Source organism: Aquimarina addita, assembly GCF_039539305.1.
Classification (GTDB): Bacteria; Bacteroidota; Bacteroidia; order Flavobacteriales; family Flavobacteriaceae; genus Aquimarina; species Aquimarina addita.
Genome location: NZ_BAABCW010000002.1, coordinates 288,358 through 346,028 on the forward strand (window position 1 = coordinate 288,358; position 57,671 = coordinate 346,028).

Below are 57,671 nucleotides of genomic sequence, written 5' to 3' on the forward strand. Positions count from 1 at the left end.
ACAACTGGGTTTCGGGATCATTATTTTGTATTACAGTATCAACTCCATTGATGGTTTCTACATATTCTGATCGTAAATAATCATCAGAACCATGACTCCCCATAGTAAGATGATCAAAATCTGTATAGCTTATACTCGTGAGAAAGGCCCATTTTTCAAATCCAACGTTAAGATCAATATGTCTGGTTTTTTCATTACTTGCACTAGCGTATCTTGCCACAGCGTTTCCGCTGAGTCTGTTTTTACCATTAATTGCAAATTTTGGTTGTGCTGTATAAAAATTTATAACACCTCCGATAGCATCGCTACCGTACACTACAGATCCGGGACCCAAAATAACTTCAGTTCTATCAACTGCAAACGGATCTACAGAAATTACATTTTGTACATTACCTCCTCTAAAAATGGCAGTATTCATTCTTACTCCATCTACAGTAAGTAATAATCTGTTTGTAGAAAAACCTCTAATCATAGGGCTTCCTCCTCCAAGTTGACTTTTTTGTATAAATACCTGACCACTACTTTGTAATAAATCTGCCGATGTTTGTGGAGTACTTAAAGCAATTTCACTTGCAGATAGGCTTACTATTTTCTGAGTAACGTCTTTTTTATCCTGTTTCCATTTTGAAACGGAAATGATCACCTCAGAAAGTTGATTTTTATCAATTTCTAAGTAAACTATACTTTCCGTTTTTGCAATCTGAGATTTTGTATAACTGGTGGTTATATGAGAAATATGTGCAAAAAAAAGTTTCTCAGTGTCTGAAAACATGGAAATATCTACCTGACCATCAAAATCGGTTTCTGTGATTTTAGTTTTCGATTTGTTATAAATCGTAACACTGGGAACGGGTTGATTATTAGACCTGCTGAGTACAGTTGCCTTTTGTGCACTACTATCAGTCATAAAAGATAGAGCAAGTATAATAACTATAATAAATATACGCATTACTTAGTCAAAAATTTCAGTTAAAACCGAAAGCGATTTCGGTTTCTTAAAACCGTGCAAATGTAATTCAAAATATACTAACAATATGGTCAAAATACTATTTCTTACATTCCTCGTAGTTCGGATATCCATACTTGCCTCAAATGTCGTGCCTAAAAACCCTTTTAACAAGGTAATGTTTTCTCCTTCAATGCAATACAAGTTAGAGTTATTAGATTGAAAACAGCCTTCCTGTAGATTAAAATATCTACAGGATATTTTTGAAAGATCAGGATAGAAACCCAAATACTGAGTCAGTTTAATCAAAAATGAAATGTGGAAATTACTAATATTCTCATTGGTATCTAACCATAGTAATGCGGTAGTTACATATTCAAATAAGCTTTCGTTGGCTTCTTCTTCTTTAATTGAATTTTTTAGTATTTCAGAAATGAAAAAAACCAAAGAACTTTTAACAACATCAGTTTGTAAGGTTGCATATGGAAGTAAGATTTTAGCTTCTCGTAGCCTTTCTAATGTATCATTATTTCTATGATTTGCTTCAATTTCTAACAAGGTTAAAGGTTGAAATAAAGAAGATCTGATTTTTCCTTTTTTAGATTTTAAAATTCCTTTTAATAAATAGGACTTAAGACCGCTTGATTTTGTAAATAAAGAAACAATAAGATCACTATCCCCATATCGAATAGAATGAATTACTATGGCAGCAGTATTAATGATCATCAGCGTACAATCAATAACTTAGAAACTGTAGTTTCTGCTTGATCCTCTGCTGTTACTAATATAAGATACACACCTGATGCTACACGATGTCTTCCAAAAGCTGTAGTATCCCACTGAATACTTCCTCCTTCACTTATTTCTTCATATACCAGATTACCTTCTATGTCAGTAATTTTTACATTCGCTCTACTGGTGAGGCCTCTAATTGTAACATCACCACTAAATCCTGGTCTGACAGGATTAGGAAAAGCCACAACATTATTGAGGTTGTTTTCTGGTCCCGTTGCTGTACCTTTATATTCTAGTAAACCTTTATCTGTTCCAAAATAGACAGAACCCGTGGAGTCATCTACAGAGATATCCCGGATATTATTAGTAGGTAGTGGAGAATTATCCTGAGTAAAATGAGCTAAAGTCTCCTGTCCGTCAGAAGAAAAATAAAAGACTCCGGAAGAAGCAGTTGCAACCCATTTATTATTAGATCCATCAGCCTCTATATCCGTAATTGTTTCGTTAAAAAGTAATTCTTGTGGTACACCCTCATCATCCAGAATAATAATTTGATTAGTTTGGGGAGTTCCGCCCTGAAATAAGGTGGTTGGATTGAAAACGACTCTTAACCCCTGAAAAGTACCTATCCAAAGTTGATTATTTAAATCTACTTCTAGGGCAAGAACATAATCGTCAGGTAGGTTTGACCTTTCTGCTTCTCCATACAATTGTATTAATTCTTCAGTTTGGGAATTATAGCCTATAACACCCGTAGAATACCCTCCAAAGAATACATTGCCGTTAGCATCAATTACCGTATCAGAAAACCCTAAATTAAGGCCTCTAATTAGCGAAGAAGTATCCACGCTAAGAACTTCACCGGATTCTGGTGAGAATCTTTTTAATCCATTATCTACTCTGGAATTATTGATCCACAAATTTCCATTATTATCAAAAGTAGAACCATTCAATCTTATAACGTCTTGCTCTGATACTAATGTTTCAAATCCGCTATTATTTGTGTTATATAAATTAGTGACTAGATTATCATTTATTTCTAATAAACCATCTTGATAGCTACTAATAAAAACCTGTTCTTCATTCGCTGGGTTAATCGTTATATGTGTTAATGAAGTAACTCCGAGTACATCATCTTTGGAAATATTCGTCCATCCATTAGCTGTAAGTTTACTAATACCCTGTTGTTGAAGAGGAAAAGGATTATAGTTGATATCGTACTCCCCAAAAACAACCCATAAATTATCATTGAACGCTTCTAATCCAAATATTGTATTAAGTAGAGGACCTTCTGGAGATATTGTAACAGGAGTTAGTGTGTTAGCTACCTCAAGAAGCCCGTTATTCTCAGTTCCCAGATAAATAGTTTCGCCTAATAATGTTGATGTATTGAGGTTAAAACTGTTTGCATCCGTACTTTGTACTGCGTTGGTTTCTTGTAGATTGGAATCATAATGTATAGCCCTATCTGCCGTAGTGATGAGTAAACTTTCTGATGTTGCCTGCATATCCTGAATTGCTGACGGTGCTGTAATCACGGTGGTTAATGTATTATTTTCCAGACTTTTTATGGTCGTGTTATCCTGCCAAACTAACACTTGATCACCAAAAGAGGTAATACCATTAAAATTTCCGATAACTTCTGTAGACCATTGATTAAAATCTACAAGATTAGTACTATTTTCACTAGCGCTTAATATACCATTACCAATTGTACTCGCATATATTAATTCATTTGATATTGTGATACCGGTTATATTGATTTGCGAACCACCAGGACCAACAAAAAATGTATCGCCAAATTCAATTCTAGATAAATTAAACTCTACAATGCCAAATTCTGTAGCAATAAAAAGAATGTCCTGATTTTCATAAAAATGATTAATTCTTTTTTGTATTGGAGGTATAGTTGCCTTTTCTACAATGTCAATAAATGTTCTCACCTGATCATCTATTAATAATTCTATCAATCCATTGTCATATCCAATAACTGTGATGTCGAATACTGTGCTGTGATATATTGCAGAAATTGTTTCTCCAGACAATCCTTGTATAGTAGAGAATTGTTCTGTTGTTTTAGTATCAGAATCGTATATAAAAACTGCATTTTCTGATGCAGCATACACCTTATTTTCTGAGGCATATAAATCGTTAATCTCATTATAAGAGAAATGCCCTGTCCATTGATTGGTAAAATCCTGAGCAGAAAGAATGATAGGAAAAATTATAAAAACTATTACTTTAAAATATTGCATACGGCTTGAATGACTTTAAGTCCGGCTTGATAACACGCTAAAATAAGTAATTATTGTTTTTAAATAATGAAAAAGCCGCTCTAATATAGTTAGAACGGCTCTGTACTGTAAATTCAAAATTAATTAAACCACACCTTGTGCGAGCATAGCATCAGCAACTTTTACAAAACCTGCAATATTTGCTCCTTTGACATAATCAGTAAATCCATTACCATCATCTCCATATTCTAAGCATTTTTCATGAATATCGTTCATAATGTCTTTCAGTTTATTATCTACCTCCTCAGATGACCAGCTCATTCTTAAGGAGTTTTGAGACATTTCGAGTCCAGAAGTAGCAACGCCTCCTGCATTAGAAGCTTTGCCAGGGGCAAAAAGTATTTTAGCTTTATGAAATTCTGCAATGGCCTCTGGCATGGATGGCATATTTGCTCCTTCACTTACACAGATACATCCATTCTCCAATAATTTCTGAGCATCTTCGCCATTTAACTCATTTTGGGTCGCACAAGGTAAAGCGATATCACAAGGTACTTCCCAAGGTGTTTCACCTTCAAAAAATTTAGCATTGCTATAGGTATCGATATACTCGCTAATACGTCCTCTTTTTTCATTTTTTAGCGTCATCACGAATTCTAACTTCTCCTCATCAATACCATCTTCATCCAGTATATAACCAGATGAATCTGATAATGTAACTACTTTTGCTCCCAGATGAAGTGCTTTTTCTGCTGCAAATTGAGCTACATTTCCTGACCCAGAAATAACAACTGTTTTACCATCAAAAGAGTCATTTTTGGTTTTCATCATATTTTCTGCAAAATATACAGTTCCATAACCAGTAGCTTCAGGACGAATTAAGGAACCTCCCCAAGTCAATCCTTTTCCAGTTAAGACGCCTGTAAATTCATTACGCAACTTACGGTACATTCCAAATAAAAATCCTATTTCACGTCCTCCAACTCCAATATCTCCTGCAGGAATGTCCGTATTGGGACCAATATGTCTAAATAATTCACTCATAAAACTATGACAAAATCTCATAATTTCATCATCAGATTTTCCTTTTGGATCAAAGTCTGCTCCTCCTTTTCCACCACCCATAGGAAGCGTAGTCAAACTATTCTTAAAAGTCTGCTCAAAAGCTAAAAATTTTAAAATACTCATATCTACTGTCGGATGAAAACGAAGCCCTCCTTTATAAGGACCAATAGCAGAATTCATCTGTATGCGATATCCGCGATTTACATGAATCTCTCCATCATCATCTACCCATGGTACTCTAAATGTGATTGCTCGCTCTGGCTCTACCATTCTTAATAGAATATTTTTCCCATTATAAATTTCCTGAGATGCAATGTAAGGTATTACAGTCTCTGCAACTTCCTGCACAGCTTGTAAAAACTCAGGTTCGTGACCATTACGAGATCTCACCTCGTCCATGAATGTATTAATTTTATCTTGCATATGTTAATTTAATTAATGGATTCGTATATAATATAGCTTAAATTGTATCAAATATATGATATTGTCAAAAATAGATGTGAAAAAATTTAAATTTAGTAAAATTTTAATCTATTGCCTGTTTTAAATCAAAAATTAAATCATCAATATCTTCTATGCCGACACTTAATCGGATCAATGAGTCTACTACTCCTGTTTTTTCACGTTCTTCTTTAGGTATAGAAGCGTGCGTCATGCTTGCAGGATGCCCTGCAAGACTTTCTACTCCTCCCAGGGATTCTGCTAATGTGAAAACTTTTAAATTTTCTACTATTTTAATCGCTTCTTCAAAATTATTTCCCTTAGTTACAAAGGAGATCATACCGCCATATCCGTCCATTTGTTCTTTAGCGACTTTGTGGTTAGGGTGATCTTCAAAACCAGGCCAATAGACTTTTTCGATTTTAGGATGCGTTTTTAAATACCTCGCAATAGCTTCACCATTTTCACAATGACGTTGCATACGAATATGTAAGGTTTTAATTCCTCTCAGTACTAAAAAGCTATCTTGAGGACCGCAAACTGCTCCACTAGCGTTCTGAATAAAATATAGGCGTTCTGCTAATTCTTCATCTTTCACAATCAAAGCGCCCATAACGACATCACTATGACCTCCTAAATATTTTGTGGCACTGTGCATAATAATATCCGCTCCTAAATCTAAGGGTCTTTGCAGATATGGCGTAGCAAAAGTGTTATCTACTGCTAAGAGTAGATTGTGTTTTTTTGACACAGAAGCAATTGCTTTGATATCAATTATATTCATCATAGGATTTGTGGGTGTCTCTACCCAGATCAGTTTGGTGTTTTTATTTACAAACTCCTCAACTTTGTCAGCATTTTCCATGCCTATAAAATGAAACTTGATGCCAAAACCTTCGAATATTTTAGTAAACAATCGGTATGTTCCTCCATATAGATCATTAGTAGAGATTACTTCATCACCAGGCTTTAATAATTTAATAACTGCATCAATGGCAGCCAATCCAGAACCAAATGCCAGACCAAATTTTCCGTTTTCTATACTGGCAAAAGAATCCTCTAATGCTTTTCTGGTTGGATTATGTGTTCTGCTGTATTCGAATCCTTTATGGCCTCCTGGTGTTGTTTGTGCATATGTTGAAGTTTGGTATATTGGAGGCATTACTGCCCCGTATGCAGGATCGTGTTTTTGTCCTCCGTGTATTGTTTTTGTATTAAATTTCACGTGTTTTGCTTTTATATTTGAATGATCTTTCAGGTTTACTTTAAAAAGAATAATTACCTTGCTCTTTTACCCAGTTAACCTAAACAAATGTATGATTTAATTCGTTCTAATCATATTTCGTTAAATACCTTTAGTAGATGATTAACACAAAAATGGCCGTAGTTTTGAAATTGCTTTTTCTAACAGGTGTTTTACTTTCTATGCATAGTTGTACAAAGACAGAACCGCTGATATTTATAGAAAAACCTATTGCTATTGATGATTTTTTTGATTGTGAAACCACAGATTGTGTGGTAACTGAAATTATACTACTACAATGCATACAGGATACTGAAATTGCTGTAAAGGCGAATTTTGAAATAGAAAGAGCCGCTAGCAGTTTGCTAAATATTGATGATGATACGTCTGTTCTAACTTTAGAAGAATCCCTCAGACAATTTAATGTGTCTTATCAAGAAATGAAAGAGGAGTTTCCAGAAGAGATAATTCCTTATGAAGTACGTATTCATACTAACCTAAGTTTTCAAAATAAAGACATACTTTCTATTGGGATCGATTCCTATATCTTTACAGGAGGTGCTCACGGTAGTGAAAGCAAAATTTTTAGTATAATTGATCCCAAAACCGGAAAATCTATGCCAATTTCTTCTTTGTTAAAAGCATATGATCCATTTGTAGAATTTGCAGAAAAAGAATTTAAGAAAACACAAGGGATTCCCGAAACTGAAACAATTAATAGTACCGGATTTTCTTTTGAAGAAGATAAATTTGCACTTCCGTCAACAATAGGAATTACTGATCAGAATATTATTTTATTCTACAATCAATATGAAATCAGTTCATTTGCTGAAGGGCCTGTGGAACTAAAAATTCCGAAGGAAAAAGGGGCACTATTCTTTGTAGTTGATATTTTATAAATTATTAGATGATCTTTTTTAATGCTAGTATATAGCCTAAATGAATTCCTTCATGGAAATTATTAAACATAATAGCGTCTTGAACGGATTTTAAAACAAATCCTGTACTAGTAGGATATGCTCTGTATTCTTTAAAAATAGCATTATCAATATCCACAGAAGTTCTATCTATGACTTTAAAAAGTAACGATTTAATTGTCTCTACTTCTTGCTGGGTAACATCCTCTTCTGCTTTTGTACCTTTCATATACCGCCGTGCCATTTCCTCATCTATTAATAGCGGTAATCCACTTAGTCGATAAACCAATAATTGTTGAGTAACAATTACATGGGCAATGTTCCAGATCAGATTATTGGAAAACCCTTTAGGAACTTTATTGAGTTGCGCTAATGAATGTCCGTCAAGAATTTTTTCTAATATTCTTCTATTCACTCTGGTGATTTCTAACTGATCTTTGATGTCCATAATTCTAATTATTCATAATTTTTAGCCAAAAATATAAGTTTTAATGGTAAATAAATTTCCTTTGTGTTGATTTTAGCATTTAAGTAAAATATCCATGAAAAAAATATACCATCTTTCTACTTGTGACACCTGTAAACGGATTCTTAAAGAATTAAATCCTCCTGCGGATTATACGCTTCAAGACATTAAAAAAAATCCAGTGACACAAGATGAGCTTCAGGAAATGTATGATCGTTCTCAAAGCTATGAAGCTCTTTTTAGCAAAAGAGCGCAATTATATAAAAAGCGAGGTTTAAAAACTCAAAAGCTTACGGAGGAGGATTATAAAAATCTACTTCTGGAGCACTATACATTTTTGAAACGACCTGTAATTCTAATAAATGATCAGATTTTTATAGGAAATGCTCAAAAAACGGTTGAAGCAGCAAAAAATGAACTCTAATAGATGAGTAAAAGATCTTTAGCGCTTACTGCAGCTAGCTTTGCTGCTTTATTTTATGGAGCAAACTATACAATTGCTAAGGATGTTATGCCTGCATATATAGAGCCTTTTGGCTTTATTGTAGTAAGAGTTTTTGGTGCTTCTTTATTATTTTGGTTTATTAGTTTTTGGGGACCCAAAGAAAGAATTGACAAAACAGACTATTTCAGAATTTTTGCAGCGGCTTTCTTTGGTGTAGGACTTAATATGCTTACATTTTTTGAAGGACTTAGTCTTACTTCACCGATTAATGCTTCGGTAATTATGATTAGCGTGCCAATCATTGTATTGGGGCTTTCCACCTTTTTTCTAAAAGAAAAACTAACTTTTCTTAAAATTGTAGGAATGTTAATTGGCTTGTCTGGAGCATTTCTCATTATTGTTTATGGTAAGGGAGACCAAGTAACAGCGGCTAATCCTGCATTAGGCAATTTATTAGTATTTATTAATGCAGTTTCTTATGCTGGTTACATTATAATTGTCAAAAAGATTACCGAGAAATATCATCCTTTTACTTTTATAAAATGGATGTATACCATTGGATTTTTGCTGGTACTTCCTTTCGGGTATAATCAACTAATAGATGTTCAGGTCACCGATATTCCCGTTAGTATTTTTTTAAAAATTGGGTATGTAATTCTTTTTGCAACATTTGGCACTTATATCTGTAACATTTTTGCCATTAGACAATTAAAACCAACTACAGTAGCTGTTTTTATTTATTTACAACCACTCTTAGCATCTGTTTTTGCTATTATGCTGGGAAGCGATCAAATTGATGTTATCAAGATACTGGCTGCCATTCTTATATGTATTGGAGTATATTTGGCAACAAAAAAACCAACTAAAGTTTAAGGTAAATCTTTAGGGATTTTAGCAAACTTTCTAGTATCTTCTTTAGTCAGAATTTTAAAGTCAGAAGGGCGCTCTATTTTTGCCAATAGCAGCTGCATCTCATCTGGTAAGGGACTTAATTTACGAGTATTTAGATCTATCCAAGCACCCATCATTTCGCAATGAGCAAAATTTCTACCTTTATAATCGTAATAATTATGCCTGAATTCGAAGAAAGTGCCATCTTCACTTAAACCTGCCAATTCTAAAGAAACACGAACTGGCTTACCTGAAAAAACTTCTTTAAAATAATAAATGTGTTCATAAAATACAACAGGCCCCATATTAAATTTGCCTAGAGAAGCATGATCGAATCCTGTTTCATTTAAAAACGACATACGTGTATGCGCTGCAAATTCAATATAAGCTTTATTAGCCAGATGCCGGTTAGCATCCATATCATTCCATCTGATTTCAAATTCTTTTAGATACATAATTGGAGTTTATTTATGTAAAAGTACAAAAGATGTATTATGCAAGCATAATAAAGTAATGTTAATATAATACGTTGTATTTTGCCTTTTAAAATAGATTAGCAGATCAGGTATTCTGTTTTTAGAAAAACTGATTAAATATTCAAAAATGATAATAATACATATCAAGCTTTGAATACTTTTAGCGTATTCTTATTTTAGACAAAAAACTATAGATGTATATCAAAAGAAATATTAGCTGGAACATCATTCTGAGATATGCTTGGAAAAATATATTATTTTTTACCATATACACTGCGTGTATTTTTTCGGTATATTACTTTTTGGATTTAAAATTTATTGATATTCCTTTTCAACCGCTTTCTGTAATAGGTATTGCTGTGGCATTTTATATAGGTTTTAAAAATAGTCAAAGTTATGATCGTTTTTGGGAAGGCAGAAAAATATGGGGCGGTATTGTTAATTATAGCAGAACTTGGACAAATCAGATTTTAAGTCTTGTGGATGACAATAAGGAAACAAAAAAAATACTTATTTACAGGCATATTGCATGGATAAATGCACTACGTATACAATTAAGACAACCCAATTCCTTTTCTATACAAGAAAATGCAGCAGTAGAGCGTCTTTTTAAAAAACACGGTGAAAAAAACCCTGCTTGTGATGCGACTAAATCGTTTGTTTCTGAAAATGAATATCAAGACTTACTTAATCGAAAAAATCCTGCAACACATTTAGTGAAAAATCAAGGATTACACGTTAAAGAATTATTAGATACTGGTAAAATTACTGAATTTGATAAGCAGCTTCTTCATGGAGTATTGGAGGAATTATATAATCTTCAAGGCAAATGCGAAAGAATTAAAAATACTCCATTTCCACGTCAATATGCATATTTTAGTACGGTTTTTACTTGGATCTTTGTATTGTTACTTCCTTTTGGTTTATTAAATGTTTTCGAAAATGAAATGCATGATATGTCGGAACACTTTAAATCATGGTTTATTTTTTTAATGATTCCTTTATCTGTTTTAATTTCCTGGATTTTTACAACTATGGAGAAAATAGGTAGTAATAGTGAAGACCCTTTTGAAGGCAGAATCAATGATGTCCCTATGACTGCATTATGTAAGACGATAGAAATTGATCTACGGGATATGTTGGATGAAAAAGAACTACCAGAAAAAGAAAAACCAAAAGATAATATACTTTATTAATGCCTGTAGTGCCCTCATTATATAAGCCGCCTTACTTATTCAGAAATAATCATTTTTCGACTATTTACCCTAATCTTATTAGAAAGGTGAAAGGAGTAGTTCACGATAGAGAGCGAGTAGAATTAATAGATGATGATTTTATAGACCTTGACTGGAGTTATGCGATTGATCAAAATTGCTCGGATCTTACGATCGTTATACACGGATTAGAAGGGAATGCGCAACGGCATTATATGTTGGGGTTAATTAAACAGCTCAATCAAAGTAATCGAAATGTAGCTGCTATTAATTTGCGCAATTGTAGTGGAGAAGTAAATAGACAGTATAAATCTTATCATGCAGGAGCTAGTGACGACCTGGATGCTATCATACAACACATTTTACAGAAGTATTCATATACATCCATTACTTTAGTGGGTTTTAGTTTGGGAGGAAATTTAATGCTCAAATATTTAGGTGAAAAGAGATTGATTCCGAGTCAGGTGATGGCTGCAGTAGCGATTTCCGTGCCTTGCGATCTATATAATTCTTTATCAGAAATTAATAAGCCTCATAACTATATCTATCAAAAACGGTTCCTCACGAATTTGAAAGCTAAATTATTAGAACGACAAAAAGTTTTTTCTGATAATATAAATAAGGAGGAGATCAATGCTTGTAGATCCCTTATAGACATTGATAATTTGTATACTAGTGTAGCTCATGGTTATCAAGATGCTATAGACTATTATACAAAATGTAGTAGTTTGCAGTTTTTACAAAACATCAATATTCCTACACTTATTCTCAATGCTAAAAATGATTCTTTTCTTGGTGAAAGCTGTTATCCGATAGAAAAGGCAGAGAAAAATCCTAATTTATTTCTTGAAATGCCTGATTATGGTGGCCATGTTGGCTTTTATCTTTCTGGCGAATCCTATTACAGCGAGTATCGTACCATTGATTTCTTAGAAACTTATAATTCAATCTAATTTTAGTTTTTAATTCTTACAATTAAATTTTTATTTATTGTTTTTGTAAGACTTCCTATTAATATAAAGAAGCAAAATTCTCTTTTTTATAATAACAGTTTCTAATAGATTTACAAATGTTACCTGTACTTTCCTTTTGCGATAAGCTCAAAATACAACTATCACTTAGTTAATTCGGTTATTTGTTGCCTTATAAATCTATCATTCACAAGGTTTTTTATTAATTTTTTTAAGAAAATAAACTTTTTGCAATTGTAGAGGTCTAATAATAAGTTGTATATGAAATAGTGGTTTACGTAATATTTTCATTTTGTATGTAACACAGAATTACTCACAAATCAACACATACTTATGAAAATTTTTAGAACATCCATTTTTGGTATTATAACAATGGTTATGGTAATAAGTTTAACAGCACAAACCAATAGTCAATTTGGTCCTGATGGTTTTGTCAAAATAGCGGAAGGTATAGGGGGATTTACTGGCATTATTGATGGCGGAGATCGATTTGGCAGAGATCACGACATAGTTGGTGATGTTAATAATGACGGAGTAGCAGACATGGTAATAGGAGCAAGGTCTGATGATGATGGAGCTACAGATGCAGGCGCTGTGTATATTTTGTTTCTAAATAATGATGGAACCGTGCAATCTCATCAAAAAATATCTATGATAGAAGGTGGATTTACCGAAACATTGACTGAAGGTAATTTTTTTGGTTATGGCGTTGCTGGGATAGGGGATTATGATAATGATGAAATTCCGGATATAGCTGTTTCTGCACCTTCTGCACCAAATACTGCTATGTATGTTATTCATCTCAATAATGATGGTACGGTAAAAAGTTACGTTAAAAATGTTGGCGTAATTGCGCAGGGATTATCCGCTATAGGAGATCTTAATGAAGATGGAAGGATTGATTTAGTAGCGTGCAACCCAGCATCGGATGAGGGTGGCACAAATAGAGGTAGTATTAGTATCTTATTTTTAGATATATCTTCACAAATTATTGACTCCAGTACGGTTACTATTGACTCCAATAACGGAGGTTTTGGAACTGGTCTGGAAGATGGTGATGAATTTGGAGGTAGAGAGGTTGCTATGCTTGGTGATCTAGATGAGGACGGTACTAAAGAGCTCGCAGTGGGTGCTTTCATGTCTGATGCAGGAAAAGGCGCCGTTTGGATACTTTCTTTAAATGCTACGGATTATAATGTAGTCTCCAAATTAAAAATTACGGAAGGGTTAAATGGATTCACAGATACATTAACAACAGAGATTAATCCCAATGGATCGTTTGGAGCACAATTTGGTCACGCGTTGTGTAGCCCTGGTGACCTTAATGGAGATGGAATCAATGACTTGATTACTGGAGCAAATCAACAATATGAAGGATGGTTATATATTTTATATTTAAATAATGATGGAACTGTAAAAACCTATACGCGTATAAACGATGCCGATGGCGGTTTTGATTTGACACTCGATGCAGAGGAAAGGTTTTCTCGTTCGATTTCATTTGCTGGTGACCTGAGAGATGATGGAAGCATTGCTGTAAATATTGGAGGAGGCGCAGGAATTGATGGAGCACTATATGTGCTATTTTTTAACCCTTGTGAATTTACAGAAGAACCGGGTTTTAATTTTTGGAGTGGAGGAGATACGTTATTTACCAATTGGAGCCACGAAGATCAGACAGTAACAGGACCCTTAACTTTTGAGCAATGTAATGTAAAAGCTTTTGAAACGGATGCTGCATATATTACTTACAAAGAAAGTGATGGAAGATGTATCTGTAAATCGGCTAATGCTATATTAACATCTAGTGAAGAATTAAGTTCTGCTTATACGAACTCCTGTTATAGTGACTTCGCACTTTCTATCGCTGATTTGGAAAATTATAATTCAATGAATTTATATCCTAATCCAACGAGTTCTATGTCTTATATAGATTTTTCTGCATTAAATATATCTGAGAATGATCAGGTGGATGTGTATTCAATAACTGGAGAACTAATATATCAAACCTCTATTAAACAAGAAATAATGTCTATAGATACATCTCTGCTTAGTGTGGGAGTTTATTTTGTCTACATTAATATAGACAATGACTTGACCTGTTATAGATTGGTCAAAATGTAAAGAAAAAAACCTGTTAAACTATTTATAGTTTAACAGGTTTTTCTATCGCTACTTGGGGGAGTTACGATACGTAATTTTAATAAAAATTACATAAACAAAAATACTTTTTTAGCTAAATGCATACAATTAGAAATTAGAACAATTGTAGGTTTAACTGATTTTTGTAAATTATTAATGCGCTTTTTCATAATAGAACGAATGTGTGGGGGTTATACTTAATATTAATTTTCTTTAATTTTTAAATCCATATAATAATATGGTTTGCTTACACTACAAAGATGCAAAACATTTTACAAAAACACGTTTAAATACATAAAAAATCGATGAAATACACTAAATTTTAACATTTAAAACTTATTTTACCTTTTTGTTATTAAAGTAAAGGTTTAAGTTCATTGATTTCTTGACATTTTGAGAGTTATTTCTTACAAACATGATGATTTAGAAATGCACTACAATATAACGAATCTTTTTTGAAATTATTATTCGTGCCTAAATATTTAAAAAGCGTTTCTTTCTGAAGAGAATTTGTGACTTTCAGCTCAAATCCATTTCCGGAATATTTCCTTTAATTATTAAAGATCCTTCTGTGGCATTTTGGATATCGATTATACTCACTCCAGGAGCTCTTTCTAATAATTTAAATCCCTCGTTAGTAATCTCTAGCACAGCCATATTTGTGACTACTTTTTTTACACATTTTACGCCAGTTAACGGCAGAGAACATTTTTTTAATAATTTTGAAGCACCTGCTCTATTGGTATGCATCATAGCTACAATAATATTTTCAGCACTAGCTACTAAATCCATAGCACCTCCCATTCCTTTAACCATTTTACCAGGGATTTTCCAATTAGCAATATCTCCATCTTCTGAGATTTCCATCGCTCCAAGTACCGTAAGATCTACATGTTGACCTCTTATCATGTTAAAGCTGGTGGCAGAATCAAAAAAAGAAGCTCCTGGTAATGTAGTAATCGTTTGTTTTCCTGCATTAATTATGTCAGCATCTTCTTCTCCTTCAAAAGGGAAAGGTCCCATTCCTAATACTCCATTTTCACTTTGGAACTCAACTTCTATTCCTTCTGGTATATAATTAGCGACTAATGTGGGGATCCCTATCCCTAAATTCACGAAATATCCATCCTGAAGTTCTTTTGCAATTCTTCTTGCAATTCCATTTTTATCAAGCATAGTTATAAAATTATCATTTTATGAAAACTGAAAAGATTGATAATATGTAGCAAAACAGAAAACAATACAGTTACCTGTTTTGCTACATATTATGTTGTATTTCTTTCTCAGATTTGTAATTGTTTTCTTATTTGAATACATCCCACTTAATTATGACCTCTATAATTCATATCTATTTGTATGTTTATGTTTTACTTAGGTTGTGGAGTCATTCGCAAATAGGGTTTGATTTCTTTATGACCCTTTGGAAATAAGTCAGGTATTTCCTCATTGCTAACAGATGGTGAAATTACACAATCGTCTCCCTGTTTCCAATTAGCAGGCGTCGCTACTTTATGATATGCCGTTAATTGTAGAGAATCAATCACTCGTATAAGCTCATCAAAGTTACGCCCGGTAGAAGCAGGGTATGTAATTGTTAGTTTTATCTTTTTGTCCGGTCCGATCACAAAAACAGAGCGCACTGTTAGCTGACTATCTGCTTTAGGGTGAACCATATCATATAATTCAGATACCTTTCTATCCTCATCCGCAATTATTGGAAAATTAACGGTAGTATGCTGAGTTTCATTAATGTCTTTGATCCAACCATGATGCGATTCTATTCCATCGACACTTAATGCCGCAACTTTTACATTACGTTCATTAAATTGATCGCTGTATTTTGCTACAGTTCCTAATTCTGTAGTACAAACGGGAGTGTAATCTGCCGGGTGCGAAAATAAAATGCCCCAACTGTCTCCTAACCATTCATGAAAATCAATTTGTCCTTCTGTTGTTTCTGCTGTGAAGTTAGGTGCTTCATCACCTAATCGTAATACTGCCATGATATATGTTTTAAGATTTATATAAGTCTCCAGATCTTCATTCTCTTCTGGAATCAGTTATTTTTTCTAACGGTGCGTTGTTCAATTCTTTTCTCATAGTGTTTGCCCTGAAATATACGTTGAACAAAAATTCCAGGAATATGAATATGATCAGGGTCCAGGCTTCCTGCAGGTACTAGTTCTTCTACTTCTGCAACGGTAATTTTTGCTGCACCACACATACATGGATTGAAATTGCGTGCAGTTCCCTTAAAAATTAAATTTCCAGCCTCATCACCCTTCCAAGCTTTTACAAACGCATAATCAGCCTGAAAAGCATGTTCCAGAATATACATTTTACCATTAAATTCTCTAGCTTCTTTTCCTTGATCGACTTCTGTACCGTATCCCGCGGGTGTATAAAAAGCAGGAAAACCTCCCTGAGCAGCTCTACATCGTTCTGCTAATGTTCCTTGCGGAATTAATTCTACATCCAATTCGCCACTGAGCATCTGGCGTTCGAATTCTTCATTCTCACCTACGTAAGAAGAGATCATTTTTTTGATTTGTTTTTGTTGTAGTAGTAATCCTAAACCAAAATCATCAACTCCTGCATTATTTGAAATACAGGTGAGCTGTTTTATATTCTTTCTTACTAATTCTGCAATGGCATTCTCAGGAATTCCGCAAAGTCCAAAACCTCCTAGCATAAAAGTCATGTTGTCTTTTACACCTTCTGTAGCTTCAGTTACGCCGGATACTGTTTTACGAATCATAGTGTTCAATTTTTTCATTTTAAAAGTACTAAAAATTGAACACTAAATCGTTTGAATACTGGTAGTTTTAGGAATTAATTAGTATTGTATAGGTAGGAGCCTGAACACAGGCCAAGAATCAATATTAGTATGAATAAATTTATTTAAAGATCTTGCTAGCATTTGTAGTAAAACGATTATTAAAATCCCGCACTAATGCTACAAAATAAATCTGTTGAAGTCATGGTAAATAGAGAATGTAATATGAATGTTTTAATCAACAGAATTTCTAGATGCTTTGCCTCAAGTTTAGTTCATAGAATCAGGAGAAAAGGAGTCATGCCTTCCGATTTTTGAAACAAAGAGGTCTTATTATTAATACATTTTATTAATACATTGTACCCTTGAGTTGGGATAGTTGATTACATCAAGTTTTTTTTTTTCTTAAAAGCCAAGTTCATCACTTCCGGTATCTTCAATGCTATTTTTCTTTTTATACTCATCGCAATCCGTCTCAATACTTAGGCTCTCAGGTCTGCTAAAGCCCTTTTTAGAAATTTTAAGTGTTTCGTCTTCATAGCACTTTTTCATATAAGTACCCCATATTGGCAGAGCCATGGTAGCTCCTTGTCCATAAGTGGTAGAAGCAAAATGAACGGCTCTATCATCTCCACCTACCCATACTCCTGTACATAGATTAGGAACAATCCCCATAAACCAACCATCACTTTGATTCTGTGTAGTTCCTGTTTTTCCAGCAATGGGATTTCTAAATTCATACGGGTGTCCCGTCATTACATTTTTATAAATATACTGATCAGATTTTCGACTTCTAAGACGAGCCCCAGATCCTGATTGCGTTACACCTTCCATCAAATTAAGAGTTACATAGGCAGCCTCTTTGCTTATCACATCTCTGGTTTCTGGTTCGAATTGATATAAGGTAGTTCCATTCTTATCTTCTATACTGGTAATCATCACCGGTTTATTATAGACCCCTTCATTAGCAAAAGTACTATAAGCACCTACCATTTCTGAAAGTTTAAGGTCTACCGATCCCAGTGCGATTGACGCTACCGGAGCGATTTCTGATGTTATTCCTGCTTTTTTTGCTAATCTAAGAATAGGCTCAGGTCCTATTCTATCCATTAAACGAGCAGAAATTGTATTTACTGAATTTGCCAAGGCTCTTTTAAGAGAATAATATCCAGTATATTTTCCATCACTGTTCTTAGGAGACCAATCTTCTGTGACTCCATGAGATCCTGCGGGAATTGTTATTTGAGACATAGGTAAAGTATCACAGGGAGATAATTTAAGCTGATCAATAGCAGTCGCATATACAAAAGGCTTAAAAGTAGACCCTACCTGGCGTGTACCCTGGTACACATGATCGTACTGAAAATGCTTAATATCAATTCCTCCTACCCAAGCTTTTACCTGTCCTGTCTGGGGTTCCATAGACATCATACCAGAACGCAAGAATTTTTTGTAATACAAAATAGAATCTCTGGGAGTCATAATAGTATCAATATCTCCTTTCCAGGAAAAAATTTTCATTTCTGTTTCAACATCAAACGATTTTAGAATATCCTCCTCGGATTTGTCTTCTGCGAGCATTTTTCTTCTTCTCTCAGAAGAACGAATTGCTCTATTTATAATCCCTTCTATTTCTTTTTTATTAAGATCTCTAAAAGGAGATGTTTTATTTTTTAATTCTCGTTTATCAAATTCTTTTTGCAGATTAGCCATATGACTATGCACTGCCTCTTCTGCATATTTCTGCATTCTGGAGTCGATAGTGACATTAATTTGCAGACCATCTCTATAAATATTATAGAATTCTTTTTTTCCTTCGTCATTTACTCCTTTTGGGTTTTTGCTTACCCAAGTAGCCATCCAGCTTCTTACATATTCTCTAAAATAGGTGGCAATTCCATCTGCATGTCCTTCTGGAGCATAATCTAATTTCATTGGTAGCTGTTGCAGGCTATCTTTTTCTTCTACAGTCAAATAGTCATACTTGGCCATTTGTGCTAACACTACATTTCGTCTGTTTTCAACCATTTCAGGTCTCCTCAACGGATTAAAAAGAGCAGAGTTTTTTAACATACCTACAAGCATTGCCGCTTCTTCTGTTTTTAATTCTTTTGGCCCTTTATTAAAATAAATACGTGATGCTGAACTAATACCAATTGCCTGATTCAAAAAGTCATACTTATTGAGATACATAGTCATGATCTCATCTTTGGTATATTGACGTTCTAATCTGGTAGCAATAACCCATTCTTTAATTTTTTGTGTATACCTCTGCCAACCTTTGGTTTTAGTGCCGTGAAAAAGTTGTTTTGCCAGTTGCTGCGTGAGTGTACTCGCTCCTCCTTTTGTGCCCATAAATACAAAAGCTCTTAAAGTACCTCTGCCATCAATACCAGAATGTTTATAATATCTAGCATCTTCTGTAGCAACTAAAGCCTCTACTAAATGTTGAGGCAAGCTTTCGAAACTTACAGGAGTTCTGTTTTCTTTAAAGAAAGTACCAATTTGCGCTCCATCAGAAGATATAATCTGAGTAGCCAGATCGTTTTGCGGATTTTCTAATTCATCAAATCCAGGCATTTCTCCAAAAGCACCCCAGCTTGCTAGTAAAAACAGAAAGATTACAGAAAGAAGCCCTGTTGCAAAAAGGATCCAAAACCATTTTATATAGGTTAGTACATTTACTGGAGATTTTGCTCCTTTTTTCTTTGTTGATTTGGGTGTTGCTTTTGCCATGTATTAAGGGTTTTTTGCAAATTCTATTCTAAAACCTATATCTGTAATTCCTTCAAGAGACTGTATTCCGGGTACTTCTCCGTTTTTTCTCATTGCATGTTGTAATACTATTTTATACTCACCTTCTTCAGTAAACCTAACATGCTCTTTATACCAAAGTTTACTTTCTTTAAGATCAGTAAAACCTGTGCCCAACCAATTTCCATCAGGAGCTGCCATCTGATATTCTAATGTATCTGTTATTATCTTTCCATTAGGAAATTTCATTTCGCTAATTAAAAATAAATTACTGTACTGATAAGCATCCGTATTACGTACATTAATAAATAAATTGTAGGTTTTTAAAGAGTCTAATTTTGGTAGAGTAAAATCAATTTTTTCTGACGCTTCCCAACTTTCAGCTACTGTTTTATATTGATCAAAAACCTGAGCATCATCACAAGAAATGATACCAATACATATAAAAGACAGTATAAAAAATCTAAGCTTTGTCATTATTTTTACCCTGCTGTGGTTTACGTCTTCTATTGGACTGACTACTTTTTTTATTTGGTGATTTGTTTTCAGTATTTCTTGATTTCCCTTTAGAAGCATGCTGCTTTTGTACATTGTTTTTTATTGCTTCACTTTTTGGTTTGTTTTTAGTATTACGATTTCGCTTTTTCTTTCTTCTATTACTCTTTTTAGGTTGATCAAACCTGGTCAAACTGTCTTGTCCTACAACGTTTTCAAAATCAACTTTAGTATCTGCTAATAGCTCTGAAGCAAATTCTTCAAGACTTGCTACTGTTTCCTTGTTATTGTTAGCTTCTATAATCTCATTTGCATGGGCTACAGAAATCATATGCCAATTCATCCATTCGCCTTCATAGGCATACCATAAATATCCTTTAAAAATATCAATTTTTTGAAAAACTGCAGTTCCCTTTTCGGTTCTTAGTTTTATATCTGTTTTAGGAAATTCTTTGAGTGCGTCAATATAGGAATCTAATTCATAATTAAGACAACACTTTAATTTTCCACACTGCCCGGCTAATTTCTGAGGGTTTAATGATAATTGCTGATATCGTGCAGCGCTTGTATTTACGGATCTAAAATCAGTAAGCCATGTAGAACAACATAATTCGCGTCCACAAGATCCTATGCCTCCCAGTCTTGCAGCTTCCTGACGAAAACCAATCTGACGCATTTCTATCCTTGTGTTAAATTCTTGTGCAAATTCTTTAATCAGCTGTCTGAAATCTACGCGATCTTCTGCAGTATAATAAAAAGTACATTTAGAACCATCTCCCTGAAATTCTATATCAGAAATTTTCATTTGCAACTCTAATCTAATAGCGATCTGACGTGCTCGTACCTTCATAGGTTCTTCGCGATCACGGGCTTTTTGCCAGATATCAATATCTTTTTGGGAAGCTTTTCTGTAGATTTTCCTAACCTCTTCACTCTCCACATCCACCTTTTTCTTTTTCATCTGGATACGGACTAGCTCACCAGTCAGTGTTACCATACCAATATCGTGTCCTGGAGATGATTCTGTTGCGACGATATCTCCAATACTCAAAGAAAGATTTTCCGTGTTTTTAAAAAACTCTTTTCTACCATTTTTAAACCGGATCTCAACACAATGAAATGGAGATACGCCACTAGGAAGCGACATATTCGATAACCAATCAAAAACGGTTAACTTATTACAGCCATCTGTACCACAAGTACCATTGTTTTTACATCCTTTTGGCTGTCCGTCTTTCCCGGAGGAACAACTACTACACCCCATATTATTTTATATATTGAAACCTGCTTGCAATGCATTGCAGCAAATATGATTCTTATTTAGATCAGACACTTTATATGTCCGATATCTTGATCGATAAAGATACTGTGATTTCTTTTAATTCCATAGTATCTATATCATTTTAGTATTATTGCTTGTATTTCAATACTTCTGAACGTCCCTTTTTAAAGATCTTATTACTATTTCCTTTACCTTTTCTTAATTCTTTTTGTTCCTCATAAGAAAGGCTGTTAATCTCTTTACAGGCTACTGAGCAACAGGTATTCATGGCTTCAGAACAAGCCTCACATTGAATAAATAACAAGTGACAAGCTTCATTAGCACAATTGACATGTACATCACACGATTGCCCACACTGATGGCAGTGAGCGATCACATCATCTGTAATTCGTTCTGCTCTGCGATGGTCAAAAACAAAATTTTTGCCCATAAATTTATTTTCTAGACCTTGTTCTTCTACCTGTCGGGCGTATTCTATAATTCCACCTTCCAGCTGAAATACATTTTTAAATCCTTTATGTTTATAATAAGCACTGGCTTTTTCACATCTAATTCCTCCTGTGCAGTACATAACCAGTTTCTTATCTTCTTTATGATCTTTTAAGTCTTCTTCTATTAGGTCAAGAGAGTCTCTAAAAGTATCTACATCAGGGGTCACTGCTCCTCTAAAATGACCAATCTCACTCTCGTAATGATTGCGCATATCTACCAATACGGTATCAGGATCTTCGATTAATTCATTAAAAGTAGAGGCGTTTACGTGTATTCCTTTATCCGTTACATCAAAAATTCCATCATCCAGTCCATCAGCAACAATTTTAGTACGAATTTTTACTTTAAGCTTTAGAAAAGATTTGATATCCTGCTCACGAGCGATATTAAGACGCACATTTTTTAAAAAAGAGATACTATCTAAGTGTTTTTTAAAAGCTTCAAAATCAGGAGCAGGTACCGATAATTGTGCATTAATACCTTCTTTGGCTACATAGATTCTGCCTAAAACATTTAATTCATTCCAGTGTATGAAGAGATGATTTCTGAATATTTCAGGATTTTTTATATGCGCATATGTGTAAAAAGAGAGCGTTAACCGTTCCGTTCCGGCTTCATCAATGAGAGCTGCCCTTTCCTTAGCGCTTAATTTGTTGTACAGTTGCATGCTATACCTACATTTTTAAGTTAAAAGAAATAATTATAATGGCAAAAATACAAACTCCTATGATTAAAATCAAATAAGATACCTATCTATCCGTTTGTCTGAGGCATTGCTGATTTTGCAATAAAGTTTGTTCAATAAAAAATGCCTTGAAAATTAATTTTCAAGGCATTTTTTTGGCTAATTCGTTATTTAATTTACTGTACTTCAATTGTAACGATTAAAATTAAATAACGAAGCTAACCACCTTCTACAATACAATTACTGATTGTTGTAGTTGTGCAACCTGTTAAATTATATTGTATGACTTTTTTAAGAAATTTCATCTTACATCTTCTTTCTTTCTAGTTTGTTCTATCTTGCTTTATGTAGTAGATACTGAAATAGAGAAAGGGTTGCGTTGTGTTACTAAAATTTTATTTTTATATCTCAAAATCACTTTTAATGGATCCATTTTCATTGTTAATAAATTAGTTGTATTAGTCTGATTTTTAAAATGGGTTTGCAAAAAACTTATAGTATTTTAGCGAAAATCAATTAAAAAAGAAAAGTAAGCGCATGGGTACTGATAAAGAAAAAGATGAAAAATTAAAAGCGTTAAAACTAACTTTAGATAAGCTTGATAAGGCTTACGGAAAAGGTACGGTGATGAAAATGGGTGATGCTGCTATACAAGAAGTAGAGGTAATTTCGACTGGGTCTTTAGGGTTGGACTTAGCTCTGGGTGTAGGAGGATATCCAAAAGGAAGAGTTATAGAAATTTTTGGTCCGGAATCATCAGGTAAAACTACGCTAACATTACATGCCATAGCGCAGGCTCAAAAAGCTGGAGGTATAGCTGCTTTTATAGATGCTGAGCATGCATTTGATCGTTTTTACGCACAAAAATTAGGGGTTAATATTGATGATCTTATAATTTCTCAACCTGATAATGGAGAGCAAGCCCTTGAGATTGCTGATAACCTGATTCGATCTGGTGCAATTGATATTATTGTAATTGATTCTGTTGCCGCATTAACACCAAAGAGTGAGATCGAAGGAGAAATGGGGGATTCTAAAATGGGACTTCATGCGCGATTAATGTCTCAGGCATTAAGAAAGCTAACTGGTTCTATCAGTAAAACCAATTGTACGGTTATGTTTATTAACCAGCTTCGTGAAAAGATTGGTGTGATGTTTGGTAACCCTGAAACTACCACGGGTGGAAATGCACTAAAATTTTATGCTTCTGTACGATTGGATATTCGTCGATCTACACAGATTAAAGACAGTAATAGCGAAGTGCAGGGAAATAAAACAAGGGTGAAGATTGTTAAGAATAAAGTAGCACCACCTTTCAGAACTGCAGAATTTGATATTATGTATGGTCAGGGGATTTCTAAAGTAGGAGAGATTATTGATATAGGTGTAGACTATGAGATCATTAAGAAAAGCGGTTCATGGTTTAGTTATCAAGATACAAAACTAGGTCAGGGTCGCGATGCAGTAAAAAAATTACTACTTGATAATCCAGAACTTATGGAAGAGCTAGAAGAAAAAATTAAAGAAGCGATAAAAATTATAAAAGAATAAACAGGTGTTTGTATCGATTGTTAAAAATCCCGATTTTTCGGGATTTTTTTTGTTTATAAAATATAATAATGCCACTTTTTGATTTACATTGCAAAACTTACTTCTTTTTGTGTTTAGGTATAATGGTAAAGACTCAATTTTGAGTTCGTTAAAAAAAAACTAAAAAAACAAACGCAACCTAATTTGTTTTCAGCCATCTTTAAATTACATGTGAAGTGCCATACCCAAAATTAAAAGTCATGAGAAAAATATTAATTTTTACCCTTCTTGTCTTTTCAGCTTGCCTTACCAGCTGTTTAGGTGATGATGATGGTACTAATTTTTTTTTTGAATTAGTGCCCATAGAAGAAGTAGATATTCCAGAGGAATTTGTAAGAAATGAAACTTACGAAGTGTCTGTTTTTTATTACAGACCTTCTGATTGCCATTCTTTTAGTGGTTTCGAATTAGAAACCCTTGATAATCAACTTACATTAGCTGCGGTGAATGTTGTTTTTAATGATCGTGAATGTATAGATATTGAACCTACAGAATTAATTGAAGAGAAGCTAAATTTTATCGTAGGATCTGAAGAATCATATATTTTTAATTTTTGGAAAGGTACGAACGATCAGGATGAAGGTGAATTTATAACGATAGAAGTTCCTGTTGTAGAGGAGGCTTCTACAACAGATTAGCGAATACCAATTAAAGAGTAAAATCAGACGTTTATTGGTTTGTTTTATAGTTGATTGGATATTTATTTTTTTAACTAAAACAAGGGCGATTGGTGAGTTTAGACCAACTCATAAAAAAGTGTAAAAAGCAAGATGCTAAGGCGCAAGAACAATTGTATAGATTATATGGTAGTAAATTATTTTCTATCTGTTTAAAATATTCTAACAATTATGCGAGTGCTGAGGATACATTGCAGGATGCATTTATTACAATTTTTGATAAAATAGCTCAATATAAGGGTAAAGGCTCTTTTGAAGGTTGGATAAAAAGAATCACGATCAATACTGCACTACAAAAGTTTAGAAAACAAAAGGTGTTTGAAATTATTAGTGAAGAACAAATAGAAGAAGTAGAAGTAGAGGTGCAGGAAGATGAGATTTCTCTCGATTTTCTTCTAGAAATTGTTCAACAATTACCAGATCGTTATCGCTTGGTATTCACCCTGTATGTGCTAGATGGGTACTCCCATAAAGAAATTGCTGGAATGTTGACAATTTCTATTGGAACCTCTAAGTCCAATTTGGCAAGAGCCAGAAATATATTGAAAGAAAAAATAGAAACAAATCAAGAACAACTGCGCGTTCAGTCATTAGAAGGATGATTATGAATGAAAAGAAGAATATAGATCGATTATTTCAGGAGAAATTCAAAAATTTTGAAGTGACTCCTGATGATTCTGTTTGGGAAAAAATTAACTCAAAAAGGGGAAGTAAAAAACGGGTATTGATATTACCTTTATGGTATCGTATTACTGGAGTAGCAGCATTAGTAGCAGCGATTTTGTTAATAGGTTCTTTTCTTATCCCAAATAATTCTCAACAAGAACAGGTGGTTGTCAACCCATCCATAGAAAAAGTGAATGAGACGCCTACAGATGATTTACTTAAAGCTCCTGATACTCCTAAAGAACTTGTTAATATTCCTGATAAGTCAAATAGAGAATACAAAAAAGATGTTTTGCAAAATGTTGATATAAAAAATGAAGTTTTAACTACGAATACAATAAAAACAGATAACTCAACAAAAGAAAGTATTACACCGATTGTGTCTGCAGAAGAAAAGACTTCTATCACGAGCTTGACTGGTCACAATGATGCGAACCAACAAAAAAATAGTGTTGTTGCGAGTCGTAGCACAAAGAGTCAGGATGTCGTTACGCAACAAGAAAGAATATTAGATCAAGCTCAAGAAAAAGCGGGTGTTTCTTTAAACTCTGATACACATCCTTCACATACTAAGAATCATAATATCGTGACAAATGATTTTTTGTTTAATACTGTTGAAAATGACAGTATAACGATCAGGAAAAAGAAAAATTTAATTGCTGGTAGTACTCTGGATCAGGATTTTAGAGTTGAAGATAATATTGTTGAAAGGAAAACCAAAACAGATTCGTTACAAGCAGACGAGCCAGTTTCTGCAAAAACGTCGATTTTTGATGCTATTATAGAAAAAGATGAGGTTGCTAAGTTAGCACAGACATCTAGTGATAAAAAGTGGGATATTGCGCCTACTGTTGCCCCGGTATATTACAATCCAACAGGAAATGCATCAACGGTAGATTCTGAGTTTTCTGACAATTCTAAAAACGGACAGATAAATATGAGTTATGGCGTACAGATAGCTTATAATCTAAATAAAAAAATAAGTATTAGATCTGGTGTCAATAAATTAGATGTTGGTTACAATACAGGAGGTATAGGTTTTTCTGCAACAACTGCACAGAAGCGTGAAGAAGGTATCGATTATAATACAAATTCTCAAAACATAGAAATCTTTGATTTTGTAAATCAACAAGGGTCTGAATCAAGCTTTGATGAATTAGGTAGTAGAAATCTTAGTACAGAACAAAATCTGGGATCACTTAACCACAGGCTTGGGTATATTGAAGTTCCGTTAGAAATGACGTATGCTTTTAGCGATAAGAAATTTGGGGTGCGTATGATAGGAGGTGTTAGTACGTTATTTCTGGAGGATGATGAAGTCTCTATAATAGCAGGTGATTTTAAAACCAATTTAGGGGAAGGAACTAATGTGAATAATGTTAGCTTTAGTGGTAATGTAGGATTAGGATTAAATTATAAAATATCAGAACAATTCCGGATTAATATGGAGCCTATTTTTAAATACCAGTTTAACGGGTTTAAAGAGACTGCAGAAGATTTTAAACCTTATTATTTTGGAGTATATACAGGAGTGAGTTTCGAATTTTAATAGCACATTTGTTTCTGAATTAGGAGATAAATAGTGACAAAGTATATAGCGTTAGAGTTGTTTAGTTACATCATAGCAATGATGGCAAAGCTGTTTCTGAAAAAGAACAGCTTTTGTTATTTTAGCACTTTTATATTATAACTTCTCTGATTGTAATTTGTTTAGAATAATAGTTCTGGTCGTGGTATTTAATTCTCTCTTATTCTCTTGTGTTAACCCAAAAGTCGGAATTTCTTTGTGAATATAAGCTCTCATTTCACCGGGGCTTCCACTTAGGAAAACATATGAAAATCGTTTTTTATTATCCATAAATGTCAAAGGAAGAATAGGAATCTGATGGTCTATAGCTAATCTAAAAGCTCCATCTTTAAACTCATCCAGTATAAGAGATTCATCATCAGAAATTCCTCCTTCTGGAAAGATGCAAATACTCGTGCCACTATTTAATCTTGCTTGAGCGCGGTCAAAAACTTCTTTTCTGCTTTTTTGACTATTTCTATCTACTAAAATACAAGTGCGTTTATAGAAAAATCCAAACACCGGAATTTTTGTTAATTCTTTTTTGCCAACAAAAACAAATGGATTTTTGACACAATACAGCATTAGCATAATATCTGCCATAGAAGTATGATTAGCGACAAACATATAGCTCTTATCAGAGTCTATTTTTGCTTCTTTCTTTATTTTAGGGATAAAACCAGTTCCATATAACACAATGGCTGCCCAAAGTCTTGCTACCACAAAGAAATGTGGATACCATTGTTCTCTGGATGTCAATAGTAACAAAACCGGAAATAAAACCAGTATAGGAATTGCCATCATGATATAAAACCAGATACGCCATAATGTAAGTAATAGATATCTAAGAATAATCATACGCGCAAAAATACACAATTGACTTGAGGTATGTAGACAAAAAAAGTACCTTTGCTAGAAACTCAAAATTACTATGTCCAGAATTCTAACCGGAGTCCAGAGTACGGGAACCCCACATTTAGGAAACTTATTAGGAGCTATCATTCCTGCAATAGCAATGGCAAATCAACCAGAGAATGAATCCTTTCTTTTTATTGCAGATATGCATTCTTTAACGCAGATTAAAGATGCTAAAACATTACGAGAAAACACCTATGCCACCGCGGCTACCTGGTTAGCTTTTGGTTTAGATATAGAAAAAACCGTTTTCTATCGTCAGAGCGATATTCCACAAGTGACCGAATTAACATGGTATCTAAGCTGTTTTTTCCCATACCAACGGTTAACCCTTGCGCATTCATTCAAAGATAAAGCAGATCGGTTAGAAGATGTGAATGCAGGATTGTTTAGTTATCCCATGCTTATGGCAGCAGATATTTTATTATATGATGCTGAGGTTGTGCCGGTAGGAAAAGATCAGTTACAGCATCTGGAGATGACCAGAGATGTGGCTTCCAGAATGCATCATCAAGTAGGAGATTTATTTGTGTTACCTGAAGCTCAGGTGCAAAAGGATACGATGTATGTGCCCGGAAGGGATGGTGCTAAAATGAGTAAGTCTAAAGGAAATACCATCAATTTGTTTTTGCCGGATAAAAAGTTGCGTAAACAGATTATGTCCATTGAAACTGATAGCACTCCATTAGAAGAGCCTAAGGATCCAGATACTTGTAATGCCTTTGCTTTGTATCAGCTTGTCGCATCTTCTGAACAGGTATCAGAAATGAGAGCAAATTATCTGGGAGGAAATTATGGTTATGGGCATGCGAAACAGGCTTTATATGAGGTGTTAATTGATAAATTTTCTAAGGAAAGAGAGCGTTATCATTATTTTATGGAACATCTAGATGAAATTGATGAAGCACTTGCAGTAGGTGCTAAAAAAGCTTCTGAAGTTGCTAATCAAGTGCTTGCCAGAGTAAGAGAAAAAATAGGGTATTAATTGAGAGTTAGCTTTTGGCGCTTACCAGTCATAATAAAAATATATTCTAAGCATAAAAGAGACCTGGATTTATTATAACTCCGGGTCTCTTTTTTATAAAAAATAAGCTCAATTGTTGTATTTGATTTATTTTTTGAAACCTTCTTCTACATTAGCAATGATATTAAAAGTTTCATTTTCTTCATTAAAAATAATAGGGTACTCGCCTGGGTTAACTACATTCCCTTGTAAGCCTATATTCTCTGATATTTCTACATCAAAAATAGTGGCTTCTTTAAGAATAAAGACGGCATTACCATCTTTGTTAAAAGACATTAAATCATTTTTGTTGTAAAATTGTAAACCGATCACTCCTTCATTTAAAGCAAAAGGTATAGCTCCGGATTTTGAGTCTAATTCTAGTCCTAATTTATCTTTTATAGAAAAGAATTCTTTAGGGTCTAGTTTTTCATAAAGTATCCAAGGATCTAAATCATCCAGCCAACATGGAATAAATTCACAAGGATCAATAATAATTTCAGGAAAACACACGGGTTCAATGGAGCAGATGGCAAATTGCTGGTTAAAACAATAAAAAGTGTTTGATGAAGGGAAATAGACTTTTTTACCAAACTCTATGTCAAAGAGGCAAATAGTCCTGTTAAATTTCTTTTGATTGTCAGCATCTGTTATTAAATCAGCATCTTTTTTTATAGATGATGTGTTTTCTGAGATGCTTTCTCTCTCACATGACCAAAAAGAGATAAGCGCTACTACGAATACTAATGATAATCTTTTCATAATAAAAGGTTTAAAGTGAATAAAAAATAAATAGTATTGTAAGGTTTTACTACTATTAGTGGTGTAAAATTTCAGAGGTAAGCATGTATGATTAAAAAATAAGAACCTGCAGTGAATTTTTATGAAATTATCTAGGTTTGTTATAGAATAAAACAATTCATAATCTTAGATTTGTGACTTCTATAAAATATGCATAATGAAACACTTACTATACAGTCTATCTTTGATCCTTTTTATTTCGTGTAATAATTCCAGTAATGAAACTACCACAACCCAAACTGATTTTACGGTAGAAAATGATCAGGAAATTAATGCATATTTAGAAGATAATAATTTGGTAGCTCAGAAAAGTGATACCGGATTATATTATATTATTAATGAGCCTGGTGATGGCGCGGAGCCTACCGCTACAAGTAATGTTACAGTAGCGTATAAGGGATTTTTTACTAATGGTAACGTATTTGACGAGAGTAGTGCTGATGGTATTTCTTTTGGGTTACAACAGGTTATTAAAGGTTGGACAGAAGGCATTACTTATTTTAAAGAAGGTGGTAGTGGTATGCTACTAATACCATCTCATCTTGGGTATGGGAGTTTCGATAGAGGACCAATTCCAGGAGGTTCAGTACTTGTTTTCGATATCGAGCTTCTTTCTGTTAACTAAGATAGGCTGATTGTAATTTTAGTCTTTTCATACATAATTGATCTGATGCTAATTTGTATTAGTGCTAAAGAATTAAAAATTATGCTATGCTCAATGTTCATTTTTTACTACTATTTTCTGCATTATTCTTTTCCATAACTGTTACCAGTCAAAATAATTTTGTGCAAAGTATTGAAAACGAGAAAAAAGTTCAACGTTTTTTTTATAATGATAGTGTTACTGCTATCCAACGCTGGTTTGGTAAAGGTAATAAGGTTGATAGCCTGTATACTTTTTATAAATCAGGAAACCTAAATGAGGTTTTTTACTATAATTCAAAAAGAAAATTTCATGGTACTGCTGTGCAGTATGATCCTCAGGGAGATAAGATAGTGTCTTGGCAATTTGATAATGGAAAATTAATTAGACGTATCAATCACAAGCTTGTCTATAATAAAAATAATGAGGATATCAGGAAAAAGATGTATAAGAGTTTGGATAGTTTAAACCAGCTTTTACAAAGTAATCCTGAGTCAGTAAAGAATAACTTCTATCGAGGAAGACTTAGAGTTTCGCTGCGTAATAATACACTTGGTTTACAGGACTTTCATAAACTTCTTAAGTTTATGAATCAAAGTAAAATGAATAAGGATTCTAAAACATACCGTAAACGAATGTCTAGTATTCATGATTATTTAGGGATGATTTACGGGGAATATGAGAATGAAGATAAAGCGATACACCATAAACTTTTAGCTATTTATTATGCTGAAAAAAAATCAAGATTAGAATATAATTTGGGTAGCTATTTGTATTCAATAAAGTTCTATCGGCTTGCAATAACTTATTTAGAAAAGGCAAAGAAGGATAAACCTAAGCATTCTTTTGCGAATATGTCACTTGGAGCATTATATTCTGATCTGGGAGAGTATGAGAAGGCTATGCGGTGTATTAATATTGCTTATGAAAAACAAGCTTCTATTAATAAATGGGGTGTAGGAGATGCTCAGAAAGATGTGCGAAGTATACGAGGGTTGATATTTCACAAATTAGGAGAATCAAAAAAGGGCATAGCAGATTTAGAGGAAGCATTGGATATCAATAAAAATAATGCGTTTGCCATGAGAAACCTGGGAGTAATTTATCATGATCTTGGTCAATATGAAGAGGCTTGTCAATTATTACAAAAATCTGATTCCTTAAATTATAAGAAACAATTCGATAGGGATGATTTGCAAAATTATCTTGAGGCATCATGCTCCGGCACATCATTAGAATTATCAGAAAATAAAATTACATTAGAACCGTATGTCTATCCTAATCCTACTGTGGATATCTCGTACATAAAAAATTTTGAATATCAGAATTTTGAATATGAGGTGTATGATTATCAATTCAAATTGGTAAAAAAGGGAAGTTCTATAGACGGAAGTATCTCCATTAAAAAATTAGAATCAGGGCTTTATACGATAAAAGTTCTTATTCCTGAATTCCCGCAAACTTTCCTAATAGTGAAGGATTGATCCCTAGTTATAGCTATTTATATTATATAATACATACAAAAAAGTCCAACATTGCTGTTGGACTTTTTGCTCCTCTTCTTGGGCTCGAACCAAGGACCCTCTGATTAACAGTCAGATGCTCTAACCAACTGAGCTAAAGAGGAATTTATGTTTACAAAGCGAGAGTGTTTTTCTCTTTTGCGAGTGCAAATATATACTAATTTTTGATTCTCAAAAAGTTTTTTTAAGTTTTTTATTACTATTCAAAAATCCATCTATAGATATCATTACCATTTGCAAACAATAATAATGAAATAAGTAATACAAAACCAACTAGTTGCGCGTATTCCATAAATTTATCGTTTGGTTTTCTGCCACTAATAATTTCATATAATAAAAACATAACGTGACCTCCATCTAATGCTGGTATTGGTAGAATATTCATAAATGCCAGAACAATAGATATAAATGCTGTATTTGCCCAGAATGAAGGCCAATGCCAAGTGTCAGAAAAAATACTACCAATAGCGCCAAAACCACCTACAGAAGTAGCACCTTTTTTTGTGAAAATAAAAGGTAATTGCGCAATGTAGTCACTCAATGTCCAGTATCCAAGTTCAAAACCTTTAGAGATGCTTTCTACAAAACTATACTCAACATCATGTGTGATTATTGGTTTCTTTTCTAGCGATGTCATCTGTACACCTACCTGCTTTTTCTCATTCAGAATAAGATCAAGTTCTTTAACCACTCCATCACGCTCATAAGTAATGACTGCAGTACTATCATTTTTTCTGTGATTATTCACCGCATAAACAAAATCGGTTTGATAAGTGACAGGCACACCACCAATTTTTAAAATCTTATCTGTTTTTAATAAACCTGCTTTATCTGCTGGCCCTTCTTCTACAATAGAATCCAATTTAAATGGATATCGGTACTGCATTGCCATCATCTGACCGGATTGAAAGATTTCATCTCCTATGTCTTCTGGTATCTGGATCGTCTGATTAGTCCCATCTGGGTGTTTTACAGTAACGGTCTCTACATCTCTTAATAATAAATATTTACCAATATCACGATCATCAAATAAAGGTTTGCCATTTACAGATACTAATTTATCCCCTTGCTGAAAGCCATAATTTTCTAAGGTTTTAGTTACCCCAAAACCATACGTAATATCATCTCCATTGGCATGCGAGCTGCCCCAGGTAAATACGATACACATATAAATTAAAAACCCAAGAATGATATTTACAGTTACACCACCAAGCATAATAATTAAACGTTGCCAAGCAGGTTTAGATCTGAACTCCCAGGGCTGTGGTGGACCAGCCATTTGTTCTTTATCCATACTTTCATCGATCATTCCGGCAATTTTCACATAACCGCCTAAGGGCAACCAACCAATTCCATATACTGTTTCGCCAATTTTTTTCTTAAAAAGCGAAAATTTAACATCAAAAAATAAATAGAATTTTTCTACTCTTGTTTTAAATAGTTTGGCTGGTATAAAATGTCCTAACTCGTGTAAAATAATTAGGAATGATAAACTTAATAATAGTTGTATTGCTTTTATAAAAAATGGACTCATAGTCTTTATTCAAAATTAAATCACGCAAAAGTAACCTTTTACGCCAGTTTATGAAAGAAATCAGGGGTGCAGATATTCGTTTTAGTAATTTTTTGGCGAAAACTATAATTTATTATGAGGTAATACACGTAATTTTGTTGATATAAATATAGAGTCATGCTTCAATTTTTTTCTAAGTATAAATCATTTGGAATCGTTTTATTCATTCTGTCTGCGATTATCATTTCTATTATTTACACTATTTTAAAACCAAACAGAACATTACAAATTTTTGAACCAGCTAATGTCAGTACAGAATTAGTAGATAGTACGGTACAACATATCCGTAAATTTCATAAAATAAAAGATTTCAGTCTGTTAAATCAAAATGGGCAGAAGGTTACACAAGAAGATTATAAGGATAAAATTTATGTAGCGGATTTTTTCTTTACTACATGCCAAACGATTTGTCCTATGATGACGGATCATATGAAAAAGATTCAAGATGAATTAGAAGATGATAAAGAGGTATTATTATTATCACATACCGTAATACCAGAAACAGATAAGGTGCCACAATTAAAAAAATATGCAGTAGAGAAAGGTGTGGATGACACAAAATGGAATTTAGTTACTGGCGATAAAAAGCAAATTTATGAGTTGGCAAGAAAATCATATTTGGTTGTTAAGACAGATGGTGATGGAGGTCCTTATGATATGATTCATACAGAGAACTTTGTGTTGGTAGATAAGGAAAAACGCATTAGGGGATTCTATGATGGCACCAAAATGGAAGAAATCGAACGTTTACTGGAAGATATAGAAGTATTAAAGCAATCCCGATAGCTCAGAATTGCTTTGATCAATAGGATTTCTCGAGGCAGAGCCTCGAGTATAGTGTATAGAATCAGGATAAAGTGGTCTTGTTATCGGATTCTTATAAGGAAGCGATCTTATTTTTAATACCTCGTACTCTTGGGTTGAGGTGGTTCATTGTTCTTTAGAAATACTTGTTTTGTATGTATAAACAGCGTTTGATCTTTTGTTTTTTAATCCAAAAAGATGACTTCTCCATCTAAAACCTCTATAAATAGTTTTAATGATTCCTCAAAAATGGTAGGATTACCATTCGCTAATGGATATTGAAAATGCCAATTAACTGGGTTATCTGGACAATTTTCTAATGGGCCATCGAATTGAATACCATCTAGCGTATAGTTAACACCTTGAAAATCATATAATTCGAAAACTTTGTTAAAGGTGTCATTTTCTATTATTGTTACCGTTCATCCATTGAAAACTACGCGCTCCGATTATTTTAATTCCACAAAAATTTTGAGGAATTTCATAACCTCCTTCATTATTTTCAAATGCTGTTAATGCTGAAGAAGGAATGCTGATCTGGGGTGTGGTCTGATCACTATCCAGAGAGGTAAAATCGATGACCATATAGGGATCATTGTTTGACACGCTAATATAATTCGGAACAGGACCCGTATTATTATTTTCATCATCATCATCATCATTGTTATTATCATTGTCATTGTCATCAATCACAACGTCTTCTCTGTCCATCATAAAATCGAATTGATCTTGACCCATTGCATTTTTGACCCGTAGTCTAAAAGAAGTATCTGTTTTAGTACTCCAATAATAGGTGTATACCTTGGTTGAATTAGCAAGAACTTCAAAACCTTCCGGATATTGACCTGATGGATTTTTCATAGATTTCCAGGTGTTACCAGCATAATATTCAAAATATAGTTCTGGTCCAACATAGGCGCTACAAGGTGGACTTTGACAAAAACTTCCTGTAGTGGTATTTGGTATATTGTGATCATTAGTACTGTTCTGAATAGCTTTACTACATATTTTGCCTCTCCAGGTATTTATCCCCTTCATAACTGCATGCAATCGGTATCTGGGGCCTTTATTACATGCAGAAGGAGTAAGGTTGGCGCAATCGTTTATAAAACCCTTATAAGTGTTAGGCGTTTTATCAAGTGCAACAAATTCTGGATTTCCTAAAAATCCACCTGCTATAGAACTAGTAAAGTTACTATTCTTACAAGCCAGTGTTCTGCTAGGAATTTCTTCCCCTAAAATGGGAAAATCTGATGTAACTTCTCTTGCCCACCCTTGTGCTAACGCTGTACTTTTAGCATTTGCGATATCGCTTTTAGTTTCTAAAAATGAAGGTACTATAGTTCCTGGCTCAGAAAGTGCCCAAAAAATTTCTTCTCCTGATAGTGGTGTTCCACTCGATTCGCTTATGGTATTCAAAGCAGAACACGTTCCACAATCGCTCTCTTCTAATAGAAAAAAACCTTGCAGGGCTCCATCATCGATTTCATGAAAACGTATACTATTTCCATTTTCTAAAATGATAGTAGCTTCGGCATCAGTGATTTTTGATATTTCCTTAATACTATCTGACGCTATGGATAGATTGTCTGTTTTTTCACAAGATATGGTGATACAGAGCATACTTAACCAGATACTTATTTTTAATTTTTTCATAATTGTAAGTTTTTAATTACATACTCTATTGAAGGCTTTTCAGTTTCCGCCTGATTCTAAATTTAGATGAGGTAAAACTACCTTGGAGTTTTAAGAGAGAAGTCCCATAGTTTTGAAATTCAATAATTTCGGACTAATAAAGGGTTTTTTAACTGTATATGATGAGGTGAATGCCCATGTGAGAAATCGTTTATCGATGATAAAACTTTACATCAGAAAAAATAATGGTATTAATTTTTGAAGTCCTGTAACAGCATAATAGGTATTCTAATGAATAAAAAGGGTTTCTGAGAAGATTTTGAAAGTTTTCGCTTTTACAGTAACATTTTTTCCATTATTTTTGCCTTGTTTAAAATTAATCTAAATAAAAACTAAAAGTGACTATCGCCAATCTCAAGCGGGGTCAGCGTGCATTGATTAAAGAATTTGCCTCTGACACAATCCCATTAAAATTATTAGAAATGGGATGTTTGCCTGGTAATGAAGTGCAATTGCTACAAATAGCACCGTTTAAGTGCCCATTGTACTTAATGATTAATGGCAGTCATCTGGCAATCAGAAAAGATATTGCTTCACAAATTGAAATCGAAATTATTTAATAGAAGCAATCTTTATGTCTAAACAAATTAAAGTTTCACTTATAGGAAACCCTAACACAGGTAAAACTTCAGTTTTTAATTTGCTTACCGGTTTAAATCAGCAAGTGGGTAATTATCCAGGTATTACTGTTGAGAAAAAAGAAGGGGTTTGTAAGCTGCCTCGTGGTGTTAAAGCACATATACTCGACTTGCCAGGAACTTATAGTCTTAACGCTTCCTCGCTGGACGAGAATGTCGTGATTGAAATCTTACTCAATAAAAAAGATAAAGATTTTCCAGATGTTGCTGTTGTGGTAAGCGATGTAGAAAATTTAAAGCGAAACTTATTGCTTTTTACTCAGATTAAAGATCTGGAAATCCCTACGATTTTGGTTATTAATATGGCTGATCGTATGATACGTAGAGGGATTTCTTTGAATATTCAGTTATTGGAGAAGGAGCTAAATACAAAAATAGCCTTAGTAAGTGCCAGAAAAAATGAAGGTATTGACGAGCTTAAAAAATTGATAGAATCATATGCTACGTTGCCAACAAAACCTTGTGTAGATGCGCTGACATTTGCACCAGAATACTTTGATAGGCTTAAAAAGGCATTTCCAAAACAATCAATATATAAGTTATGGCTGGTGATCACTCAGGATGTTAACTTCAGAAAGATTGATAAAAGTCAAGTAACGATAACTCCGGATTTTGAAATTAAATCTGAAAGTGAATTGAAACGATTTCAACAAAAAGAAACGATAAAGCGTTATCAATTTATAAATGACGTATTAAAAAAAGGGGTTTTTGTTGATGAAAAAGCAGCTACAGGATTACGAGAACGACTTGACAGAGTGCTTACGCACAAAATTTGGGGATATGTTATATTTTTTGCAATTTTATTGCTCATATTTCAAGTAATTTATGATTGGTCCTCATATCCTATGGATCTTATTGATGAAGGTTTTGCGTGGTTAAGTGAGACTACTAAATCTATTTTGCCTTCAGGGCCTTTTGTAGATCTGATTACTGAAGGTATTATTCCAGGGCTAGGAGGTATTGTCATTTTTATTCCTCAGATAGCTTTTTTATTTCTTTTTATATCTGTTTTAGAAGAGAGTGGATACATGAGTAGGGTAGTCTTTTTGATGGATCGAATTATGAGAAAATTCGGGTTAAGCGGTAAAAGTGTGGTGCCTTTAGTATCTGGAACTGCCTGTGCAATCCCGGCTGTGATGGCAACACGTAATATAGAGAATTGGAAAGAACGTCTTATTACCATTCTGGTAGTTCCATTTACTACCTGTGCAGCAAGATTACCAGTATATTTGATTATTATCTCATTAGTAATTCCCAATGAAAAGGTAGGTTGGATTTTTGGTTATCAAAGTTTGACACTGATGTTGTTGTATTTTCTTGGTTTTGGTACTGCTGTGGGATCCGCTTGGTTATTAAACAAATTACTTAAGATCAAAAGTAAAAGTTATTTTGTGGTGGAGATGCCAGGATATAAAGTTCCATTGTTTAAAAATGTAGCAATTAATGTAATTGAAAAAACCAAAGCTTTTATTTTTGGAGCAGGAAAAATTATCTTAGCGATCTCTATAATTTTATGGGTGTTAGCAAGTTTTGGTCCTAATGATAATTTTACCAACGCAGCACAAATTGTAAAAGAGCAGTATACAGATCTTTCACAAGAAGAATTGGATCAAAAGATAGCATCTCATCAATTAGAATATTCCTTTATTGGGTATGCAGGTAAAGCTATTGAACCAATTGTATTGCCATTAGGCTATGATTGGAAAATTGGTATAGGGATTATAAGTTCTTTTGCGGCTAGAGAAGTTTTTGTAGGGACTTTAGCAACAATCTACAGTGTGGGAAGTGATGAAGAAGAAACGATAAAAAATAGAATGGCAGCAGAGATTAATCCGATAACAGGTGGTCCTTTATTCAATCTTGCGAGTGGTATCTCACTGTTATTGTTTTATGCCTTTGCTATGCAATGTATGAGCACATTAGCCATTGTAAAAAGAGAAACCAATAGCTGGAAATGGCCTGTAATACAGCTCGTATCTATGAGTTTATTGGCGTATGGTGTGGCACTGGTAGCATATCAGATCTTAAAATAAATAAAGGGTATGTAAGTTTTTAGTACCTTTATGAGACAAATATAATAATGAACATTCTTATCCAAAACATATTAGTATTGTTAGTCTTTGGTGTTGCGATTGGATTTTTGATTAAAAAATTCTTTTGGAAGTCTGAAGAAGTAACTTCGTCTACTAAAAGCAACTCTAGCCCTTGCGGTAATGGAGGTTGTGGTTGTCATTAATTAAGAGAGAAATAGAAATCTAATTGCTCATTCTTTTTTATTTAGACTAGAATAAATGTATAATATACTTATTGACTAAAAATAACATGTACCTGTTCATCGTTTTAACCATTTTATAGGACGGCTACTAATTAAATAGACTCCTATAACGATAAGTACACAGCAACATAATTTTGCAATAGTGATATCACCTTTGTATTGACTATCCATAAGATAATATCCTATTACCGCTACTAATATCATTGCGATGGCTGGTTGTACATATACATAACTACTCGAAACCGTAGGCTTTACATGTTTAAGAGCAAACATGTTTAATAGATAGGCTAAGAAAGTAGGTCCTAAAATCACATAAGAAAGAGATATCCAATTATATGTTTCTAACTCTCCAAAATTAGTCATAAGAAGTGGACTTATGCAAAAAGGAAACATAAAAATAAAGCCAAAGAGAAATGTCCATACGATAACCGTAATAGGTTGATATTTTATCATAAGAGGTTTTACAATAACTAGATAGAAGGCGAATGCTAATGCATTCATGCCAATAAGTACGTTGCCGGTTAATGATCCCGAACCAATACTCGAATTACCAAGATAAATTAGTAATACAGCCCCAAGACCACCCACCGATACTCCTAATATTCGTTGCAATGTGAGCGGTTCTTTAAGTAAAAAGTAGCTAATAATAACAGTGAATATTGGCATCGCTGTAACGATTATGGAGGCATCTACGGGAGAAGTAAGACTTAACCCATTCATAGAACAGAGCTGGTTAATAGCTACCCCGGATATACCACATAAAAATAATCTGGGAATATCTTTTTTTTCTATTCGCTCCTTGCTGTTTAGTTTTAAAATAAAGAATAGCAATCCTGCTATTCCTACCCTAAGAAAAACTAGTGCAGAAGCACTTATTTTATTAGGCATTAATCCTTTAGCAATTAAATAATTTGCTCCGTAGATAATATTTACACTAAGCAACGCTATATGCGCTTTGGCAGCATTAGAAATCATTGGGCAAAGAAACTAATTAAATTGATAGATTATTAATAGTAAAAGTTAAACTAGTTAATGAGACGTATTATTTTCAGTTTATGACCTTCTAAGTGGTATGAAGATTGGTTTGCGGATTATTCAATTAGAATCTCTATAAAATAGTCAGATGGATTTTTCTTTTGTCCAGATACAGGATAAGGGCTTAAGGTATATCCATATATTGTTTTAGTATCAGAAACTAACAATTCTTGCATGGCCTCTTTTTTAGTATTCTTAGGTTCAAAAGTAATCTCTTTTTCTTTTACCAGCATATTATTTTCATAAATACCCACAAGTATTTTAGCCTTTCCTGCCCAAATACAATTGACACCTGTAGGGCACCTCGAATCCTCTACTACACCAATAAACTTTACTCCTTTATTATCTAGGTATGTCGTTTTACCAATCATAAGTTTAGCTATAATTTCAGGAGATTTTTTTGATACTCCTTTTTGCGCATGTGTAGGAATAATAGTGAAAATATATACTATAAAAAGAATAAAATATTTCATAAGTAACGATATGGTTTGCTAAAGATATGTAAAAAATTGTGTCAAATTATTCTAAACAACTACGGATTACTGAATTTTACTAATATATTTATACCAGAATATGCATACTAAAAAAGCTATAATCATAGGATCAGGAATTGCAGGACTTGCAACCGCTATTCGTATACGTAACCAAGGTTTTGAAGTAGCTGTATATGAGTCTAATATGTATCCCGGAGGAAAATTGACAGAGCTGGATCAGCAAGGATATCGATTTGATTGCGGTCCTTCGCTCTTTACCATGCCTCAGTTTATAGAAAATTTGTTTATAGAATCAGGGAGATCTATTAAGGATTACTTTCAATACAGTAAGAAGGAGGTTATTTGCAATTATTTTTATGAAGACGGTACTCGATTTACTGCTTTTGCGGATATCGATAAATTTGCCAAAGAAGCTACCTCTGTTTTTGATACAGACATGAAATCAATTCAAAAATATCTCAAAAAAAGTAAATCGAAATATGACTTAACTTCTTCCTTATTTTTAGAAAACTCTTTACATAAACTATCTACATATCTTACTACAGATACTATAAAGGCAATTGCAAATCTGGCAAGTCTGGATCTCAATAAGAGTTTGCACGAATTTAATTCAGGTGTTTTTGAAGATAGTAGGTTAGTGCAGTTTTTTGATCGGTTTGCTACTTATAACGGGTCATCGCCCTATCTGACTCCTGGTATTATGTCCATGATTCCTCATTTAGAGCAGGGATATGGTACCTTTTTTCCAAAAGGTGGTATGTATAGTATTACAAGAAGCTTGTATCAGTTAGCAATAGATCTGGGAGTTACTTTTCATTTTGAAACTAAGGTAGATCAAATTCTTGTACGACATAAAAGAGCTTTAGGTGTCCGAATAGGTGATCTGGTTAAAGAATCAGATCTTGTAGTTTCTAATATGGATATTGTTCCTACTTATAAGAAGTTATTACCGGATCAAAAAGCACCCAAAAAAGTATTGAGCCAGAATCGATCTAGTTCGGCATTAATTTTTTATTGGGGGATTAGAAAAGAGTTTCCAGAAATGGATCTACATAATATCTTTTTTTCCAAAAATTATAAAGAAGAATTTGAGTATATTTTTGACAAAAAACAAGTGTTTGATGACCCTACGGTATACATTAATATAAGTTCTAAAAATGAAAAGGCAGATGCGCCAGATGGATGCGAAAACTGGTTCGTTATGATCAATGTTCCTGGAAATGAAGGACAAGAGTGGGATGAGATTTTAAGAACAGCAAAGGAGAATATCCTTAAAAAAGTAAGTCGTCTTTTACACGTAGATATAGAACCTTTAATAGAAACCGAAGAAATTTTAGACCCAAGAAGCATAGAAAGTAAAACGCAATCCTTTCAGGGATCATTATATGGATCAAGTAGTAATAATAAATACGCAGCTTTTTTAAGACATCCCAATTTCTCTCGTAAGATTCAAAACCTTTATTTCTGTGGTGGAAGTGTTCATCCAGGTGGTGGAATTCCGTTATGTTTGCTGTCTGGTAAAATAGTTTCAGAATTAGTAAAGAAAGATTTTACATGAGTATAAAAATACAAGCAGATAGAAAATTACTGATTTCGATCGTTGTCATTTGGTTATTTAATATTTCCGGGATTATTGGAATTCTTATTGGATATGAAGCTTGGTTTATTCCTTTAACCCCATTAAACCTGCTAATATATTTAGGATTAATTCTTTGGAACGCTACAAGATTTAATACTCTAATACTTGCTTTAGTCATTCCTTTTGCAATAGGAATGTTTACTGAATATTTGGGAGTTAATTATGGGTTGATTTTTGGAACATATCAGTATGGAGAAAACTTAGGATATAAAATAGAAGGAGTACCTTTAATGATTGGCGTTAATTGGGCTACGCTCGTGTATTGTACCGCTGCAATTGCAAAGAGAATACATCATAATCTCGCAATCTCATCCCTGATTGGAGCCACATTAATGGTCTTGTCAGATCTGATTATAGAAGTATCTGCTCCAAGATTTGATTTTTGGGAATTTAGTAATGGTATTGTTCCCTTACAAAATTATATAGGATGGTTTGGCACCGCTTTTATTGCACATCTTTTATTTCAAAAGGTATGTAAAACATTAGATTTTACGTTATCCATTCATATTTATATGGCTATATGTGTTTTCTTTAGTACTTTCTTATTTTTCTAATATTGTTGAATTAATAGCTATGCAAAAATACGACTACATCATTACGGGAACCGGAGCTTCTGGTTTGATGCTTGCATATCGTATGATAATGGATTCGTTTTTTGATCAAAAGACAATTTTATTAGTTGACAAAGAAATAAAAAATAAACAAGATCGAAACTGGTGTTTCTGGGAAAAAGAAATTGGGGTGTTTGATCAGATCTTGCATAAAAAATGGGATCATATCTTTTTTGGTAGTGATAGATTTTCTAACCAAATACACATTGCTCCATATCAATATAAATTGATTAAAAGCATTGATTTTTATGAGTTTGTTTTACAAAAATTAATAGAAAACTCGAATATTAAGATTGTTAACGAACAAGTAGTTAATATTATTGATAATGATACACAGGCGCGTGTTGAAACAGATCAGAGTGTATATATAGGGAATACCGTCTTTAATAGTATTTTATTTTCTTCAGCATATAAAAATCAAAATACTTATCCTTTATTGAATCAACATTTTGTTGGTTGGTTTATAGAAACAGAAATACCTGTTTTTGATGACAAAACGGCAACGTTTATGGATTTTACAGTAGATCAAAAAGGAAACACGAGATTCATGTATGTGTTGCCAGTTTCTGAAACAGAGGCGTTATTTGAGTATACGTTATTTTCTGAGGATGTATTAACAATACCAGCATACGAATCTGAAATTATTAAGTACTTACAAGATAAAGGAATTAGAAAATATACGATTACAGAAAAAGAGAAAGGATGTATCCCGATGACTTGCTATGAATTTAGAAATCAGAACTCTAAAAATGTCTTGCATATAGGGACTGCTGGCGGATGGACAAAACCAAGTACAGGCTATACATTTCATAATGCATATAAAAAAGTAAACGCTTTACTTCCTTTTTTAAAGAAAAATAATGACATGTCGGGGTTTGAAAGAAGAACTAAATTTTGGTATTATGATCTATTGTTTCTGGATGTCTTATATAGCAAAAATGAAAATGGAGCAGCACTGTTTTCTAGATTATTCAGAAAAAATAAAACAACAAAAATCCTAAAATTTTTAGATGAGGAGACTACTTTTTTAGAAGATTTAAAAATTATGGCTACTATGCCAGCAGGTACATTTCTGTGGATGATTTTAAAGCGAATTTTTTCACGTAGTTCCTAGCGTATAAAGAAATCTTACAATGACCGATGTTAGTAGAAAACAAAGTTTCCTTACTATATGTAAAGTAAAACCAGAACGAATTTTTCTAATGGATGCTTTAGGTGCATTACTAACCTCCTTTTTTTTATGTTGTATCCTCGCTCAATTAGAATCATATTTTGGAGTTCCAATTCAAGTGATATATGTTTTATCCGGAATTGCAGGTTGCTTATTTGTATATTCAATAATTGGCTACCTGTTTAGTAAGACACGCTGGAAATCTTTTTTGATTATTCTTATAATATGTAATATAAGCCATTTAGTAGTTTCTTTGGCAATGATAGTCCTGCATTCTGAAAAGCTCACAGCGCCAGGATATACTTATTTTATTTTAGAATGTATCGTGATTATTATTGTTGTAGCAATAGAGTGTAAACTATTAGTGTCTCAAAAATAATCGATTACGCAAAGATGATTCATTAAAGTTACTGGTAATCAACCCAGTCCTCGTTCTTTTTGAATTTCTTCATATGCTTTTTGAACCTCTTTAAATTTAGCTTCTGCACCTTTGATGTGCACTTCATCCATATGTTGAACCTTATCAGGATGGTACTTTTTTGCCATTGTACGATATGCTTTTTTTAATTCGGCATCGGTAGCAGTTTTTTCTATTTCCAGAATTTTATATGCATGACCAGCGGTTTTAAAAAACATAGCTTTAATACTTTCAAAATCACTAAAATTAAGACGTAAAAAACCAGCAATCTTCTGTATTTCTCTTGCTTCAGATTCACTGACACTGCCATCTGCATTTGCAATTCCAAACAGGAAATGAAGAATTTGCAATCTTGCGGCATACCGAGTGCGTTGTGCCAGAAACATACAGATTCGTTGCGCTGAGATCTCTCTGTTTTTTATAACTTCATTAAAAGTACGAAAAGTGGCATTAGCACGTTCTTTTCCATATGCGCTAACAAAATACTGACGTACATAATCTAATTCTGTTTGATTTACCTGACCGTCCGCTTTGATAACGATAGAGGAAAGTGAAAGTAAATTTAGTTCAAAATCACCAGGTGTTACTCGTGCTTCCTGCTCAAAAATCTTTTTGAAACCACCTGTATTTTTGAAGGTTAAGTTATCTATAAAACTGCCTATGATGAATCCTACAATTGCTCCAGAAAATCTAAAAAAAACAAAACCAAATATAGCTGCAACCCATTTAATCATTCCATAATATTTTGTAAGCTGTAAAGATAACCGAATTATCCAAGGATATATCTTGGCAACCTAAGATGTAAATGATTATTAGTGTAAAAACAGGTTTTGTTACTAAAAAAGACTTTTGATCCATGTAATTCTTTCCACTTAATTAAAAAAGAAATGTAAAATCGTTCCATCATATGAGTTTTATACAAGTCTCTAAAAACTAATTTTTTATAGAAAGAATATCATCAATTTTATGAGGGAATGGTAAGCTAGTCGCAATTTTTACGACGACTTGACAGATAAAGCTATATGGTACATTATTTGTACCTTTGTTTAAAATTTAAAATAAAAAAGTAAAAAAATATGTATCCAGCAGATTTAGTGAAACCAATGCGTGAAGATCTTACTAATATAGGTTTTCAAGAATTACAATCAGCCGAAGCTGTAGAGACTGCTATAGCAAAAGAAGGGACTACTCTGGTAGTCGTAAACTCTGTATGTGGTTGTGCAGCGGCAAATGCGAGACCAGGAGCCAAAGCATCTTTAGAAAATAATAAAAAACCTGATAATTTAGTAACAGTTTTTGCAGGAGTAGATAAAGAAGCAACCGATAAAGCAAGAGGGTTTATGATCCCTTTTCCTCCATCTTCGCCATCAATGGCATTGTTTAAGAATGGAGAATTAGTACATATGTTAGAACGTCATCATATAGAAGGAAGACCAGCAGACATGATTGCAGAGAATCTTAAAGATGCCTATAATCAGCATTGCTAGTATTCTGCAATGATTATGAAATTATATAACAAAACCGTTTACTTTTGTAGACGGTTTTTGTAGTTTTTAAATCAATCCTTACTTTCATTTACAGGAAATTTTTAAGCCATATAATTTAGTTAACCAAACTATTGGCTAACTAAAAATAATGTTAGAACTTGCAGTACTATAACACAAGTCAAATTTAATAATAGGTATAATAGTTCATGGAGGCAATAAAAAGGATCATTTCGTATCCGCTTTCAGTAGTCTTCTATTTATTTTTTGGATCAACATTAGTAGTATTTCATCCGCTACAATGGTTAGGAGTAACAGTAGGAGGAGCAAAATGGCATCGTGGCGTCATAAATTTGATGAATTTATGTTTGTTAAGGTGTTTACATGTGTTAGGGACCAGGATTCGTTTTACAAACACGTATCAATTGCCCAAAGATCGCTGTTTAATATTGGTTGCTAATCATCAAAGCATGTTTGATGTACCTTTGATATCTTGGTATTTGCATAAACATAAACCTAAGTTTATTTCTAAAATAGAATTAGGAAAAGGGATTCCGAGTATTTCTTTTAATCTGAGACATGGAGAGCATGTTTTGATCGATAGAAAAAATCCAAAACAAGCGATACCGGCGTTATCAAAATTTGGGAAACATATAGCAGTAAATGGATATGCAGCTGTTATTTTTCCAGAAGGCACAAGAAGTAAAGACGGTAGACCTAAAGAGTTTGCCCATACTGGATTAAAATTATTGTTTAAAAATGCTCCAGAGGCACTATTAGTGCCTTTGACAATTAATAATAGTTGGAAATTAGTGCGATTTGGTAACTTTCCTATGGGTGTAGGTATACAACTTACCTTAGAAGTACAAAAACCAATGGAAATAAAAGACTATGATACTAACGAATTATTAGAAACGTTAGAAAACAGAGTGATTTCCGCAATAAAAATATAAATCTCAAAGCTATGGCAATAGATAATATACGATTAGAGGTAATGCAATTGTTAGAAAAGAAAATAGGGTCTTTTATAGATAAATTTTTGATTCCAATTGATGACGTATGGCAACCCACTGATTTCTTGCCGGATTCTCAAAACGAAGACACCTTTTTTGATGAGGTAAAAGAATTAAGAGAACTAGCAAAAGAACTCCCATATGATTTTTGGGTAGTATTAGTAGGAGATACTATTACAGAAGAGGCATTACCAACCTATGAATCCTGGTTGATGGATGTAGAAGGTGTAAACCAGCATGAAGATGGCAAAGGAAACGGATGGTCAAGATGGGTGCGATACTGGACAAGTGAAGAAAATCGTCATGGAGATACACTTAATAAGTACTTATACCTATCCGGTCGGGTGAATATGATTGAAGTAGAGCGAACAACACAGCATTTAATCAATGATGGTTTTGATATAGGAACCGATAGAGACCCATATAAGAACTTTGTCTATACTAGTTTTCAGGAACTAGCAACTAATGTATCTCATAGCCGTGTTGCAAAATTAGCAAGAGGATATTCTAATAAATCACTGGCTAAAATGTGTAAAATTATTGCCGGTGATGAGATGAGACATTACAATGCTTATAGTGAATTTGTGAAAAATATTTTTGAGGTGGATCCCAGTCAGATGATGGTCGCATTTAGTGATATGATGAAATATAAAATCATTATGCCAGCTTCTTATCTTAGAGAATCAGGTAATGGAATAGGGACTGCTTTTGAGGAGTTTTCTAACGCTGCACAACGTCTGGGAGTATATACATCACAGGATTATATAGATATTTTACAACGTCTGATAGATAAGTGGGAAATTGATAAAATTGTCAATCTTACTGATGAAGCAGAAAAAGCAAGAGATTACCTAATGAGATTACCTGCAAGAATGCAAAGAATAAGTGAAAGATTAGTTATCCCTGATGAAATTTTTCATTTTAAATGGGTACAACCGGCATTAATTAAGTAATGAGGTGACTGAGAATCAAATTATAGAAAACACTATTGTTTTTGTTAAAGATACGCTACAGGGAGCAGAAGGAGGACATGATTGGTTTCATACACATAGAGTATTAAACAATGCTCAACTCATTGCTCAAGGAGAAAATGTGAACCATTTGATTGTTTCTTTAGGCGCCCTACTTCATGATATTGCAGATTCTAAGTTTCACAATGGAGACGAAACTATAGGGCCAACGGTGGCAACAAAGTTTCTGGAAACGCTAAACGTTCAGGAAATAGTTATCGATCACGTAATTAAAATTATTGAGAATATTTCTTTTAAAGGAGGAAATCAAGCTCAGAAATTTAAATCATTAGAACTCGATGTAGTACAAGATGCGGATCGTCTTGATGCCATAGGAGCAATAGGAATAGCCAGATGTTTTAATTATGGAGGTTTTAAGAATAGAGCCTTGTATAATCCGGAAATCAAGCCTAATCTTACAATGACTAAAGAAGAATATAAGTCTTCAACAGCTCCGACGATTAATCATTTCTATGAAAAATTGTTACTTCTTAAGGATAGAATGAATACTTCGACTGGTAAAAAAATAGCCGAAGAACGCCACCAATATATGGAGCGTTTTCTGGAGCAGTTTTATCAGGAGTGGGAAGGGATATCCTAAACAATTCTAACTGTATTCTGATAACAGGTATATTGCATTTTATATATCTTAAGATTGAATAGAATTTGCATAACACCGTCTATGGAGGTTGATCATAACTAATATGTATATATGCCTGTTTTTTGAAGTGTGGTTACATATCAAAACTACTGTAAACCGGGTATATAAATTTCACTGAAATCCGTCTTTTAATAACTACAGTTTTTTCTGAAATTTATCTCTTAAAAGTCTAGGTTTAGTAAGTATTTACTACTTTTTAATGTATAACTAAAACCAGTTCTGTTTTTGTTTTAGGCTTGCATATTTTGAATAATTTTTGCTGGTTCAAGTTATAAATTGAAAACATAGCCTTAGCTATGGTTTAATTTTAAAATTTTAAAATGGTAGAAATAGCATTAAAAGTATTAAATTAATAGTAGTACGAGTATCATTAAGGTGATTACACTAAAGATTCAAGAAAGCAAGAAAGGATATTAAATTTAAAAACGGGAAATGAAAGCAGAACAAATAACACTATATTTTAAACAAGGAGGTAGTGATAAAGTATATAAGGCTCATTTAGAAGAGAAGGATGGCATGTATATCGTAAATTTTGCTTACGGTAGACGAGGCGCAACACTTAAAACCGGAACAAAAACACAATCGGGAGTAGTCTACGAAAAAGCGAAGAAAATCTATGATAAGCTGGTTAATGATAAATCGGCAAAAGGCTACGTGCCAGATGAGAATAGTACAAAATACGTATATGCCGAAGACCAAGTACATAGCGGTATTTATTGTCAACTTCTAAATCCTGTTGACAAATCTTATATACAAGGATGTATTACAGAAGATAGCTGGTGGGCACAGGAAAAAAAGGATGGAAGAAGGATGCTAATCAGAAAAACAAAAGAAATTACAGCGATTAACAGACGTGGTCTTACGATTGGAGCTCCAGAATCTATTTTGAATGCAGCCAAGTTAATAGAACAACAATTCATCGTGGATGGAGAAGCTGTAGGAGAGATACTTTACGTATTTGACCTCTTATTCTGGAATGGTGAGGATATTAGAGAGAGATCGTATAAAGAACGATTGAACCTTTTATTAGCTGTAGGTTTTCGTGATGCTATTAAAGTGATCAAAACGACAAAGAATTCTAAAGAAAAGGAGGAGTTATATCAACAATTAATGAAAACAGACTCAGAAGGAGTGGTTTTTAAAAAGCATAGAGCTGTTTATACAGCAGGTAGACCTAATAGTGGAGGAACTCAAATTAAATTTAAATTTTACGATACTGCATCAGTGATCGTTTCTAAGGTAAATGATAAAAGAAGTGTTGCTATGATCGTATATGATGGCAGTAAGGAGATAGCGATTGGAAACGTAACGATTTCTAGTAATAAAGAAATTCCGGAAACTGGCGCTATTATAGAGGTACGATATTTATACGCATATAAAGGAGGTAGCTTATATCAACCTACTTTTTTACATTTACGAACAGATATAGAAAAGAAAGAATGTACTATTGATCAATTAAAATATAAGAATATATCACAATAGCAGTTGGTTACAACTAAAAAAGTTTTAATTGCCCGCTTTTAAAATCCTCGTGTATATCGCAATTAAGATGAATTTTATATTTTTCAGGTAGGTATTTTTTACGGGCAATCGCAAATTGTTGGTGTATTTGATCTGCTATATTTCCAGTACCTTTCATTCTTCTACCATATACACTGTCGTTAAGTTTTCCGTCGTGACATTCCATAATTTGATGCAGGATTTTATCCTTGCGATCTGGTAAGGTGTTTTCTAACCATTTAGTAAAAATTTGACCAATAGCACCGTTTAAACGTACTACAGTATATCCAACACTTTTTGCGCCTATCTCGGAAATTGCTTTGACAAGAGGTAGGATTTCGTGACTGTTGATTGATGGAATTATGGGCGCCATCATTACATTTGTAGGAATTCCTGCCATATTTAGTTTTTCTAATGTTTCCAGCCGTTTTTTAATACTTGCTGTTCTGGGCTCCAGAATTCTTCTAGTTTCTTCATCCAGCGTGGTAATAGATAAAAAAACAGATACAAGATTTTCTTTTGCCAATTGGGATAAAATGTCAATATCCCTAAGTATTAAGGCATTTTTGGTGATCAAGCCAACTGGATGACGATATTTTAGGAAAATTTCTAGCAACTGTCTGGTGATGCGTAATTTTTTTTCGATAGGTTGATAGCAATCTGTATTTCCTGAAAGAGCTATTGGATATGCTTTCCAATGTTTACTTCTTAGTTTTTTCTCTAATAACTCCGGAGCATTCTTTTTTACTAAAATTTTACTTTCAAAATCTAATCCTGCACCATATCCCCAATACTCGTGAGAGTTCCGAGCATAACAATACACACATCCATGCTCACACCCCTGATACGGGTTTAAAGAAAAGGACATTCCTACATCTGGGCTGGTTACCTTATTAATAATTGTTTTAGGAAATGTTTCTATAAAATTGGTTGGGTGAGTAATGGTTTCTCTTTCTTTTTGTAAATAATTCAAAAAATCGTCTCTGATCTCGTGTTGGTTTTCAGAGAATCGATTATGTATTTTCCCCTGAGCGCCTCTACCTTTTATTGATTTAATAGGTTCCATAAGTTACATCTTTACGGTTTAAAAGTAAAACTTTTATTGGAATATTTCCAATAAAAAGTGGAATATTTCCAAATAAAGAAAGTAATTTTGTAATAGGTTAGTAAATCATAAAAAATAGTGAATGATGAAAGAAAAAAGGTATGAATATGATGTTGCGCTATCCTTTGCAGGAGAAAATAGAGCGTATGTAGAGAAGGTTGCGGATAGCTTACAAGATAAAGGGATCAATGTGTTTTATGATCTTTTTGAAGAGGCTAATTTGTGGGGAAAAAATTTATATGATTATTTGTCAGAGATTTATCAGAGTAAAGCAAGATATACTGTATTATTTATATCAAGTTTTTATAATAAAAAATTATGGACAAATCATGAGAGAGTTTCGATGCAGGCAAGGGCATTCCAGGAAAGTAGTGAGTATATTTTACCTGCTAGATTTGATGACACTGAAATTCCGGGAATTTTGAAAACTATCGGGTACATAAGTCTTAAAAACAGAACACCCGAAGAATTAGCCATATTGATCGAAAATAAACTAAAAAAAGATCAAACTCTTTTCAAGAACGGATGGTCGAAACTCTCTACTATGATGAATGCTAAACCGTTTATTTTTACTATAAAAATAGTGAACGAAAACAATGAATTGGTGAAACATGCAAAAGTGGTGCTCATAGCTAATAATTCGACATATCTGGAGGGTTTTTCTGATGAAGATGGTTTAGCTCATTTTGTGATTAGAACTAGAAAACTATATACTGTTTTAATTGCGCACGAGCGTTATCCAGCAGTTATTTTTAAAAAAATGAATCCTAAAGAGGATATCGAAGTAAATATTGAAAAAACAAATGATGCAGGTTCTGTCATAATTAATACATCAGGACAAATACCCGGTCTTTCTGGAAAAATAGAACCTGTTTTGAAACCTGGTAATCGCTTTTCACTACTGGCCGATAATATAGCTATAGAAGGAGGAGTAGATCAACCCTATGATTTTGAGTTAAATAAATCAATATCCTTAGAAGATAATGGAGGAAATATAATACATTTAACCATGCGGTTTTTTCAGGGAAGAATTGCATTAATAGATTTTCACAAACTCAAATGATACTGTATGAGACTTATACTTATTTTTTTATCCTGTTTATATTTGATCGGATGTAAAAAAGCATCAAAGGAAGTAACAGAAGCCCATTTATCAGAACCGATAGCAGAAGAGTCACTAGAATCTTCAGAAAAGTTTGGGATCGTTATACATGGAGGAGCTGGTACAATTCTTAAAGAAAATATGACACCAGAAAAAGAAGCTTCTTATAAGGCTAAACTGGAAGAAGCTATTAGAGTGGGCCATACCATTTTAGATAATGGAGGAACCAGTATGGATGCAGTGCAGAAAACGATTAATATATTAGAAGATTCTCCATTGTTTAATGCAGGAAAAGGAGCTGTTTTTACTAATGATGGTACTAATGAACTGGACGCTTCTATTATGGATGGAAGCAATCTGGATGCTGGAGCTATTGCTGGTGTAACGACAGTAAAAAATCCAATTAATCTGGCGAGAGAAGTAATGATCAATTCTCCGCACGTAATGCTTTCTGGGGCTGGTGCTGAGCAATTTGCCAAAGAAAGAAAGTTAGAGATGGTAGATCCTGGCTATTTCTTCACTGAAGCACGCATAAAATCATTAGAGCGTGTAAAGCAAAAAGAAAAAGACAATAAAGCTACTAAAAAAACTGGCTTTTATGATCCGGCAATTAAAGATTCTAAATTCGGAACTGTTGGCTGTGTAGCATTAGATAAGCAAGGAAATTTGGCTGCTGGAACTTCTACAGGAGGAATGACTAATAAAAAGTGGAATCGAATAGGAGATGCTCCAATCATTGGAGCAGGAACCTATGCAAATAATCTTACTTGTGCCGTATCGAGCACTGGTTGGGGAGAATATTTTATAAGAGCAATGGTTGCATATGATATTTCTGCACTGATGGAGTATAAAGGATTATCGCTTCAAGAGGCTGCTACATTAGTCATACAGAAAAAAGTCCCTGACTTGGGAGGTGATGGAGGTATTATCGCAATTGACAAAAATGGTAATATAGCGATGGAATTTAATACAGCTGGAATGTACAGAGCAACCATGAATGCAGAAGGAGAATTGACTGTTGGGATTTATGGTGAATAGTAAAAGTTAAGGTAGTACGCATAAGATAAAAATTCAAATCTTAGCTAGATAGTATATTTGAAATGTATAAATCAAGAGGTACGCTCCAGATCCGTAATTAATAATGGGTTATCTTCTTTTAGTTCGCTAATTAATTTAGCTACTTCCTCAGTTTTTGGGTTGGCAAGTAATCTTTGCAATTCTTTTTCAGTAATACCTACTAACTGCAGAAAAGTAACTTCTCCATGTGGGGTTTGAATTTTACCTAGTTCTGGGTCTATGGCAAATACAAAACCCACGAGTTGTGTATTTGTATCGAGACGAATCGGTCCATTAGCAGGTATAAAGTGATTTTCTTCAAACCATTTTCCTGAATTAAATACATATCTGGCTAAATTGTTCAGCACATTAATTACCCAAAGAGGATTTTCAGTGTCTTCTAAGAATGGTTTTAAACGAAAAGTAAATTCAAATCCCCATTTACTAAAATCACCCCCTGCTTTTTCTTCATGATAATATAATTCTGACATACCATAACTAACAAGATGTCTGTGAAATTCTTGATGATGACTATCGTAAATGCTTGTGCCATCTATAGGGTCTTCACCTCCTATCATATATTTTAATATGCTGGCGTGATGTCTGGGTTCTGCGTCCCCATATACTTTTTTCAGTTGCTCATCAATTGCTAACCAACCTACAGCATCATCTTCATTATACATTTTTTTATAAGATTCTAAATTCATAGCATTAGTTATTTTTCCTCTAATGTATTAAGAAGGTTTTTAATATAAAAGTCTTTTAATTAAGGATACTTACAGAGTTGCCATTAGCATTGAGTGTTTCGATGTCTAAGAGTGCTTGCGAAGATGCAGTTCCCTTTAATGCAATGTTTTTACCAGTAATAGCAGGAGTAATATTGACTATTGTAGATAGTAATGAATCTATTAATTCTGTAGCAAGTGAGCCATTATTCAGATCCATTCTTTCAAAATTTTGAATAGCCGGTAGATGAAGCGTTTGTAGCTCTATTTCTGAATACATAAAAAGTTGAGCCACATCTGATAATTTTTCTACATTGACTGATTCTAATATGGCTCCCACAATAATGAGAGTATCCACAGATTCTAAACTAGGCAAATTTATGGTAGTTATGAGGTCGCAATGGTTAACCTGAATATCCTCTGCTATATTTAGTTGAGAAAGGGATACATTTTCTAGTAATGGGTTGTTTGTAATTAGAAGATCTTTAGATACAGATTGAAGTTTAGGTAGCTCAAGCGTTTTCAATGATTCTAAATAGCTGATTTCAACTCCTAATCCTTCATTTAATACAAGTTCAGGGAAACTTAATTGTGAAACCTTAGGATTATATAGAATATGTAATGTATTAACCGATGATACCCTAGGCATCAATATGGTTTCTAATTCTTCATTGTATTCAATGTTCAAGGAGCTCAACTCAATAATGCTCGATAAAACAATATTTTTTAAATTATCATTATCATTAATCACTACAGTAGTTGCAGTACTTAGATTTGGCAAGCTGATATCGGTGAGTGATGGTAACGTTTCAATTTGGAAAGTACTTACTGTATTTAACTCATTTAGAGTAATGCTTTTTAGGTTCCCATGACCTTCAATAGTTAAATTATTGCAATGTTTTAATAATGGAGATTCAAAGCTATTTAATAAGGGATTATATTCTAGCTGAAGATTTTCAGCATAGGCAAGTTTAGGTATTTGTATTGAAGATAATAATGGATTATTTTTAATATTTATAGTATTCACAGCTTCCTCCAGGTCTGGTAGAGTAATTGATTCAAGTGCTTTATTATTTTGGATTTCTAAGCTATATATTGCTGCTACATTAGGTATTTCTACTGCGGTAAGATTTGATGTGTTTTTTACCAAAATAGCAAATGTACCATCGCCAACTGCTTTTTCAATGGTAGCTGTGGCATCCTCATTAGAAATATCACCAGTAAGAATGATATACTCTAATTGAGTTTCAATTATCGTGAATGAGTCATCGTCATTTTTGCTACAAGAGGAATTAAAAAGTAAAAAACTAATTAAAATAATGAAATAGAATAAGGGTTTCATAAATTGGAATCTATTATAATGGTTTAATTTTTTTGACATTGATTTTCGATCATAGTTTTTTATAATCCTTAAAAACAATATTTAATCTCTTATAGAAACAGTATTATCTCCATTTTCAAGTATGTCTATATATTCTTTGGTTTTTACTGATACCTCGCCAGACATTTGGATTGTAGTGTTTGTAATAGGAGGTGTAATTGCTACTAATTTTGCCATTAAGGCCTCCATATTTGCAGGAGCAAATATTAATAACCTGGAAAAATCTTCAATATTTGATAAATTAACTTCTATCAATGTTTCCTCGGCTATTAACAATATCTTTTCACTAGTTTTTAAGTTTTCGAGATTTATAGCGGTTAAGGATTGCTCATTGATTACTATTGAAGTTGTCTGCTCTAAGTTTTGTAAATCCAAAAGTGTAATGTTATTATCATAAATAGAAATATCGCCTTCTGATTTGCTGTAGCTAAAGTCAATACCGGTAGAAATCAGTGAAGATAGCTCTATGTTTTCTAAAACGTCGTTTGCATAAATGCGAAGATTTCCCTGACAATATTTTAGGTTTGAAAAACTAACACTATTTAAAACAGGCATTTCAGTAATCGAAATTCCATTGGATACACTCTGTAACTGGCTCATCGCAATAGTTTCTATAGATAAATTACGGCTAAGACTAATATCCTCTGCTTCTATAAGTTTGGGCAGAGCAATCGCAGCGATGAATGGATTACTTTCTATCGTTATAACCCCTGTGTATTGTAATTCATCTAATTCAATTGTTTCTAATTGCGCATTATTATAGACAGTAATTTCGCTCGCTACCGTTGTTAACTGTGGAAATTTAACATTCGTTAACTTGGCATTATCTTCTATTTCTAAGAAAACTAATGTGGTAATATCAGAAAAATCGAGCTTGGTGAGATTGGTCGTATTTTTTATGAGTAGTGTATGGGTGTTATCTCCTAAATTTGTATTTATTAAATTTATTGCTTCTTCATCAGACAGGTCTCCAGATATTTGTATAATTCCTAATCCGTTGTTAATAATCGTACCAGGATTCTGATCATCATCTGATCTGCATGATAAGAGTAAAATTAAGATTCCTAAAAAAGAAAGTGATATTATTTTTCTCATAGTATATTTTTTGTTGGGCCTAACAAGTAGGTATGTTTTATTTAAATGTTATAGTATTGCCATTACTCATTAATAAGTCTATTTTTTCTTGTCCTGTAATAGAAACTTCACCAGAGAGTTGAATTGTTTTATTTGTTATTGATGGAGTAATGGATACAAGTTGATTTAAAACTGAATCCATAACATCAGTACTAAAGGTAGAATCATCAAAATCTAAGGACTCAAATTCCTGAAGAGAATTAAGCTCAACAGATGAAAGTATTTTATCTGAATACGTAACAAATCTTAGACAAGAGTTTAATTTGGGTATTATAAGAGTTTCCAGATTATCATTGCCAATTGTTAAGTTTTTTGCGGTTTCTAAGTTGGGTAGGGTTATATTAGAAGGTGATACACCACCTGTAATTGTAAAATAACCATTGTAAGAGACTTCTGGCTTATCTATATTAGATACACTTGTTAAAACAGGAAAAGATACTGTCCCTAGATTTTCATTTAAACTTATACCGATACCAACATTGCAAGATACCAGTTTAGGGAAACTAATAGCTTTGAGTGTATTATTATAATTAATTTGTAGCGTTTCATCAACAACAGAAAGTGTATTCATTTCTAAAGTGGACAACTGTTCATTTATCCCTATTCTTATAAGACCTGCAGAACTCAAATTATTTGCGCTAATACTTTGTAAGCTTGCATTTACATATATGTTCAACTCATTATAAATTGATTGTAATGAAGTAAATAATATATTTTGTAAAAGAGGATTATACGATATAGTTGCTGCACCGACCTCTTCCAGTTTTGAAAAATCTATAGATTGAAGCACTTCATTATATTCAATAACACTAGTATTAGAAATTGAGGTAATATTATAAAGGTAGAGTTGTTTTAGCTTTTGGTTATTACTAACTTCAAGATTGATCAAAGAAGTAATCTCTGGGATTTCTATAGTTGTTAGATTGGTCGTATTTCTAATAATTAATGTCTGTGTATCCGAATTTAAACTTTCAGTAATTTTGATTTTTGCTTCATCATCGGTTATATCGCCTGATAAAATTAACTGTCCAACAGAAAATTTGGTTTCTGCTTTTTGATTATCATCATCATTAGAACACGATGAAACAATGA

At 33.3% G+C, this 57,671-nt stretch carries 54 protein-coding genes and 1 tRNA gene (2 of these 55 only partly in view); 28 read left to right on the forward strand and 27 right to left on the reverse strand.

Going from position 1 to position 57,671, the window contains the following annotated elements; all coding sequences use genetic code 11:
• From ABD816_RS03955 to ABD816_RS03975, 5 genes are all read right to left on the reverse strand, one after another.
• Positions 1-949, reverse strand: the 5' end (the start) of a protein-coding gene (locus ABD816_RS03955) for a TonB-dependent receptor plug domain-containing protein (RefSeq protein ID WP_344924958.1). Its footprint begins 1,466 nt before the window's first position; the window shows 949 of its 2,415 coding nt (coding positions 1-949); its start codon is at positions 947-949; its stop codon lies off the left edge, out of view.
• A 3-nt stretch (positions 950-952) separates the two neighbouring features.
• Positions 953-1,672 (reverse strand): DNA repair protein RecO, encoded by a 720-nt coding sequence (gene recO, locus ABD816_RS03960; protein ID WP_344924960.1) that lies wholly within the window; start codon positions 1,670-1,672, stop codon positions 953-955.
• On the reverse strand, positions 1,672-3,936 hold the full coding sequence (gene porZ, locus ABD816_RS03965) for a type IX secretion system anionic LPS delivery protein PorZ (RefSeq protein WP_344924961.1): 2,265 nt from the start codon (positions 3,934-3,936) through the stop codon (positions 1,672-1,674). The genes recO and porZ overlap by 1 nt, the downstream gene beginning before the upstream one ends.
• Before the next feature lie 123 nt (positions 3,937-4,059).
• Positions 4,060-5,403, reverse strand: a complete 1,344-nt coding sequence (gdhA, locus tag ABD816_RS03970; protein ID WP_344924962.1) for an NADP-specific glutamate dehydrogenase — start codon at positions 5,401-5,403, stop codon at positions 4,060-4,062.
• 103 nt (positions 5,404-5,506) lie between these two features.
• Entirely contained in the window at positions 5,507-6,661 is a 1,155-nt protein-coding gene (locus tag ABD816_RS03975; protein WP_425549106.1) for a cystathionine gamma-synthase, read from the reverse strand.
• A gap of 122 nt (positions 6,662-6,783) precedes the next feature.
• Here ABD816_RS03975 and ABD816_RS03980 point away from each other — a divergent pair, with 122 nt between their 5' ends.
• Positions 6,784-7,563 (forward strand): DUF3298 and DUF4163 domain-containing protein, encoded by a 780-nt coding sequence (locus tag ABD816_RS03980; RefSeq protein ID WP_344924963.1) that lies wholly within the window; start codon positions 6,784-6,786, stop codon positions 7,561-7,563.
• Between the two features lie 4 nt (positions 7,564-7,567).
• Here the strand turns inward: ABD816_RS03980 and ABD816_RS03985 are convergent, their stop codons facing one another.
• Positions 7,568-8,029 (reverse strand): DinB family protein, encoded by a 462-nt coding sequence (locus ABD816_RS03985; RefSeq protein WP_344924965.1) that lies wholly within the window; start codon positions 8,027-8,029, stop codon positions 7,568-7,570.
• Positions 8,030-8,123: 94 nt separating this feature from the next.
• Between ABD816_RS03985 and ABD816_RS03990 the strand changes: the two genes are divergently transcribed.
• Together ABD816_RS03990 and ABD816_RS03995 are read left to right on the forward strand one after the other, a co-directional pair.
• On the forward strand, positions 8,124-8,471 hold the full coding sequence (locus tag ABD816_RS03990; RefSeq protein WP_344924966.1) for an arsenate reductase family protein: 348 nt from the start codon (positions 8,124-8,126) through the stop codon (positions 8,469-8,471).
• A 3-nt stretch (positions 8,472-8,474) separates the two neighbouring features.
• The gene (locus ABD816_RS03995; RefSeq protein WP_344924968.1) at positions 8,475-9,365 is read left to right on the forward strand and encodes a DMT family transporter; all 891 of its coding nucleotides are present in this window, start codon (positions 8,475-8,477) and stop codon (positions 9,363-9,365) included.
• Here the strand turns inward: ABD816_RS03995 and ABD816_RS04000 are convergent.
• Positions 9,362-9,838, reverse strand: a complete 477-nt coding sequence (locus ABD816_RS04000; protein WP_344924970.1) for an acyl-CoA thioesterase — start codon at positions 9,836-9,838, stop codon at positions 9,362-9,364. The genes ABD816_RS03995 and ABD816_RS04000 overlap by 4 nt on opposite strands.
• Positions 9,839-10,053: 215 nt before the next feature.
• Here ABD816_RS04000 and ABD816_RS04005 point away from each other — a divergent pair, with 215 nt between their 5' ends.
• The 3 genes from ABD816_RS04005 to ABD816_RS04015 all read left to right on the forward strand — a co-directional run bounded on the left by ABD816_RS04005 (position 10,054) and on the right by ABD816_RS04015 (position 14,168).
• Complete coding sequence (locus ABD816_RS04005; RefSeq protein ID WP_344924972.1) at positions 10,054-11,055, forward strand: bestrophin family protein; 1,002 nt, start codon at positions 10,054-10,056, stop codon at positions 11,053-11,055.
• On the forward strand, positions 11,055-12,026 hold the full coding sequence (locus tag ABD816_RS04010; RefSeq protein WP_344924974.1) for a YheT family hydrolase: 972 nt from the start codon (positions 11,055-11,057) through the stop codon (positions 12,024-12,026). The genes ABD816_RS04005 and ABD816_RS04010 overlap by 1 nt, the downstream gene beginning before the upstream one ends.
• A 351-nt stretch (positions 12,027-12,377) precedes the next feature.
• The gene (locus ABD816_RS04015) at positions 12,378-14,168 is read left to right on the forward strand and encodes a T9SS type A sorting domain-containing protein (RefSeq protein WP_344924975.1); all 1,791 of its coding nucleotides are present in this window, start codon (positions 12,378-12,380) and stop codon (positions 14,166-14,168) included.
• 537 nt (positions 14,169-14,705) lie between these two features.
• On the opposite strand, the gene ABD816_RS04020 is transcribed toward ABD816_RS04015, so the two are convergent.
• The 7 genes from ABD816_RS04020 to trhO all read right to left on the reverse strand — a co-directional run bounded on the left by ABD816_RS04020 (position 14,706) and on the right by trhO (position 22,652).
• Positions 14,706-15,362: a CoA transferase subunit B gene (locus tag ABD816_RS04020; RefSeq protein WP_344924977.1), complete on the reverse strand. Its 657-nt coding sequence runs from the start codon at positions 15,360-15,362 to the stop codon at positions 14,706-14,708.
• Between the two features lie 191 nt (positions 15,363-15,553).
• Positions 15,554-16,189, reverse strand: coding sequence for a peroxiredoxin (locus ABD816_RS04025; protein WP_344924978.1), 636 nt, complete (start codon positions 16,187-16,189; stop codon positions 15,554-15,556).
• Between the two features lie 53 nt (positions 16,190-16,242).
• Positions 16,243-16,944, reverse strand: coding sequence for a CoA transferase subunit A (locus tag ABD816_RS04030; protein ID WP_344924980.1), 702 nt, complete (start codon positions 16,942-16,944; stop codon positions 16,243-16,245).
• Between the two features lie 423 nt (positions 16,945-17,367).
• Complete coding sequence (locus ABD816_RS04035; RefSeq protein WP_344924981.1) at positions 17,368-19,698, reverse strand: penicillin-binding protein 1A; 2,331 nt, start codon at positions 19,696-19,698, stop codon at positions 17,368-17,370.
• Between the two features lie 3 nt (positions 19,699-19,701).
• The gene (locus tag ABD816_RS04040) at positions 19,702-20,193 is read right to left on the reverse strand and encodes a gliding motility lipoprotein GldH (protein ID WP_344924983.1); all 492 of its coding nucleotides are present in this window, start codon (positions 20,191-20,193) and stop codon (positions 19,702-19,704) included.
• Positions 20,180-21,475, reverse strand: a complete 1,296-nt coding sequence (locus ABD816_RS04045; protein WP_344924985.1) for a PSP1 domain-containing protein — start codon at positions 21,473-21,475, stop codon at positions 20,180-20,182. Before ABD816_RS04045 ends, ABD816_RS04040 begins: the two co-directional genes overlap by 14 nt.
• Positions 21,476-21,620: 145 nt before the next feature.
• Positions 21,621-22,652 (reverse strand): oxygen-dependent tRNA uridine(34) hydroxylase TrhO, encoded by a 1,032-nt coding sequence (gene trhO / locus ABD816_RS04050; RefSeq protein ID WP_344924987.1) that lies wholly within the window; start codon positions 22,650-22,652, stop codon positions 21,621-21,623.
• Between the two features lie 555 nt (positions 22,653-23,207).
• Between trhO and recA the strand changes: the two genes are divergently transcribed.
• The 4 genes from recA (at position 23,208) to ABD816_RS04070 (ending at position 27,152) form a co-directional block, all read left to right on the forward strand.
• Entirely contained in the window at positions 23,208-24,221 is a 1,014-nt protein-coding gene (gene recA, locus ABD816_RS04055) for a recombinase RecA (protein ID WP_344924988.1), read from the forward strand.
• Between the two features lie 239 nt (positions 24,222-24,460).
• Complete coding sequence (locus ABD816_RS04060; RefSeq protein WP_344924989.1) at positions 24,461-24,898, forward strand: hypothetical protein; 438 nt, start codon at positions 24,461-24,463, stop codon at positions 24,896-24,898.
• Positions 24,899-24,990: 92 nt separating this feature from the next.
• On the forward strand, positions 24,991-25,539 hold the full coding sequence (locus ABD816_RS04065) for an RNA polymerase sigma factor (protein WP_344924991.1): 549 nt from the start codon (positions 24,991-24,993) through the stop codon (positions 25,537-25,539).
• Positions 25,540-25,541: 2 nt separating this feature from the next.
• On the forward strand, positions 25,542-27,152 hold the full coding sequence (locus ABD816_RS04070) for a hypothetical protein (protein WP_344924993.1): 1,611 nt from the start codon (positions 25,542-25,544) through the stop codon (positions 27,150-27,152).
• 135 nt (positions 27,153-27,287) lie between these two features.
• Here ABD816_RS04070 and ABD816_RS04075 read toward each other — a convergent pair whose 3' ends face one another.
• Complete coding sequence (locus tag ABD816_RS04075) at positions 27,288-28,028, reverse strand: lysophospholipid acyltransferase family protein (protein ID WP_344924994.1); 741 nt, start codon at positions 28,026-28,028, stop codon at positions 27,288-27,290.
• Positions 28,029-28,101: 73 nt separating this feature from the next.
• On the opposite strand from ABD816_RS04075, the gene trpS reads away from it, so the two are divergent.
• Positions 28,102-29,070, forward strand: a complete 969-nt coding sequence (gene trpS, locus ABD816_RS04080) for a tryptophan--tRNA ligase (protein WP_344924995.1) — start codon at positions 28,102-28,104, stop codon at positions 29,068-29,070.
• Between the two features lie 126 nt (positions 29,071-29,196).
• On the opposite strand, the gene ABD816_RS04085 is transcribed toward trpS, so the two are convergent.
• The gene (locus tag ABD816_RS04085; protein WP_344924996.1) at positions 29,197-29,850 is read right to left on the reverse strand and encodes a hypothetical protein; all 654 of its coding nucleotides are present in this window, start codon (positions 29,848-29,850) and stop codon (positions 29,197-29,199) included.
• A 196-nt stretch (positions 29,851-30,046) separates the two neighbouring features.
• On the opposite strand from ABD816_RS04085, the gene ABD816_RS04090 reads away from it, so the two are divergent.
• Both ABD816_RS04090 and ABD816_RS04095 read left to right on the forward strand, forming a co-directional pair.
• A complete protein-coding gene (locus ABD816_RS04090; protein ID WP_344924997.1) occupies positions 30,047-30,514 on the forward strand; it encodes an FKBP-type peptidyl-prolyl cis-trans isomerase in 468 nt (155 codons plus the stop codon).
• A gap of 86 nt (positions 30,515-30,600) precedes the next feature.
• Entirely contained in the window at positions 30,601-32,016 is a 1,416-nt protein-coding gene (locus ABD816_RS04095; RefSeq protein WP_344924998.1) for a tetratricopeptide repeat protein, read from the forward strand.
• Between the two features lie 69 nt (positions 32,017-32,085).
• On the opposite strand, the gene ABD816_RS04100 is transcribed toward ABD816_RS04095, so the two are convergent.
• Positions 32,086-32,159 (reverse strand) — tRNA-Asn (locus tag ABD816_RS04100).
• Positions 32,160-32,254: 95 nt separating this feature from the next.
• Positions 32,255-33,589: an RIP metalloprotease RseP gene (gene rseP / locus ABD816_RS04105; RefSeq protein ID WP_344924999.1), complete on the reverse strand. Its 1,335-nt coding sequence runs from the start codon at positions 33,587-33,589 to the stop codon at positions 32,255-32,257.
• A 156-nt stretch (positions 33,590-33,745) separates the two neighbouring features.
• On the opposite strand from rseP, the gene ABD816_RS04110 reads away from it, so the two are divergent.
• Positions 33,746-34,414: an SCO family protein gene (locus ABD816_RS04110; RefSeq protein ID WP_344925000.1), complete on the forward strand. Its 669-nt coding sequence runs from the start codon at positions 33,746-33,748 to the stop codon at positions 34,412-34,414.
• A gap of 417 nt (positions 34,415-34,831) precedes the next feature.
• Here ABD816_RS04110 and ABD816_RS04115 read toward each other — a convergent pair whose 3' ends face one another.
• Positions 34,832-36,088, reverse strand: coding sequence for a hypothetical protein (locus tag ABD816_RS04115; protein WP_344925002.1), 1,257 nt, complete (start codon positions 36,086-36,088; stop codon positions 34,832-34,834).
• Positions 36,089-36,465: 377 nt separating this feature from the next.
• Between ABD816_RS04115 and ABD816_RS04120 the strand changes: the two genes are divergently transcribed.
• The 3 genes from ABD816_RS04120 to ABD816_RS04130 are packed head-to-tail and all read left to right on the forward strand — an operon-like array spanning position 36,466 to position 39,001.
• Positions 36,466-36,687, forward strand: coding sequence for a FeoA family protein (locus tag ABD816_RS04120; protein ID WP_344925003.1), 222 nt, complete (start codon positions 36,466-36,468; stop codon positions 36,685-36,687).
• A 14-nt stretch (positions 36,688-36,701) separates the two neighbouring features.
• Positions 36,702-38,798, forward strand: coding sequence for a ferrous iron transport protein B (gene feoB / locus ABD816_RS04125; RefSeq protein WP_344925005.1), 2,097 nt, complete (start codon positions 36,702-36,704; stop codon positions 38,796-38,798).
• A 47-nt stretch (positions 38,799-38,845) separates the two neighbouring features.
• Positions 38,846-39,001: a FeoB-associated Cys-rich membrane protein gene (locus ABD816_RS04130; RefSeq protein ID WP_344925007.1), complete on the forward strand. Its 156-nt coding sequence runs from the start codon at positions 38,846-38,848 to the stop codon at positions 38,999-39,001.
• Between the two features lie 96 nt (positions 39,002-39,097).
• Here ABD816_RS04130 and ABD816_RS04135 read toward each other — a convergent pair whose 3' ends face one another.
• Positions 39,098-40,015 (reverse strand): DMT family transporter, encoded by a 918-nt coding sequence (locus ABD816_RS04135; RefSeq protein WP_344925008.1) that lies wholly within the window; start codon positions 40,013-40,015, stop codon positions 39,098-39,100.
• A 116-nt stretch (positions 40,016-40,131) separates the two neighbouring features.
• Positions 40,132-40,548, reverse strand: coding sequence for a hypothetical protein (locus ABD816_RS04140; RefSeq protein ID WP_344925009.1), 417 nt, complete (start codon positions 40,546-40,548; stop codon positions 40,132-40,134).
• A 100-nt stretch (positions 40,549-40,648) separates the two neighbouring features.
• On the opposite strand from ABD816_RS04140, the gene crtD reads away from it, so the two are divergent.
• Genes crtD through ABD816_RS04160 form a run of 4 tightly spaced genes read left to right on the forward strand, consistent with a single transcriptional unit; the run spans position 40,649 to position 44,369 of the window.
• On the forward strand, positions 40,649-42,127 hold the full coding sequence (gene crtD, locus ABD816_RS04145; RefSeq protein WP_344925010.1) for a 1-hydroxycarotenoid 3,4-desaturase CrtD: 1,479 nt from the start codon (positions 40,649-40,651) through the stop codon (positions 42,125-42,127).
• The gene (locus ABD816_RS04150; RefSeq protein WP_344925011.1) at positions 42,124-42,762 is read left to right on the forward strand and encodes a carotenoid biosynthesis protein; all 639 of its coding nucleotides are present in this window, start codon (positions 42,124-42,126) and stop codon (positions 42,760-42,762) included. The genes crtD and ABD816_RS04150 overlap by 4 nt, the downstream gene beginning before the upstream one ends.
• A gap of 19 nt (positions 42,763-42,781) precedes the next feature.
• Complete coding sequence (locus ABD816_RS04155) at positions 42,782-43,933, forward strand: lycopene cyclase family protein (protein WP_344925014.1); 1,152 nt, start codon at positions 42,782-42,784, stop codon at positions 43,931-43,933.
• A gap of 19 nt (positions 43,934-43,952) precedes the next feature.
• Positions 43,953-44,369, forward strand: coding sequence for a hypothetical protein (locus ABD816_RS04160; protein ID WP_344925015.1), 417 nt, complete (start codon positions 43,953-43,955; stop codon positions 44,367-44,369).
• Positions 44,370-44,407: 38 nt separating this feature from the next.
• On the opposite strand, the gene ABD816_RS04165 is transcribed toward ABD816_RS04160, so the two are convergent.
• Complete coding sequence (locus ABD816_RS04165) at positions 44,408-45,142, reverse strand: TerB family tellurite resistance protein (protein ID WP_344925017.1); 735 nt, start codon at positions 45,140-45,142, stop codon at positions 44,408-44,410.
• A 342-nt stretch (positions 45,143-45,484) separates the two neighbouring features.
• Between ABD816_RS04165 and ABD816_RS04170 the strand changes: the two genes are divergently transcribed.
• The 5 genes from ABD816_RS04170 (at position 45,485) to ABD816_RS04190 (ending at position 50,058) form a co-directional block, all read left to right on the forward strand.
• A complete protein-coding gene (locus tag ABD816_RS04170; protein WP_344925018.1) occupies positions 45,485-45,895 on the forward strand; it encodes a BrxA/BrxB family bacilliredoxin in 411 nt (136 codons plus the stop codon).
• A gap of 206 nt (positions 45,896-46,101) precedes the next feature.
• Positions 46,102-46,845, forward strand: coding sequence for a lysophospholipid acyltransferase family protein (locus ABD816_RS04175; protein WP_344925020.1), 744 nt, complete (start codon positions 46,102-46,104; stop codon positions 46,843-46,845).
• A gap of 11 nt (positions 46,846-46,856) precedes the next feature.
• Positions 46,857-47,858, forward strand: coding sequence for an acyl-ACP desaturase (locus ABD816_RS04180; RefSeq protein ID WP_344925022.1), 1,002 nt, complete (start codon positions 46,857-46,859; stop codon positions 47,856-47,858).
• Between the two features lie 4 nt (positions 47,859-47,862).
• Positions 47,863-48,516 (forward strand): HD domain-containing protein, encoded by a 654-nt coding sequence (locus ABD816_RS04185; protein ID WP_344925023.1) that lies wholly within the window; start codon positions 47,863-47,865, stop codon positions 48,514-48,516.
• A gap of 492 nt (positions 48,517-49,008) precedes the next feature.
• Positions 49,009-50,058, forward strand: a complete 1,050-nt coding sequence (locus tag ABD816_RS04190; RefSeq protein WP_344925024.1) for an ATP-dependent DNA ligase — start codon at positions 49,009-49,011, stop codon at positions 50,056-50,058.
• A 13-nt stretch (positions 50,059-50,071) separates the two neighbouring features.
• Here the strand turns inward: ABD816_RS04190 and ABD816_RS04195 are convergent, their stop codons facing one another.
• Positions 50,072-51,142, reverse strand: a complete 1,071-nt coding sequence (locus ABD816_RS04195; RefSeq protein ID WP_344925025.1) for a PA0069 family radical SAM protein — start codon at positions 51,140-51,142, stop codon at positions 50,072-50,074.
• A 121-nt stretch (positions 51,143-51,263) separates the two neighbouring features.
• Between ABD816_RS04195 and ABD816_RS04200 the strand changes: the two genes are divergently transcribed.
• Together ABD816_RS04200 and ABD816_RS04205 are read left to right on the forward strand one after the other, a co-directional pair.
• The gene (locus tag ABD816_RS04200) at positions 51,264-52,244 is read left to right on the forward strand and encodes a TIR domain-containing protein (protein ID WP_344925026.1); all 981 of its coding nucleotides are present in this window, start codon (positions 51,264-51,266) and stop codon (positions 52,242-52,244) included.
• Between the two features lie 6 nt (positions 52,245-52,250).
• Positions 52,251-53,321, forward strand: coding sequence for an isoaspartyl peptidase/L-asparaginase family protein (locus ABD816_RS04205; RefSeq protein WP_344925027.1), 1,071 nt, complete (start codon positions 52,251-52,253; stop codon positions 53,319-53,321).
• A gap of 71 nt (positions 53,322-53,392) precedes the next feature.
• Here the strand turns inward: ABD816_RS04205 and ABD816_RS04210 are convergent, their stop codons facing one another.
• The 4 genes from ABD816_RS04210 to ABD816_RS04225 all read right to left on the reverse strand — a co-directional run.
• Positions 53,393-54,046 (reverse strand): suppressor of fused domain protein, encoded by a 654-nt coding sequence (locus tag ABD816_RS04210; protein ID WP_344925029.1) that lies wholly within the window; start codon positions 54,044-54,046, stop codon positions 53,393-53,395.
• Between the two features lie 55 nt (positions 54,047-54,101).
• On the reverse strand, positions 54,102-55,406 hold the full coding sequence (locus ABD816_RS04215) for a disease resistance family protein (RefSeq protein WP_344925031.1): 1,305 nt from the start codon (positions 55,404-55,406) through the stop codon (positions 54,102-54,104).
• An 81-nt stretch (positions 55,407-55,487) separates the two neighbouring features.
• On the reverse strand, positions 55,488-56,540 hold the full coding sequence (locus ABD816_RS04220; protein WP_344925032.1) for a hypothetical protein: 1,053 nt from the start codon (positions 56,538-56,540) through the stop codon (positions 55,488-55,490).
• 37 nt (positions 56,541-56,577) lie between these two features.
• Positions 56,578-57,671, reverse strand: the 3' portion of a protein-coding gene (locus ABD816_RS04225; RefSeq protein WP_344925034.1) for a hypothetical protein. 58 nt of this gene lie beyond the right edge of the window; the window shows 1,094 of its 1,152 coding nt (coding positions 59-1,152); its start codon lies off the right edge, out of view — the gene reads right to left on this strand; it ends in the stop codon at positions 56,578-56,580.

What these genes read in the sequence shown, in the direction of transcription:
- ABD816_RS04110 (WP_344925000.1), top strand. Translation starts at nt 33,746, where the DNA reads ATGCTTCAATTTTTTTCTAAGTATAAATCATTTGGAATCGTTTTATTC.
- ABD816_RS04095 (WP_344924998.1), top strand. Translation starts at nt 30,601, where the DNA reads ATGCTCAATGTTCATTTTTTACTACTATTTTCTGCATTATTCTTTTCC.
- ABD816_RS04020 (WP_344924977.1), bottom strand. Translation starts at nt 15,362, where the DNA reads ATGCTTGATAAAAATGGAATTGCAAGAAGAATTGCAAAAGAACTTCAG.
- feoB (WP_344925005.1), top strand. Translation starts at nt 36,702, where the DNA reads ATGTCTAAACAAATTAAAGTTTCACTTATAGGAAACCCTAACACAGGT.
- gdhA (WP_344924962.1), bottom strand. Translation starts at nt 5,403, where the DNA reads ATGCAAGATAAAATTAATACATTCATGGACGAGGTGAGATCTCGTAAT.
- ABD816_RS04000 (WP_344924970.1), bottom strand. Translation starts at nt 9,838, where the DNA reads ATGTATCTAAAAGAATTTGAAATCAGATGGAATGATATGGATGCTAAC.
- ABD816_RS04040 (WP_344924983.1), bottom strand. Translation starts at nt 20,193, where the DNA reads ATGACAAAGCTTAGATTTTTTATACTGTCTTTTATATGTATTGGTATC.
- recA (WP_344924988.1), top strand. Translation starts at nt 23,208, where the DNA reads ATGGGTACTGATAAAGAAAAAGATGAAAAATTAAAAGCGTTAAAACTA.
- ABD816_RS04165 (WP_344925017.1), bottom strand. Translation starts at nt 45,142, where the DNA reads ATGATTAAATGGGTTGCAGCTATATTTGGTTTTGTTTTTTTTAGATTT.
- ABD816_RS04140 (WP_344925009.1), bottom strand. Translation starts at nt 40,548, where the DNA reads ATGAAATATTTTATTCTTTTTATAGTATATATTTTCACTATTATTCCT.
- ABD816_RS03985 (WP_344924965.1), bottom strand. Translation starts at nt 8,029, where the DNA reads ATGGACATCAAAGATCAGTTAGAAATCACCAGAGTGAATAGAAGAATA.
- ABD816_RS04090 (WP_344924997.1), top strand. Translation starts at nt 30,047, where the DNA reads ATGAAACACTTACTATACAGTCTATCTTTGATCCTTTTTATTTCGTGT.
- ABD816_RS04205 (WP_344925027.1), top strand. Translation starts at nt 52,251, where the DNA reads ATGAGACTTATACTTATTTTTTTATCCTGTTTATATTTGATCGGATGT.
- ABD816_RS04155 (WP_344925014.1), top strand. Translation starts at nt 42,782, where the DNA reads ATGCAAAAATACGACTACATCATTACGGGAACCGGAGCTTCTGGTTTG.
- ABD816_RS04070 (WP_344924993.1), top strand. Translation starts at nt 25,542, where the DNA reads ATGAATGAAAAGAAGAATATAGATCGATTATTTCAGGAGAAATTCAAA.
- ABD816_RS04115 (WP_344925002.1), bottom strand. Translation starts at nt 36,088, where the DNA reads ATGAAAAAATTAAAAATAAGTATCTGGTTAAGTATGCTCTGTATCACC.
- trpS (WP_344924995.1), top strand. Translation starts at nt 28,102, where the DNA reads ATGTCCAGAATTCTAACCGGAGTCCAGAGTACGGGAACCCCACATTTA.
- ABD816_RS04160 (WP_344925015.1), top strand. Translation starts at nt 43,953, where the DNA reads ATGACCGATGTTAGTAGAAAACAAAGTTTCCTTACTATATGTAAAGTA.
- ABD816_RS04085 (WP_344924996.1), bottom strand. Translation starts at nt 29,850, where the DNA reads ATGAAAAGATTATCATTAGTATTCGTAGTAGCGCTTATCTCTTTTTGG.
- trhO (WP_344924987.1), bottom strand. Translation starts at nt 22,652, where the DNA reads ATGCAACTGTACAACAAATTAAGCGCTAAGGAAAGGGCAGCTCTCATT.
- ABD816_RS04075 (WP_344924994.1), bottom strand. Translation starts at nt 28,028, where the DNA reads ATGATTATTCTTAGATATCTATTACTTACATTATGGCGTATCTGGTTT.
- ABD816_RS04210 (WP_344925029.1), bottom strand. Translation starts at nt 54,046, where the DNA reads ATGAATTTAGAATCTTATAAAAAAATGTATAATGAAGATGATGCTGTA.
- ABD816_RS04025 (WP_344924978.1), bottom strand. Translation starts at nt 16,189, where the DNA reads ATGGCAGTATTACGATTAGGTGATGAAGCACCTAACTTCACAGCAGAA.
- ABD816_RS04015 (WP_344924975.1), top strand. Translation starts at nt 12,378, where the DNA reads ATGAAAATTTTTAGAACATCCATTTTTGGTATTATAACAATGGTTATG.
- ABD816_RS04035 (WP_344924981.1), bottom strand. Translation starts at nt 19,698, where the DNA reads ATGGCAAAAGCAACACCCAAATCAACAAAGAAAAAAGGAGCAAAATCT.
- ABD816_RS03980 (WP_344924963.1), top strand. Translation starts at nt 6,784, where the DNA reads ATGATTAACACAAAAATGGCCGTAGTTTTGAAATTGCTTTTTCTAACA.
- ABD816_RS04130 (WP_344925007.1), top strand. Translation starts at nt 38,846, where the DNA reads ATGAACATTCTTATCCAAAACATATTAGTATTGTTAGTCTTTGGTGTT.
- crtD (WP_344925010.1), top strand. Translation starts at nt 40,649, where the DNA reads ATGCATACTAAAAAAGCTATAATCATAGGATCAGGAATTGCAGGACTT.
- ABD816_RS04005 (WP_344924972.1), top strand. Translation starts at nt 10,054, where the DNA reads ATGTATATCAAAAGAAATATTAGCTGGAACATCATTCTGAGATATGCT.
- ABD816_RS04045 (WP_344924985.1), bottom strand. Translation starts at nt 21,475, where the DNA reads ATGGGGTGTAGTAGTTGTTCCTCCGGGAAAGACGGACAGCCAAAAGGA.
- ABD816_RS04220 (WP_344925032.1), bottom strand. Translation starts at nt 56,540, where the DNA reads ATGAGAAAAATAATATCACTTTCTTTTTTAGGAATCTTAATTTTACTC.
- ABD816_RS03990 (WP_344924966.1), top strand. Translation starts at nt 8,124, where the DNA reads ATGAAAAAAATATACCATCTTTCTACTTGTGACACCTGTAAACGGATT.
- ABD816_RS04215 (WP_344925031.1), bottom strand. Translation starts at nt 55,406, where the DNA reads ATGAAACCCTTATTCTATTTCATTATTTTAATTAGTTTTTTACTTTTT.
- ABD816_RS04170 (WP_344925018.1), top strand. Translation starts at nt 45,485, where the DNA reads ATGTATCCAGCAGATTTAGTGAAACCAATGCGTGAAGATCTTACTAAT.
- recO (WP_344924960.1), bottom strand. Translation starts at nt 1,672, where the DNA reads ATGATCATTAATACTGCTGCCATAGTAATTCATTCTATTCGATATGGG.
- ABD816_RS03995 (WP_344924968.1), top strand. Translation starts at nt 8,475, where the DNA reads ATGAGTAAAAGATCTTTAGCGCTTACTGCAGCTAGCTTTGCTGCTTTA.
- ABD816_RS04030 (WP_344924980.1), bottom strand. Translation starts at nt 16,944, where the DNA reads ATGATTCGTAAAACAGTATCCGGCGTAACTGAAGCTACAGAAGGTGTA.
- ABD816_RS04195 (WP_344925025.1), bottom strand. Translation starts at nt 51,142, where the DNA reads ATGGAACCTATTAAATCAATAAAAGGTAGAGGCGCTCAGGGGAAAATA.
- ABD816_RS04200 (WP_344925026.1), top strand. Translation starts at nt 51,264, where the DNA reads ATGATGAAAGAAAAAAGGTATGAATATGATGTTGCGCTATCCTTTGCA.
- ABD816_RS04175 (WP_344925020.1), top strand. Translation starts at nt 46,102, where the DNA reads ATGGAGGCAATAAAAAGGATCATTTCGTATCCGCTTTCAGTAGTCTTC.
- ABD816_RS04150 (WP_344925011.1), top strand. Translation starts at nt 42,124, where the DNA reads ATGAGTATAAAAATACAAGCAGATAGAAAATTACTGATTTCGATCGTT.
- porZ (WP_344924961.1), bottom strand. Translation starts at nt 3,936, where the DNA reads ATGCAATATTTTAAAGTAATAGTTTTTATAATTTTTCCTATCATTCTT.
- rseP (WP_344924999.1), bottom strand. Translation starts at nt 33,589, where the DNA reads ATGAGTCCATTTTTTATAAAAGCAATACAACTATTATTAAGTTTATCA.
- ABD816_RS04135 (WP_344925008.1), bottom strand. Translation starts at nt 40,015, where the DNA reads ATGATTTCTAATGCTGCCAAAGCGCATATAGCGTTGCTTAGTGTAAAT.
- ABD816_RS04010 (WP_344924974.1), top strand. Translation starts at nt 11,055, where the DNA reads ATGCCTGTAGTGCCCTCATTATATAAGCCGCCTTACTTATTCAGAAAT.
- ABD816_RS04180 (WP_344925022.1), top strand. Translation starts at nt 46,857, where the DNA reads ATGGCAATAGATAATATACGATTAGAGGTAATGCAATTGTTAGAAAAG.
- ABD816_RS04190 (WP_344925024.1), top strand. Translation starts at nt 49,009, where the DNA reads ATGAAAGCAGAACAAATAACACTATATTTTAAACAAGGAGGTAGTGAT.
- ABD816_RS04060 (WP_344924989.1), top strand. Translation starts at nt 24,461, where the DNA reads ATGAGAAAAATATTAATTTTTACCCTTCTTGTCTTTTCAGCTTGCCTT.